The organism is Paenibacillus sp. JMULE4 (assembly GCF_013337105.1).
Taxonomy (GTDB): domain Bacteria; phylum Bacillota; class Bacilli; order Paenibacillales; family NBRC-103111; genus Paenibacillus_G; species Paenibacillus_G naphthalenovorans.
This window is the reverse complement of record NZ_SGWF01000014.1, coordinates 173,015-230,685: the sequence shown is the minus strand read 5'-3', so window position 1 is coordinate 230,685 and position 57,671 is coordinate 173,015. Positions and strand designations below refer to the sequence as shown.

52 protein-coding genes and 3 pseudogenes (2 of these 55 running past the window's edge) are annotated in these 57,671 nt (G+C 50.3%); 50 read left to right on the top strand and 5 right to left on the bottom strand.

Annotation, left to right across the window (positions count from 1 at the left end; genetic code table 11):
* The 4 genes from EXW96_RS13955 to EXW96_RS13940 form a co-directional block, all read left to right on the top strand.
* A protein-coding gene (locus EXW96_RS13955) for a primary-amine oxidase (protein ID WP_174350780.1) crosses the window boundary here: on the top strand, positions 1-157 show its 3' end. 1,787 nt of this gene lie to the left of the window's left edge; the window shows 157 of its 1,944 coding nt (coding positions 1,788-1,944); the start codon falls outside the window, past its left edge; it ends in the stop codon at positions 155-157.
* A gap of 16 nt (positions 158-173) precedes the next feature.
* Positions 174-524 (top strand): hypothetical protein, encoded by a 351-nt coding sequence (locus tag EXW96_RS13950; protein WP_174350779.1) that lies wholly within the window; start codon positions 174-176, stop codon positions 522-524.
* 108 nt (positions 525-632) lie between these two features.
* Positions 633-851, top strand: a complete 219-nt coding sequence (locus EXW96_RS13945; RefSeq protein ID WP_054818760.1) for a hypothetical protein — start codon at positions 633-635, stop codon at positions 849-851.
* 42 nt (positions 852-893) lie between these two features.
* Entirely contained in the window at positions 894-1,085 is a 192-nt protein-coding gene (locus EXW96_RS13940; protein WP_174350778.1) for a hypothetical protein, read from the top strand.
* A gap of 69 nt (positions 1,086-1,154) precedes the next feature.
* On the opposite strand, the gene EXW96_RS13935 is transcribed toward EXW96_RS13940, so the two are convergent.
* Positions 1,155-2,000, bottom strand: a complete 846-nt coding sequence (locus EXW96_RS13935; protein WP_174350777.1) for an exodeoxyribonuclease III — start codon at positions 1,998-2,000, stop codon at positions 1,155-1,157.
* Between the two features lie 167 nt (positions 2,001-2,167).
* Here EXW96_RS13935 and EXW96_RS13930 point away from each other — a divergent pair, with 167 nt between their 5' ends.
* The 3 genes from EXW96_RS13930 (at position 2,168) to EXW96_RS13920 (ending at position 5,442) form a co-directional block, all read left to right on the top strand.
* Entirely contained in the window at positions 2,168-2,677 is a 510-nt protein-coding gene (locus tag EXW96_RS13930; protein WP_217437364.1) for a nucleotide triphosphate diphosphatase NUDT15, read from the top strand.
* 286 nt (positions 2,678-2,963) lie between these two features.
* Positions 2,964-4,271 carry a Gfo/Idh/MocA family protein gene (locus EXW96_RS13925; RefSeq protein WP_137670463.1) on the top strand — a complete coding sequence of 436 codons (1,308 nt, stop codon included), beginning with the start codon at positions 2,964-2,966 and terminating at the stop codon, positions 4,269-4,271.
* A 25-nt stretch (positions 4,272-4,296) separates the two neighbouring features.
* Positions 4,297-5,442: a glycoside hydrolase family 88/105 protein gene (locus tag EXW96_RS13920; protein ID WP_174350776.1), complete on the top strand. Its 1,146-nt coding sequence runs from the start codon at positions 4,297-4,299 to the stop codon at positions 5,440-5,442.
* Here EXW96_RS13920 and EXW96_RS13915 read toward each other — a convergent pair.
* Entirely contained in the window at positions 5,369-6,259 is an 891-nt protein-coding gene (locus EXW96_RS13915) for an AraC family transcriptional regulator (protein WP_062407420.1), read from the bottom strand. The two genes, EXW96_RS13920 and EXW96_RS13915, sit on opposite strands and share 74 nt — an antisense overlap.
* Positions 6,260-6,749: 490 nt before the next feature.
* Here EXW96_RS13915 and EXW96_RS13910 point away from each other — a divergent pair, with 490 nt between their 5' ends.
* The 27 genes and pseudogenes from EXW96_RS13910 to EXW96_RS13795 all read left to right on the top strand — a co-directional run bounded on the left by EXW96_RS13910 (position 6,750) and on the right by EXW96_RS13795 (position 35,761).
* A complete protein-coding gene (locus EXW96_RS13910) occupies positions 6,750-8,012 on the top strand; it encodes an L-lactate MFS transporter (RefSeq protein ID WP_062407422.1) in 1,263 nt (420 codons plus the stop codon).
* Between the two features lie 200 nt (positions 8,013-8,212).
* Positions 8,213-8,416: a hypothetical protein gene (locus EXW96_RS13905; protein WP_137670466.1), complete on the top strand. Its 204-nt coding sequence runs from the start codon at positions 8,213-8,215 to the stop codon at positions 8,414-8,416.
* 406 nt (positions 8,417-8,822) lie between these two features.
* Positions 8,823-10,103 carry an isocitrate lyase gene (aceA, locus tag EXW96_RS13900; protein ID WP_174350775.1) on the top strand — a complete coding sequence of 427 codons (1,281 nt, stop codon included), beginning with the start codon at positions 8,823-8,825 and terminating at the stop codon, positions 10,101-10,103.
* Between the two features lie 153 nt (positions 10,104-10,256).
* The gene (locus tag EXW96_RS13895) at positions 10,257-11,588 is read left to right on the top strand and encodes a DRTGG domain-containing protein (protein ID WP_062410847.1); all 1,332 of its coding nucleotides are present in this window, start codon (positions 10,257-10,259) and stop codon (positions 11,586-11,588) included.
* A 142-nt stretch (positions 11,589-11,730) separates the two neighbouring features.
* Entirely contained in the window at positions 11,731-13,350 is a 1,620-nt protein-coding gene (locus EXW96_RS13890; RefSeq protein WP_235594249.1) for a LytS/YhcK type 5TM receptor domain-containing protein, read from the top strand.
* Positions 13,351-13,356: 6 nt separating this feature from the next.
* Positions 13,357-13,626, top strand: a pseudogene (locus EXW96_RS27520) (LytR/AlgR family response regulator transcription factor); the annotation flags it as partial.
* Positions 13,627-13,780: 154 nt separating this feature from the next.
* The gene (locus EXW96_RS27515) at positions 13,781-14,089 is read left to right on the top strand and encodes a LytTR family DNA-binding domain-containing protein (protein ID WP_309225100.1); all 309 of its coding nucleotides are present in this window, start codon (positions 13,781-13,783) and stop codon (positions 14,087-14,089) included.
* A gap of 203 nt (positions 14,090-14,292) precedes the next feature.
* Complete coding sequence (locus tag EXW96_RS13880) at positions 14,293-16,353, top strand: carbon starvation CstA family protein (RefSeq protein WP_062410848.1); 2,061 nt, start codon at positions 14,293-14,295, stop codon at positions 16,351-16,353.
* A gap of 5 nt (positions 16,354-16,358) precedes the next feature.
* Positions 16,359-16,553: a YbdD/YjiX family protein gene (locus EXW96_RS13875; RefSeq protein ID WP_054818771.1), complete on the top strand. Its 195-nt coding sequence runs from the start codon at positions 16,359-16,361 to the stop codon at positions 16,551-16,553.
* 239 nt (positions 16,554-16,792) lie between these two features.
* Positions 16,793-17,812, top strand: a complete 1,020-nt coding sequence (locus EXW96_RS13870) for a LacI family DNA-binding transcriptional regulator (protein WP_054818764.1) — start codon at positions 16,793-16,795, stop codon at positions 17,810-17,812.
* A gap of 244 nt (positions 17,813-18,056) precedes the next feature.
* Entirely contained in the window at positions 18,057-19,088 is a 1,032-nt protein-coding gene (locus EXW96_RS13865; RefSeq protein ID WP_235594250.1) for a LacI family DNA-binding transcriptional regulator, read from the top strand.
* A 146-nt stretch (positions 19,089-19,234) separates the two neighbouring features.
* Positions 19,235-20,566 (top strand): ABC transporter substrate-binding protein, encoded by a 1,332-nt coding sequence (locus EXW96_RS13860; protein WP_062407432.1) that lies wholly within the window; start codon positions 19,235-19,237, stop codon positions 20,564-20,566.
* Between the two features lie 87 nt (positions 20,567-20,653).
* On the top strand, positions 20,654-21,511 hold the full coding sequence (locus EXW96_RS13855) for a carbohydrate ABC transporter permease (RefSeq protein WP_074727005.1): 858 nt from the start codon (positions 20,654-20,656) through the stop codon (positions 21,509-21,511).
* A gap of 14 nt (positions 21,512-21,525) precedes the next feature.
* Complete coding sequence (locus EXW96_RS26965) at positions 21,526-21,921, top strand: ABC transporter permease family protein (protein WP_217437363.1); 396 nt, start codon at positions 21,526-21,528, stop codon at positions 21,919-21,921.
* Entirely contained in the window at positions 21,852-22,352 is a 501-nt protein-coding gene (locus EXW96_RS26960) for a carbohydrate ABC transporter permease (RefSeq protein WP_217437362.1), read from the top strand. The genes EXW96_RS26965 and EXW96_RS26960 overlap by 70 nt, the downstream gene beginning before the upstream one ends.
* Before the next feature lie 24 nt (positions 22,353-22,376).
* Positions 22,377-23,396 carry a sialidase family protein gene (locus EXW96_RS13845; RefSeq protein ID WP_174350774.1) on the top strand — a complete coding sequence of 340 codons (1,020 nt, stop codon included), beginning with the start codon at positions 22,377-22,379 and terminating at the stop codon, positions 23,394-23,396.
* 52 nt (positions 23,397-23,448) lie between these two features.
* The gene (locus EXW96_RS13840; protein ID WP_174350773.1) at positions 23,449-24,402 is read left to right on the top strand and encodes a dihydrodipicolinate synthase family protein; all 954 of its coding nucleotides are present in this window, start codon (positions 23,449-23,451) and stop codon (positions 24,400-24,402) included.
* Positions 24,403-24,413: 11 nt separating this feature from the next.
* Positions 24,414-24,875, top strand: a complete 462-nt coding sequence (locus EXW96_RS13835) for a NanQ anomerase/TabA/YiaL family protein (protein WP_174350772.1) — start codon at positions 24,414-24,416, stop codon at positions 24,873-24,875.
* 291 nt (positions 24,876-25,166) lie between these two features.
* Positions 25,167-26,096 (top strand): ABC transporter permease, encoded by a 930-nt coding sequence (locus tag EXW96_RS13830; protein ID WP_235594329.1) that lies wholly within the window; start codon positions 25,167-25,169, stop codon positions 26,094-26,096.
* A gap of 22 nt (positions 26,097-26,118) precedes the next feature.
* Entirely contained in the window at positions 26,119-26,994 is an 876-nt protein-coding gene (locus EXW96_RS13825) for a carbohydrate ABC transporter permease (protein WP_062407447.1), read from the top strand.
* Positions 26,995-27,088: 94 nt separating this feature from the next.
* Positions 27,089-28,608 (top strand): annotated as a pseudogene (locus EXW96_RS13820) (extracellular solute-binding protein).
* 31 nt (positions 28,609-28,639) lie between these two features.
* Positions 28,640-29,569, top strand: coding sequence for a dihydrodipicolinate synthase family protein (locus tag EXW96_RS13815; RefSeq protein ID WP_174350771.1), 930 nt, complete (start codon positions 28,640-28,642; stop codon positions 29,567-29,569).
* Complete coding sequence (locus EXW96_RS13810; protein WP_174350770.1) at positions 29,566-30,600, top strand: glycoside hydrolase family 88/105 protein; 1,035 nt, start codon at positions 29,566-29,568, stop codon at positions 30,598-30,600. Before EXW96_RS13815 ends, EXW96_RS13810 begins: the two co-directional genes overlap by 4 nt.
* A 3-nt stretch (positions 30,601-30,603) precedes the next feature.
* On the top strand, positions 30,604-31,773 hold the full coding sequence (locus EXW96_RS13805; RefSeq protein WP_174350769.1) for a mandelate racemase/muconate lactonizing enzyme family protein: 1,170 nt from the start codon (positions 30,604-30,606) through the stop codon (positions 31,771-31,773).
* A 222-nt stretch (positions 31,774-31,995) separates the two neighbouring features.
* The gene (locus tag EXW96_RS27505) at positions 31,996-32,178 is read left to right on the top strand and encodes a hypothetical protein (protein ID WP_254611380.1); all 183 of its coding nucleotides are present in this window, start codon (positions 31,996-31,998) and stop codon (positions 32,176-32,178) included.
* A 2-nt stretch (positions 32,179-32,180) separates the two neighbouring features.
* Positions 32,181-34,271, top strand: a complete 2,091-nt coding sequence (locus tag EXW96_RS13800) for a helix-turn-helix transcriptional regulator (RefSeq protein WP_254611379.1) — start codon at positions 32,181-32,183, stop codon at positions 34,269-34,271.
* An 89-nt stretch (positions 34,272-34,360) separates the two neighbouring features.
* Positions 34,361-35,761, top strand: a complete 1,401-nt coding sequence (locus tag EXW96_RS13795; RefSeq protein ID WP_174350768.1) for an SLC13 family permease — start codon at positions 34,361-34,363, stop codon at positions 35,759-35,761.
* 103 nt (positions 35,762-35,864) lie between these two features.
* Here the strand turns inward: EXW96_RS13795 and EXW96_RS13790 are convergent, their stop codons facing one another.
* A complete protein-coding gene (locus EXW96_RS13790) occupies positions 35,865-37,028 on the bottom strand; it encodes an iron-containing alcohol dehydrogenase (protein WP_054820146.1) in 1,164 nt (387 codons plus the stop codon).
* Between the two features lie 190 nt (positions 37,029-37,218).
* Here EXW96_RS13790 and EXW96_RS13785 point away from each other — a divergent pair, with 190 nt between their 5' ends.
* On the top strand, positions 37,219-39,324 hold the full coding sequence (locus EXW96_RS13785; protein ID WP_082660672.1) for an LTA synthase family protein: 2,106 nt from the start codon (positions 37,219-37,221) through the stop codon (positions 39,322-39,324).
* Positions 39,325-39,740: 416 nt separating this feature from the next.
* Positions 39,741-40,259: pseudogene (locus EXW96_RS13780) on the top strand (IclR family transcriptional regulator); the annotation flags it as partial.
* A gap of 217 nt (positions 40,260-40,476) precedes the next feature.
* Here EXW96_RS13780 and EXW96_RS13775 read toward each other — a convergent pair.
* Positions 40,477-41,814, bottom strand: a complete 1,338-nt coding sequence (locus EXW96_RS13775; RefSeq protein ID WP_027093557.1) for an IS1380 family transposase — start codon at positions 41,812-41,814, stop codon at positions 40,477-40,479.
* A 61-nt stretch (positions 41,815-41,875) separates the two neighbouring features.
* Here EXW96_RS13775 and EXW96_RS13770 point away from each other — a divergent pair, with 61 nt between their 5' ends.
* The 5 genes from EXW96_RS13770 to EXW96_RS13750 all read left to right on the top strand — a co-directional run bounded on the left by EXW96_RS13770 (position 41,876) and on the right by EXW96_RS13750 (position 47,863).
* Positions 41,876-42,184: an IclR family transcriptional regulator domain-containing protein gene (locus tag EXW96_RS13770; RefSeq protein ID WP_174350766.1), complete on the top strand. Its 309-nt coding sequence runs from the start codon at positions 41,876-41,878 to the stop codon at positions 42,182-42,184.
* A 122-nt stretch (positions 42,185-42,306) separates the two neighbouring features.
* The gene (locus EXW96_RS13765) at positions 42,307-44,280 is read left to right on the top strand and encodes a YjhG/YagF family D-xylonate dehydratase (RefSeq protein ID WP_062407461.1); all 1,974 of its coding nucleotides are present in this window, start codon (positions 42,307-42,309) and stop codon (positions 44,278-44,280) included.
* A gap of 234 nt (positions 44,281-44,514) precedes the next feature.
* On the top strand, positions 44,515-45,480 hold the full coding sequence (locus tag EXW96_RS13760) for a carbohydrate kinase family protein (RefSeq protein WP_062407463.1): 966 nt from the start codon (positions 44,515-44,517) through the stop codon (positions 45,478-45,480).
* Between the two features lie 249 nt (positions 45,481-45,729).
* The gene (locus EXW96_RS13755; RefSeq protein ID WP_174350765.1) at positions 45,730-47,151 is read left to right on the top strand and encodes an NAD-dependent malic enzyme; all 1,422 of its coding nucleotides are present in this window, start codon (positions 45,730-45,732) and stop codon (positions 47,149-47,151) included.
* Positions 47,152-47,335: 184 nt separating this feature from the next.
* Entirely contained in the window at positions 47,336-47,863 is a 528-nt protein-coding gene (locus tag EXW96_RS13750; protein ID WP_254611378.1) for a L,D-transpeptidase, read from the top strand.
* Between the two features lie 370 nt (positions 47,864-48,233).
* On the opposite strand, the gene EXW96_RS13745 is transcribed toward EXW96_RS13750, so the two are convergent.
* Positions 48,234-48,440: a DUF1657 domain-containing protein gene (locus tag EXW96_RS13745; protein WP_054818526.1), complete on the bottom strand. Its 207-nt coding sequence runs from the start codon at positions 48,438-48,440 to the stop codon at positions 48,234-48,236.
* A gap of 138 nt (positions 48,441-48,578) precedes the next feature.
* Here EXW96_RS13745 and EXW96_RS13740 point away from each other — a divergent pair, with 138 nt between their 5' ends.
* The 9 genes from EXW96_RS13740 to yqeH all read left to right on the top strand — a co-directional run.
* Positions 48,579-49,439, top strand: a complete 861-nt coding sequence (locus tag EXW96_RS13740; RefSeq protein ID WP_174350764.1) for a DUF421 domain-containing protein — start codon at positions 48,579-48,581, stop codon at positions 49,437-49,439.
* Between the two features lie 21 nt (positions 49,440-49,460).
* Positions 49,461-49,940 (top strand): stage V sporulation protein AC, encoded by a 480-nt coding sequence (gene spoVAC, locus EXW96_RS13735; protein WP_062407469.1) that lies wholly within the window; start codon positions 49,461-49,463, stop codon positions 49,938-49,940.
* The gene (gene spoVAD, locus EXW96_RS13730) at positions 49,941-50,954 is read left to right on the top strand and encodes a stage V sporulation protein AD (protein WP_062407471.1); all 1,014 of its coding nucleotides are present in this window, start codon (positions 49,941-49,943) and stop codon (positions 50,952-50,954) included.
* A 10-nt stretch (positions 50,955-50,964) separates the two neighbouring features.
* Positions 50,965-51,330: a stage V sporulation protein AE gene (gene spoVAE, locus EXW96_RS13725; RefSeq protein WP_062410852.1), complete on the top strand. Its 366-nt coding sequence runs from the start codon at positions 50,965-50,967 to the stop codon at positions 51,328-51,330.
* 304 nt (positions 51,331-51,634) lie between these two features.
* Positions 51,635-52,594, top strand: a complete 960-nt coding sequence (locus EXW96_RS13720; protein WP_054818528.1) for an AAA family ATPase — start codon at positions 51,635-51,637, stop codon at positions 52,592-52,594.
* A gap of 2 nt (positions 52,595-52,596) precedes the next feature.
* Positions 52,597-53,841 carry a DUF58 domain-containing protein gene (locus EXW96_RS13715; RefSeq protein ID WP_174350763.1) on the top strand — a complete coding sequence of 415 codons (1,245 nt, stop codon included), beginning with the start codon at positions 52,597-52,599 and terminating at the stop codon, positions 53,839-53,841.
* Positions 53,838-56,069: a transglutaminase TgpA family protein gene (locus EXW96_RS13710; protein ID WP_254611377.1), complete on the top strand. Its 2,232-nt coding sequence runs from the start codon at positions 53,838-53,840 to the stop codon at positions 56,067-56,069. Before EXW96_RS13715 ends, EXW96_RS13710 begins: the two co-directional genes overlap by 4 nt.
* A gap of 122 nt (positions 56,070-56,191) precedes the next feature.
* On the top strand, positions 56,192-56,686 hold the full coding sequence (locus EXW96_RS13705; RefSeq protein ID WP_062410855.1) for a YqeG family HAD IIIA-type phosphatase: 495 nt from the start codon (positions 56,192-56,194) through the stop codon (positions 56,684-56,686).
* 7 nt (positions 56,687-56,693) lie between these two features.
* Positions 56,694-57,671, top strand: the 5' portion of a protein-coding gene (gene yqeH, locus EXW96_RS13700) for a ribosome biogenesis GTPase YqeH (protein ID WP_062407474.1). The gene runs 153 nt beyond the window's last position; only the first 978 of its 1,131 coding nucleotides appear in the window; it begins with the start codon at positions 56,694-56,696; its stop codon lies off the right edge, out of view.

Below are 57,671 nucleotides of genomic sequence, written 5' to 3'. Positions count from 1 at the left end.
CCGGCCCGAGGATTGGCCGGTTATGCCGGCAGCCTATATCGGCTTCTCATTAAAGCCGGTCAGCTTTTTCAACCAGAGCCCGGCGATCAATCTCCCGCCGTCTCCAAAGAAAAATTACTGCAGCAGCGCGGTTACAGCGAACGGCTGCCAGAGTTAAGGGGTGAACGCAATTGATGCAGAAACGAAGACAAATGGGTGTGGAGATGAAATATACCACGGTGTCCGGTCTTTCGGTACTCCTGGTCCTGCTTCTGCATCTGATTCATTGGTTCTCCGCACCGCTGCTCATGGGTGCGATGGAGATGCATGGGCGGCACCATCACGGGATGATGCATGACGCTTCCGCATCGATGGAACTGTTAACCTGGGTACTTCTCATCATCAACGGAACGGGCATGTACTTTGCCGTCAGGCAGCTTGCCATGGCATGGAAAAAGCGAAAGGGCGGCCTGCATACTTACCTGTGCTGTACTGTTTCTGTGGCTATGCTTGGGATTGGAATCTACAGCTTTATGTCCATATAAGCCCCAAAGGATAAATGAAATGAGGTGAAAAAAAGACCGGTCTGTGGTATAGTTATACTTTACATTCAAGCATTACGATCACAGACGAATCGAAGGGAGATTGAATATATGAAACGATATCATTTTGAATATGAGATTCCCTCAGCCCAAAAAACAGGCACATTCAGTTGGGTAGCTAACTCGGAGGATGAGGCAAGGAAAGGCGTTCAAGCTAAAATAGCCGATTTCGAGTTTATTGCAGCGGAAGATGTTGTAGTAGGCAAACTGATTGAAATAAAGGAAACGACCGGAAACCAGTATTATGAATGTGAAGGCTGCAGCGCGTGAGATGGACTTGGACCGACGTGGAAGACGAAAAGAGGGCTGTGGATGCGAATTAAAGTCCAATTGTCTTTGGGTGGCCAAGCGGTAAAGGAAGACGAGCTCGTGATCGAGGAAAGCAAGCTCGGGGAACTTACAGATGAAGAGATCGAACAAGCGATCGAAATCAATATCCGCAGCTGGGCAGACAAGATGATCAGCATACATTGGGAAATAGTGGAAGAAGACCGAGCGCAGTAACTTGATACTGACCCCCCGGGACACCGTTCTCGGGGGGTTTGCATTGCCAAGCATGATATCAGATATGTTTCAACAGTAGATGCGAAGAGGCGTCCTGAACTCATCGGCAGAGTCCGCCGCCGCATGCCGGTCGACCGGACCGGCGCCGTCGTCCAAGCTTATATCTGCGATTTTCAGGATCACAGGGCAATGATCGCTGCCTGTAACATGGGCATCGATCTGTGCGTCCAACAAAAAGGGAGCAAGTCTTGACGAGGCAAGAAAATAATCGATTCGCCATCCGATGTTCCGCTCTCTCACCTTGGGCATAAGGGACCACCAGGTATAGGCATCAGTCCGGTCGGGGTAGAAATGTCTGAAGGTGTCGATAAAACCGGCTTCTAATAATTGGGTCATTTGGTATCGTTCTTCCGGGGTGAATCCGGAGTTGTTACGGTTGGATTTCGCATTTTTGAGGTCGATCTCTTGGTGCGCCACATTGAGATCGCCGCAAACAATAACGGGTTTATGGGCGTCCAGCCGCTGAAGAAAGCTTCGGAACCGATCTTCCCATGCCAGTCTAAATTCCAGCCTTGACAGATCACGCCGCGCATTCGGGGTGTATACATTAACAAGATAGAAGGCGTCGAACTCCAGAGTGATGATCCGTCCCTCTGGCTCCTGCTCCTCCTCCATGCCGTATCGTACGGAAACCGGTTCGATCCTTGTAAATACTGCGGTTCCCGAGTACCCTTTCTTCTCTGCATAATTCCAATATTGAACATATTCCGCATCCAATTCAAGACGAATCTGTCCTTCCTGCAGCTTTGTTTCTTGAATGCAGAAAATGTCTGCGTCCGCTGTTTTAAAGTAATCGTAAAATCCTTTATTCACACATGACCTTAAGCCGTTAACATTCCACGATACCAGCTTCATTGAAAACCATCTCCTTGCAGTGCTCGTAAGGTTCTTTCCAGTAGTATATCATATTTATACATGCCTCCTTTTCAGTGCAGGTTCCCCGTCATGGAAAAAATTCATTTATTCTATCATTTTCCAAGCGTTTTCTGTTAAGATAAACAAAAGCGGCTTATAGATTTGGAGTGATTGAGGAAATGAGATATCATTTCTGTCCTAAGTGTGGAGGAAGGCTAAGTTTAAATGAAAAAAAGGAAATCTCCAGACCCTACTGTATTTCATGCGGCTTTGTCTTCTATCAAAATCCGGTGGTAGGTGTAGCGGCGATCATCATCAGGGATAAAAAGGTATTGCTGGGCAAAAGAAAGGGAAGCTATGAGGGACAATGGTGTATTCCGTGTGGTTACGTCGAGTGGGATGAGGATGTGTATGAGGCGGCCCGACGGGAATTTATTGAAGAAACGGGTTTAAAGATAGAGATTACAGCGGTATATACCGTTCTTTCAAACTTCCACAATCCTGAACAACAAACCGTTGGCATCTGGTTTTTGGCCAATGAGATAGAGGGCGAGCTTGCCGCGGGCGATGATCTAGAGGAAGTGGGATTCTTCTCTTATGAGGAACTGCCGGTTTTGGCGTTCCCAACAGACCGCGTGGTATTGAAAAAATTAAAGGACGAACAGCTTCTTTCGTAACCGGGAAGCTATGGTCGATTGGAAAGAAGTAAGTAACGCAAGCCTTTCAGGGCTGCTTTCTGTACAGCCTTCTGCCATCATCTCCAAAGTACAAAGCTTTGAAAGCCGAAGCAAACGAAATCATGTGAGCAAAGATTAGCCGTCCTTTCACTAGAGAGAGGACGGTTTTTGTTTTGTGAAAAAGAGCATAAATAGCAAAGTTTTATGGATCATGACAAAATCCGTCCAAGATTTCATCTTCGATTTGTTCTACAATGCAATGGAAATGAAAAAAGACTGACGGGGGATGAGCCAGGTGAAAAAGTATGTCATTTGTGGAGTAAGCGGCAGAGCGATGAATATGTTTATCGGTCCTATGCTTCAAACATTCTCAACGCATGCGGAAATTGCGGGACTGCTTGATGTGGATCCAAGGCGGTTTGAAGTATGCTTTGAGAAATATCCCCAGCTCAAAGGCGTTCCCGTGTACAGCCCGGAACAATTCGAAGACATGGTTCGCGGGACCGGGCCGGATGCGGTCATCGTTGCCGGAGCGGACCATACGCATGAAACTTACATTGTCAAAGCGCTCGAGCATGATCTGGATGTGATTACGGAAAAGCCTATGGCTGTGACCGGCGAAGAATGCAGGAAAATTCTGGAGGCTGAAGCAAAGTCCAAAGGCAGGGTGAGCGTAACGTTCAATTACCGGTATATGCCGATTCATGCCAGGATCAAAGAGCTTATTCTGGAAGGGAAAATCGGGCGTGTGACTTCCGTTGATTTGAACTGGTACATCGACACCTACCATGGTGCCAGCTATTTCAAACGCTGGAACCGGAAAAGAAGCAACTCGGGAGGCTTGTCCATTCACAAAAGCACGCATCACTTCGATTTGGTGAGCTGGTGGATCGATCAGACTCCTGTAGAAGCCTTTGCTTACGGGGCATTGAATTATTACGGTCCTGAAGGAGAGCTGAATCCGAGGAAGGAGGATAGGAGATATTGCGGGACCTGTAATGTGAAACAGGATTGCGCTTATTACATGAGATGGTTCGGCAGAAGCAGGGAGGCGGTTCCGAAAGACGACCATATCGGCGAGGCTGCGTTCGGCAAGGGTCCGGGCAGCTACACGAATTACCGTCCGGACGCCTGTATTTTCGATTCGGAGATCGATATCGAGGATACCTATACGGCAGCCGTCAAATTTGACAAAGGTGCGCTGCTCAGCTACTCGGTCAATTTCTCCGTACCTTATGAAGGCTATCGGTTGGCCATTAACGGGACAAGGGGCCGTTTGGAGACTCAGGAATTCCATGCGCCCGGCCGCATTCCTTTTCCCGTACCTGTACAGACGATCGATTATTTCCCTTTATTCGGCTCGAAGGAAACCATTCATGTTGTGTTTACCGAGGGAGGACACGGGGGAGGAGACCCGCTCATTCTGGAGGACTTGTTTCTTGGCCCCGATCCCCGCAGACCGTACGAAATCTTAACGGGAGCCCGAGCGGGAGCGAATTCCGTATTGGCCGGCGAGGCCATTTGGAAATCGGTTAAATCCGGTGCGCCGGTGCGTATTCAAGAGTTGTTATACCAGGAATCGGCAAGCCGATAAAAGGTTCGTAAAGGGAGTGAATCCGATGGATGGATTACAATGGGCAGTCCAAACGGCGGAAACGTTCATGTCCGCCTCCGATTTGCAAGGCTATCATCCGGAGTTGGCCAAGCGATGGGCTTATGTGCCGGGGATGATGCTTTTGTCGATCGGAAGGGTGTGGGAACAAACCGGCGAGGCAAAATATTTTGACTACATGAAGAAACATATGGATTTGTTCGTAGAGCCTGGCGGAGCCATCAGAACGTATGTGCTGGAAGAGTATAATCTCGATCAAATTAATCAAGGCAAGGTGCTTTTCCCGCTGCTTCGTCAAACCGGGGAGACGCGGTATGAGAAGGCGGCGCATTTGCTTGCGGCCCAGCTGAGGGGACACCCGAGAACAAGCGAGGGCGGATTTTGGCACAAAAAGATTTATCCGTTCCAAATGTGGCTCGATGGACTGTATATGTCTTCCCCCTTTCTTGCGCAGTATGCCCAAACGTTCGGACAGCCGGAATGGTTTGACGAAGTTTCCCGGCAGCTCCTGCTGGTGGAGAAACAAACGCGAGATCCCGTAACCGGGCTGCTGGTTCATGCCTGGGATGAAAGCAGGGAACAGCGCTGGTGTAATCCCGACACGGGAAAGTCCTTGCATTTTTGGAGCCGGGCTATGGGCTGGTATACGATGGCGATCGTGGATGCGCTGGAGCATTTTCCGGCGGATCATCCCAAGAGAGGCACGATTGTCGGCATTTTTGAACGGATGGCCGGTGCCTTGGTGCGGGTGCAGGAAGCGGAGAGCGGTTTATGGTATCAAGTACTGGATATGGGGCAAAAGGAAGGAAATTACCTGGAGGCCTCCGGTACAGGGATGTTCACCTATGCGATCGCCAAAGGGGTGCGTTTAGGATATTTGTCGCCTAAATTCAAGCCCGCCGCTGTCAAAAGCTATAAGGGAATGCTTGAACGGCTCGTAGAGACGGATGAAACCGGCGTTCACTTGAATCAGATCTGCCATGGCGCGGGGTTGGGCGGAACTCCTTATCGTGACGGAAGCTATTCATACTATATCGGTGAAAAGGTTGTCCGGGATGCGATGATGGGGCTTGCCCCGTTCATATTGGCCGGTGTGGAGATTCATAGGCTGCGGGAGACGGAGTCCCGGACGCAGCTGCAGCATCGGTCGTAAATATACCCGAGGATTTAATCATTTTTTTGTACTCCATCGGCGACATCATGGCGATTTGTTTAAATTTGCGATTGAAGTGGGCGATATTGACGTATCCAACCTGCCCGGCGATTTCAATCACTTTATGCGGTGTTTCCCGGAGCAGCTTCTGGGCCTCGCGGATGCGCAGCGTATGAATGTATTGCGTAAAATTAAAGCCGGTATACCGCTTGAATAAACGGCTGAAATGAAACGGACTGATAAAAAAGCGGGCGGCTACCCCTTCCATCGTAAGCGATTTCACAAAATTGGCGTTGCAGTATTCAATGACCTCCGAAATTTTAGGATGCATTGGAATATGGGCCGCCTCCGCGGTTTCTTTCATTTTGCGGGAAGCGAACAACAGCAATTGAACGAGCAGCGTTTCGCAGTATAAGGAGCGTCCTTGACGGCCGCGATCGGAGTATTCGTTATTCATTTGGAAGATCAGATTTTCGATATAGTTTTGCTCGAGGTTGTTTAGTTCAACGATTCTGTTGGCGCTCATGAAAGAGGACAGCAGCATATCCATATGCTGCCCGTGATACTGGTCGACAAAGCGGTCGGTAAAATAAACGACCGCCCTCTCATGCAGCTTGCCGCCCGCTATGGTCTTATGGATTTCATTCTTCTTAATGAAAATCATCGAGCCCTTTTGTACATAGTAAGTCCGGTTCTCAATGTAATAATAACGTTCTCCCGCGAACAAGTAGTAAATTTCATAATGATCATGATAGTGAAATTTTCGCATAGCGAAATTTTCGCCTTTTGCAAAATGAATTTGAAAATCTTCATCCATCGCAGTCCCACTCCCTATCCCAAGAATAGCAAATCACTGTAAACGTATGCAACCAAAAGCTGAAAGGGGATTCATGTCCATACGAAACCGATTCAACGATTCGTTGTAGAACGTTAATTTGCGATTTGTAACACAGAACAAATCTATTGCCATGAATACGGTTGCATGGTAGAATGAGGAAGTCTAATATTTGTCCAAATTGTTAACATGTTAACGAAATAATTAACGAGAATATTAACGAGAATATTAACGAAATGGTAATCGGAATTTATTCCGGAAGCGCTTGATTCGTGAGCAGCGATCCTGTTCCACGTTAAGCTGTTCCCGGAAACATACGAAATAATCACAATATGCTGGTTTGACGTAGCGCTCCTGCGGGTATACTAGCGTCACAAATCCTGTCCACTGCTCTCATGCGATCCAAGGACAGGCGTTTGTGATGCTTTTTATTTCTCTGCATAAGAGAATTTTGAAGAAGAAGGTGTAATGTATGGAGAAAATTAAAAACCGTTGGTTGATTGCCGCATCAGCAGTAGGGATCCATATTTCTATCGGATCTGTTTATGCATGGAGCAATTTTACCAACCCGCTGATCCAACAGTTCGGCTGGACAGCAAGTCAAGTTCAGTTTACGTTTAGTTTGGCCATTCTGTTTCTAGGGTTGTCAGCGGCTTTCATGGGTCATTTTGTGGAAAAACACGGTCCCCGCAAGTCCGGTTTGGTTGCCGCTGTCTTTTTCGGTATAGGGACATTCGGCTCCGGTTTTGCGGTGAACCTGGAATCGCTCAATCTGCTTTACCTGTGTTATGGAGTGCTTGGCGGAATTGGCCTGGGTGTCGGTTATATTGCGCCCGTGTCCACATTGGTCAAGTGGTTCCCGGATCGCCGCGGGTTGGCTACGGGTCTTGCGATTATGGGCTTTGGATTTGCCGCCGCGATCAGCAGTCCGATTATGAATTCCTTAATCCAGTCGGTGGGAACAGCCAAGACGTTTTATATTCTGGGCGCGGCTTACTTTCTATTGATGCTGGTGTCGTCCTTGTACCTTGAGAAGCCGCCTGCCGGTTGGATGCCTGCTGGATTTCAGGAGAAAGTCAAGGCTTCCAAATCGCGGTATACCGATCTCTCTCAGCTTACGGCCAATGAAGCGATCAAGACATCCCGCTTTTATTACCTTTGGATTATGCTGTTCATTAATATCACTTGCGGGATTGCCATCCTGTCGGCGGCAAAGCCGCTTGCTCAGGAGAGCATCGGGCTGTCTGTGACGGAAGCCGCCGCCCTGGTTGGCGTACTGGGGCTGTTCAACGGTCTCGGACGTATCGGTTGGGCATCCGTCTCGGATTACATTGGCCGTCCCAACACTTACACGACGTTCTTTGTGCTTCAGATCATCCTGTTTGCACTTCTGCCCTATACAACAACGGTTATATTATTCCAAATTATGCTTGCTGTGATATACACTTGTTATGGAGGAGGCTTTGCGGCCATCCCCGCGTATATCGGCGACCTATTCGGAACCAAGCAGCTTGGTGCGATTCATGGGTATATTTTAACCGCCTGGGCGGCCGCCGGCTTGGCCGGTCCAATGTTTGCCGCATGGATCAAAGATACAACAGGAAGCTATGCGAACAGCTTGAGCTTCTTTGCCGGCCTGTTCGTTATCGCACTTATTGTTTCCCTGTTGATTCGCAGAGACATCCGCAAGCTGAAGGAGCAAGCCGTTTTTAATCAAGAGAAACATGCTTATTAAAAGAACAAACAAAGGGGGTGTCCCACTTATGGGACGGCCCCTTTTTTGTGTACGCCCGACATGATCCAAGACGGGGAAATATTTTGTTATATAAAAAATCATCATTTTTTTATCTGTTGCATATAATTAATTTATGTTATATAATAAATTAAAATTATAGATGCTGTAGTATTATAATATTACATTCGAAGGGAGCGGTAATGATGAATAGCACGGCATTGTCGGCTGAATGTAATACTGGCAGGATTGGGAAAATACATGTGCTGGAAGCGAGCAAGGAAGAAACAAGAGCGGTGGCGCGCACGGAACATGATGAACTGGGAGAAACGGTTTTTTATGATTTATCTCCTGTTCATATGTCCTTGTATTATGCAGCATTTGATCCTGATATGGATATTTCATAAAGAACGAATACACGGCTCTGCAGTCCGCCAAACCAATGGCGGACTTTTTAATGGTCTAAATATTATATAACAAATAAAAAATTTAAAAAACAGTATTGAACAATTTTATTTTATATGTTATAAAATAAATATAAATATAAACTGTATTATAACAAATGAAAAGGAGCTGGTTGTGATGGACTGTCCCAAGTGTTATGGAACAGGGGAATGGGAAGGGATAAACTACAGCGATGAGGAACAGCATTCGAAAGAAGATCAGCAAGCTGGAACTAATCGGGATAGAATGTCCTTGCCGTACACTTGCCCGATTTGCGGAGGCAGCGGGTATTTGGAAGAATCGATTTAATTTCCATTCGCAAGGCTAGCAACCGTGTATTTTATTTTAAAATAGGGAGAGTTGATACAAATGAGTAACCGCCGGCTTCAAGAGGAGCAATTGCAATCCAGTTGGAATTCGAAGAGATTTGAGGGAGTTAAGCGGCCGTATACCGCAGAGGACGTTATTCGCCTTCGCGGTTCCGTGCAAATTGAACATACGCTGGCAGCCCGGGGAGCAAAGAAGCTGTGGGAACTGGTCAATTCGGAAGATTTCGTCCCGGCACTCGGAGCGCTTACCGGAAATCAGGCTGTCCAACAAGCCAAAGCAGGACTTAAAGCCATTTATTTAAGCGGTTGGCAGGTGGCCGCCGATGCGAACTTATCAGGTCATATGTATCCCGATCAAAGCTTATATCCGGCCAACAGCGTTCCCCACGTGGTAAAACGGATTAATCAGGCGCTTCAGCGGGCGGATCAGATCCAGTACTCGGAGGGCAAAGAAGACATTGATTTCTTTTTGCCTATCGTGGCCGATGCGGAAGCCGGCTTTGGCGGACCTTTGAACGTATTCGAATTAATGAAGGCTATGATCGAAGCAGGAGCTGCGGCTGTCCACTTTGAAGATCAGCTCTCCTCGGAGAAGAAATGCGGCCATTTGGGCGGGAAGGTGCTGCTTCCTACACAGCAAGCGGTCAAAAACTTAATCGCTGCCAGACTTGCTGCCGATGTCCTGGGTGTGGAGACGGTCCTGATCGCAAGAACAGATGCGAATGCCGCCCGTTTGATCACGAGCGACATCGATGAGTACGACCGTCCCTTCTTTACAGGGGAACGTTCACCGGAGGGCTTCTACTACGTCAAGGAAGGGCTGGATCAAGCGATTGCCCGTGGTCTTGCATATGCTCCATACGCCGATATGATCTGGTGCGAGACATCCGAGCCGAACCTCGATGAGGCCCGGCGGTTCGCGGAAGCTATCCATGCGAAATTTCCGGGGAAATTACTTGCCTATAACTGCTCCCCGTCCTTTAACTGGAAAAAGAAATTGGATGACAAAACAACAGCCGAATTCCAGAGAGAGCTTGGAAAATTAGGATATAAATTCCAGTTTGTCACTTTAGCCGGGTTCCATGCGCTCAATCACAGCATGTTTGAACTGGCTTACGACTACAAAGACCGTGGCATGGCCGCTTATTCCGAATTCCAGCAGCGTGAATTTGCCAGCGAGTCCAAGGGCTATGAGGCGACTCGCCATCAGCGCGAGGTTGGTACGGGATACTTCGATGAAGTATCACAGGTCATTTCGGGCGGGACCTCTTCCACTACGGCACTGACGGGCTCGACCGAGGAAGAGCAGTTCGCTCATTAAATAAAAAGCGGACAGCACCTTCATTGAACTGCACCCCAATGGTTAGACATAACTAGCCATTGGAGGTGCTGTTCAAATCGGGTGCTGTTTTTTTTTGCTGAGCTATTATATAATTGTCTAAATATTATAGAACAGTTCAGCGAGGTGCGGAAGATGAGCTCGGACAATTCGGAACTCAATACAAAGCATGAACAAATAACCAAATACATTGAGTCATTAAGCGTAGGGACGAAGCTGTCCGTTCGGAAAATCGCTCAAGAGCTGGACGTTAGTGAAGGCACCGCGTACCGTGCTATTAAGGAAGCTGAAAATAGCGGACTGGTCAGCACCAAAAGACGAATCGGCACCATCCGGGTGGAGAAGAAAGAGGAGCACCAGATTGATAAGCTTACCTTTGCGGAAATCGTCAAAGTGGTGGAAGGGGTTGTGCTTGGCGGATCCGCGGGAATCCATAAAACGTTGAACAAATTTGTTATCGGCGCGATGCAGCTTGAAGCGATGCTGAAGTATATTGAGCCGGGAAATCTCCTTATTGTCGGAAATCGTGTACAAGCCCATATGTGTGCGCTCAGCCAAGGCTCGGGCGTATTGATTACGGGAGGTTTTGACACAACCCCCGAGGTCAAGAAGCTTGCTGACGATCTGGAGCTGCCGATTATCGGAAGCAGCTATGATACGTTTACCGTTGCCGCCATGATTAACCGGGCCATTGAGGATCGATTAATCAAGAAGCAGATCCTGATCGTGGAAGATATCATTCGCAAAGACACGCCGGTTTATTCCTTACTGCCGACAAATACGGTGAAAGAAATGGAAAAACTGGTGGAGCAAACGTCACATACCCGTTATCCTGTGGTGGATGAAGACCAAAAGCCGATCGGCATTATTACGACCAAAGACATCATCGGCGCCAAACCTGACCAGCCGATCGGAGAATTGATGACGTTGAATCCGCTCGTGATCAGCAGCAAAGCGTCTGTAGCTTCCGCAGGCCATACGATGGTTTGGGAAGGCATCGAGCTGCTTCCGGTCATTGACCAGGATCGGAAAATGGTTGGAGTCATTAGCCGTAAAGACGTCATGAAAGCGATGCAATACATGCAAAAACAGCCTCAAAATGCGGAAACCTTTGAAGTTCAAATCAGCGCGGGATTTGAAGAGCTGCGGAACTCGGAAGGGAAGCTGTATTTCAGAGGCTCGGTGACACCCCAAATGACCAATTATGAAGGCATGGTGTCGGAGGGAGTCTTATCGACCCTGATGATTCGAGCCGCGTACCGTACGGTACAGGAGCATAAAAAAGGCGATTTGATCATAGACAGCTGCTCCAGTTATTTTCTCGTGGCGCTGCAAATCGACGATGTGATCGAAATCGTGCCCACGATTATTGAATTAAGCCGAAGATTTTGCAAGATCGATTTGGAAATGATGTGCAATGGCGTTCGTGTGGCGAGATCCATGGTAACGGCGCGAATACTGCAATAACGATGATTCGTCGTTGATCTTGCTCCCGGTTAAAACATTGGCTCTGCGCCGCGGCGTACCTCAGCCAATGTTTTTTAGATGGGCCGGGTGACCGTGTGAAGTGTGTGGCCTATGTTGGACTACAGGATGAAGATGTTCGAAGGTGCGTGAACCGATGCTGCAGTTGTCTGTCGACATGCTGGAAAGAGTTGGATTTTTGATCGCATTGGCTTTTGTTTTCTCACGCAGCCGTTGGATGAGAAGCTATATGAATTATCAGGGGGACAAGTCGTATCAGTGGCGGTTCCTTGTCTTTTTTAGCGCCTATGCGATGCTAGGCACGTATTCCGGTGTAAGCGTTTCAAATTACACCTACCAGCCGGCCCCGTGGATCGGTGAGGTAACCCCGACGGCAGCCATAGCGAATTCCAGAACCGTTGGCGTTGTTATTGCCGGTTTGCTTGGCGGAGTGAAAAGCGGACTGGTGGTCGGAACGGTGGCCGGTTTGCACAGATACAGCTTGGGCGGCTTTGTAGCGGTGGCTTGTATGGTTGCCCCTATCCTTCAAGGCATCTTGGCCGGACTTTGCAGAAATGCGTTGAAAAGGCGTTTCCGTAAATTTTCATCGATGCAGCTTGCGTTTGTCGTCGGTTTTTTTGCCGAGCTACTGCAAATGGCGCTCATTCTGATGCTGGCCAAGCCATGGGATGAAGCAGTAGAGTTAGTATCGCTCATCGGCTTTCCTCAGGTATTCGCTAACAGCGTTGGCGTCGCTCTTTATTTTGTCTTGTATAACTCCATGGTACGCGAGGAAGAACGAATCGGTATGGAGCATGCCCATAAAGCTTTGCAAATCGCCGACATGACGATGCCGCTGTGGCGGCTGGAATTCGATCAGGCGGTTCGTGAAATCGCCAAGGTGCTTAACGAGGAGACGAAGGCTGTAGGTGTGTTTTTCAGCAAAAACGGTTCGGAATGGATTGCGGAGGGAAGAAAAACCGGCTTTTGGATAGATATGAATATTGAAATCCAGAATAAGAAACCGATAGGACAATTTCGTTTGTTTTTCGAACGTTTGGACCAGGATGATCATCCTTCCCGGAGGAGAATGCTGGCCTCTCTGGCGGGGCTGCTTTCCCAGCAGTATGCCTTTGTGGAAACCCAGAGGCAGGCACAGCTTCTTGCAGACGCCGAAATCCGTTCTCTGCAGGCGCAGATGAATCCGCATTTTTTGTTTAACGTACTCAATACGGTCAAATCGTTTATTCGAACGAAGCCGGAAGAAGCTCGCCAGATGGTCATGCATTTGTCCCGATTTTTGCGCAAAAATATGAGCAACGGCAATCAAAGGCTGGTTCCGATCCGTGATGAAATCGAGCTGGTGATGTCCTACCTGAACTTAATCAAAGCGCGGCTGGGAGATCAACTGGATTTTTTTATCGATATCGATGAACATGTTTTAGATCGTCAGATTCCTCCTTTTACGATTCAGCCTCTCGTAGAAAACGCCATCGTTCACGGGATTGCCAACGCAGGCAGACCGGGAGTGATTCAAGTTCGGGTCAAGGAAGAGCAGAACGGCGAGGAGCTGCAGACGAGAATTTCCGTTGAAGATGACGGGGTAGGTCTGAAAGCCGGCGGATTAAAACGTCAGGAGGAACACGCGGGTATGGCGCTGCGCAATATTGAGCAGCGTCTAAGCTACCATTACGGAAATGAACGTCCTCTTGAAATTGACAGCAAACCGGGAGAAGGCACAAAAATCAGCTTTTGGGTGAGGTGAAGGCAGATGGGTTGGAATATCGTGATTGCGGACGATGAGGCTCCGGCAAGGGAAGAGCTTGTCTATTTATTGGAGCAGATCGATGATGTGGAAAGTGTGATACAGGCCAACTGCGGTATGGATGCCATCAAAAAGGTAAAAGAACATGCCCCGGATGTGCTGTTTCTGGATATGAACATGCCCGATTTGAACGGGCTTCAAGTGGCCGAAATCGTCGGCGGGATGAATCCGCAGATGAAGATCGTCTTTTCTACCGCTTATGATCAATATGCGGTCGATGCATTCAAGCTGAGGGCTTTCCATTATATGCTCAAGCCCTATGACGAAGAAGATGTGAACATGGTTTTCCGGGAGCTGCGCAAAAAACGCACGGAGATCGGATCGCCAAGCCTGGCCGCCCCTGCCCCCGTTAAGCTGGCGCTTGAAGTGGATGAAGGCATCAAGTATGTATTTCCCAAAGATATTGTGTTTATCAGCAAAGAGGGGAAATATGTACAGGTTCACACGCATGACAAGGCTTACGGGGGGGGCCTATACCTTGTCGGAGCTGGAACAAAAGCTGGAGCCGTTCGGCTTCTTTCGCTGCCACAAAAGCTTTCTCGTGAACCTGGCTTCGATTGTCGAAATGAAAACGTGGGTTAACGGCGCCTACGATCTGCTGATGGACGACGCGGCGGAAAGCCGTATACCGGTCAGCCGGAATTATGTGAAGGGCTTACGTTTGAAGCTTGAAATTTAACATCATGCTTCGGTAATCATGCATGTTGCGTTCCAGGCGTTTCGCGCAAATTCCAAACGGTTTATACTGATTGCGAGCGTTGCCAATCTTAAGCCGTTTGGGGGGTATCACATGGGTACGATAAGCTGAGAGATGATGGCTTCCGCATCGCATATGATGGTTTGCGCATAATAAGAAAACGCTTACAATGGAGTGATGACATGATGAAAAACAAATTCGTTTCGTATGTTGTATGGGCAGCTATTGCGGTGTTAGGTGCGGCGGGCTTTGCCATGATCGCGCTGGCGAGCGGCGAGAGCATTTCGGCGGCGTGGTTGATCATAGCGGCGATTTGTACCTATGCGTTCGGTTATCGCTTTTACAGCCGTTTTATCGCCAAGAAGATTTATGAATTAAACGACGATCGGGCAACGCCCGCTCAAGTTCATAACGATGGTAAAGACTTTGTCCCGACGAATAAATATGTACTCTTCGGCCACCATTTTGCGGCCATTGCAGGCGCGGGACCGTTAGTCGGTCCGATTCTGGCCGCACAAATGGGTTATCTGCCCAGTATTTTGTGGATTATCATCGGGGCCGTTCTTGCGGGATGCGTACAAGACTTTGTGACGCTTGTCGGCTCCATGCGCAGAGACGGGAAGTCGCTCGGTCAAATGGCCAAAGACGAAGTGGGGCGATTCGCCGGAACCCTGGCCTCCATCGCCACCCTCGCGATCCTGATCATTATTGTCGCCGTGCTCGGACTTGTCGTCGTCAAAGCATTGGCGGAGTCTCCGTGGGGAATGTTTACGATTGCCATGACGATGCCGATCGCCATTTTTATGGGCTTCTATATGCGCTTTATTCGGCCGGGAAAAGTGATCGAAGGGTCGATTATCGGGTTTGTTTTATTAATGTTCGCTTTATGGGCAGGACAGTATGTAGCGCAAAGCGAGACGCTGTCCCAAATGTTTACCTTCACCGCTCCGCAAATCGCCATCATGATGGTGGTGTACGGATTGATTGCCTCGGTTCTGCCGGTGTGGGTGCTTCTTGCGCCGCGGGATTACTTAAGCTCTTTCTTGAAAATCGGCGTGATCATTCTGCTGGCCGGCGGGATCCTGGTCACCCTGCCGGAACTGCAAATGCCGGCGGTAACCCAATTTATCGACGGTACCGGACCCGTATTCTCCGGCAATTTATTCCCGTTCTTATTCATCACCATTGCTTGCGGTGCCGTATCCGGATTCCACTCCCTGATATCGTCCGGTACGACCCCGAAGCTGATCGAAAGAGAAAGCCATGCGCCTTTTATCGGATATGCAGGGATGGCTGCAGAGTCCTTCGTTGCCGTTATGGCATTGATTGCGGCATGCGCCCTGGAGCCGGGCATTTATTTCGCAATGAACTCCTCCCCGGCCGTAATCGGCACGGACGCGGCGGCAGCGGCGGCCAAAATTTCGTCATGGGGCTTCACGGTAACACCGGAGCAAATTACGAGTACCGCGAAGGAAATCGGGGAGAACACCATTCTTTCCAGAACGGGCGGAGCGCCGACGCTCGCCGTCGGGATGGCCGAAATCTTCTCCACGTTCCTGGCCGGAGCCAAAGCGTTCTGGTATCATTTTGCGATTTTGTTTGAAGCCGTATTTATTTTGACGGCGGTTGACGCGGGTACCCGGGTGGGCCGGTTTATGCTGCAGGATTTGGTCGGCAACTTCTATAAGCCGTTCGCTCAAACCCAGGTGTTTAAATACAATGTTCTCGCCTCTTTTGTGGTTTGCGTCGCCTGGGGATATTTCTTGTATCAGGGAGCCGTCGATCCGTTTGGAGGCATCAACTCCTTGTGGGCTCTATTCGGAATCGCGAATCAAATGCTGGCGGCCATCGCTTTGGCTTTAGCGGCAACGATTATGATTAAAATGGGCAAGGCCCGTTACGCCTGGGTAGGCATCGTTCCGTTTGTTTTTCTGTCGGTGACGACATTGACTGCCGGATTCCAAAAAGTGTTCTCCGAACAGGCGAGCATCGGATTTTTGGCGGCGGCGAAAAAATATCAAGAGGGGATCAACAGCGGGCAAGTGATCGCTCCGGCCAAAAATATGGAAGTCATGCAGCAAATTGTGACCAATAACTATGTCGATGCGATTCTTACTCTCTTTTTCGGTATCGTGGTCATTCTGATGATTATCGAATCTTTGCGGGTATGGTACAAAATTCTGGTTCAAAAACAAGAGCTGAAGCTGCAGGAAGCACCGTATGTCAAATCTACATTTGGAGCGTGATGCCGATGGTAAACCTAACGGGATTTGCGAACAAAGCCAAGGCGACGATCAAGGTTATTTTCAACATTCCGGATTATGAGAAATATATAAAGCATCAACAGGACCACCACCCGGATCAAACGCCCTTGACGGAAAAAGAGTTCTATATGCTGTCCCTGAAGGAGCGATACGAAAGCGGGAAAGTCAATCGCTGTTGTTAAAAAACACAAAATCGGAGCAGTGCGGAGTATCATGCCGTGCTGCTCTTTTTTCGTGCTTATGATTGTTTGCGGTTTCATTCAAAAAATGAACGGAAACATTCAGATCATGTAATTTTATCCCCAGTTCCCTTCCTTCACCCTATTATTGACATGAAATGGATTTGACGAGTAATATTAGTAAAACGTATTAGGTTCATCGGCAATAACCGCTAATATACAGGTAACGGGGTGTTAACCGAATGGCCAGCATAAGAGAAATCGCCCGGTTGGCTAACGTATCGCAGAGCACGGCTTCCATGGTGCTCAACGGCAAGGGAGAGCAGTATCGGATTTCTGCAGTAACGCAGCAAAGAATTTGGGAAGCGGCCAGACAATTGAATTACCAGCCGAATATTTCCGCAAGACGTCTGCGCAGCGGAGGCGAAACTGTACTGCCGATCATTGCCTTGTTTTGGGCGCTGGATACCCGGACGGTGCTGATCAGCCGCTTTTTGAAGGGGTTTCAGCAAAAGCTTTTGGATATTGAAGGTGAATACGAAATGCTGATTCAGCCTTATGTGGGAACAAAGCTGCACGAAGTGCAAAGCCTGGCCACAGGCACACGGTTCAACGGCGCGATCATCGCAAACCCGACGGAGCAAGACGAGGCATTTCTGGAGCAGACACAGTTCAACGTCCCGATTGTCTTATACCAAAGAAGCTCCACCCGGTATTCTTCGGTTTATGTCGACAGCTATAAATCCGGAGAGGAAGTCGCCCGCCTGTTTGCCGGCCGGGGACACCGGACCGTCGGGGCTATTGTGCCCGATGTCTCTTCCAAAGCCATCCGGCTACGCAAGGAAGGTTTTTTGGCGAAGGCTTCCGAATTAGGTTTGGAGGCAGCGCCGGAGCATATCGTATTCTCGGAATTTTCCGAGCATGGAGGATACGAGGCGGTCCGGCGGCTTCTGTCCTCAGGTAAAGAGCCGCCAACGGCCTTGTTTGTGATTAGCGACCAGATGGCCGTCGGCACGTTATCGGCATTGAACGAATTCGGCAGGAGAGTACCGGAAGAGATCGAAATTGTCGGTTATGACAATGATGAGGTGACGCAATATACGATCCCGGCGTTATCCACGGTCCATTTGCCGGTTGAAGAGATGGCGGGCGAGTGTGTGAGCATGCTGACGGATTTGATGCACCACAAAGCGGTAGGGCCGTTAACGAAAATTTTTGAAACGCACATGGTTATCCGCAGCTCCTGCGGCGGGTTTAAATAAAGAAGCGGGGAAAGGGCTTTCGCTCAAGTCGTTAAGACATGAGGGAAAGCTTTTTTAACGGTACTAAGTTCACTAAAACGTTAAAGGGAACTGAGAAATTCTCCGATCGGAGTTTTTTTTATTTTAGGGACTTGCCAATCGAAAAAGTCGTTGACATGAAAACGCTTATTAAATATACTAAAAACGTATTAGCAAAACGTATTAGCAAAACGTATTAGCAGTTTGTGGATACTACGGCAACGAGGTGAGAGGTATAGCCAGCATTAAGGAAATTGCACAGCTTGCGAATGTGTCCCAAGGCACCGCTTCCATGGTGCTTAACGGCAAAGGCGATCAATACCGGATCTCGGCCCTTACGCAGCAAAAAGTGTGGGAGGCTGCCAAAAGCTTGAATTACCAGCCGAATATTTCCGCAAGACGGCTGCGCAGTGGCGGTGAAACCGTTCTGCCGATCATCGCTTTGTTTTGGTCGATCGATACCCGTGCAGCCCTGATCAACCGGTTTTTGAAAGGGCTTCAACATTCATTTGCCCTTTTGGACCAAGAGTATGAACTACTGATCCAACCGTTTGTAGGCACAAGACTGCATGAAGTACGCAGCCTGATTACAGGAACCCGGTTTAACGGAGCGATTATTGCCAATGCCACCGAGGATGATGAAGAATATTTGGAGCAAGCAAACCCTATGGTTCCCATCGTGCTTTATCAGCGAAGCTCAAGCAAGTATTCCTGGGTGAATGTCGACAGCCAAAAGACGGGCGAGGAAGTGGCCATGCTGTTTGCTAGTCGTGATCATCGACAAGTTGGGCTTATTGTTCCGGATGTGTCCTCTTCGGCGATTCGCCTCCGAATGGAAGGCTTTTTGTCGAAGGCCCGCGAGCTGGGTATGGAGATTGCAGACCGGCATATCGTGTATTCGGATTTCTCGGAAAAAGGCGGTTATCAAGCGATCCGGCAGATGCTGGCAAGCGGAGACCTGCCTACGGCGCTGTTTTCCATCAGCGATCAAATGTCCGTCGGAGCTTTGATGGCATTAACGGAAGCCGGCAAGAGAATTCCCGAAGACATGGAGATTGTAGGCCATGACGATGACGAAGTGACGCGGTTTACGATTCCGACGCTGTCCACGGTCCATTTGCCTGTTGAAGAGATGGCGGCGGAGTGTGTCAAGGTGCTGACCGATTTGATGCAGTATAAATCCCATGAATCGGTTCACAAATTGTTCGAATCACATTTGGTGATCCGCAAGTCTTGCGGAGGGAATGGAAAACGCTAATGTTCTGTTGAGAAGGTGAACCCGCCTTCTCGCATTTTGAAGTAAACGCTTTATCATACAGGGCTTAAAAGCAGCTTTGATTTCATATTCTCATTTCCGGATCAAAGCTCTTTAAGATATATAAATTTATGACTGGAGGAACTTGTATGAAGCTCAAAAGGGTGTCTTTAGTTCTTGCCTCAGCCGCATTGATGACGACCGTATTTACGGCATGCCAAAGCAATGGCGGGCAGCCAGCGGGGGAAAATAACGCAGCAGGCGGTACCTCGCAGCAAAGCGGTCCGATCAGGATCGATTATTGGGGCGGTTGGACCGGTCCCGACCTGGAGACGATGAAGGGTCTGGTCGAAAAATTTAATGCTGAACAGAATAAAATTCATGTTGAATTTTCATCCATGCAATGGACTCCGCTGTTTACAAAATTTTTGACGGAGATGAGAGGCGGACATCCTCCGGATGTACTGGCTATGCACCCGTTCGAGCTCGGACAATTTGTGGAGATGGGCGTCTTGGATCCCAAGCCCGTGGAAACGGCGAAGCTGAACAAATCGGATTATTCGGAGTTCGCATGGGAAGGAACGTTCTATAAAGAGAAGCAATACGCCGTACCTTTGGATGTTCACATGCACGGTCTTTTCTATAACACGGAATTGTTAGCCAAAGCCGGAATTACGGCTCCGCCGAAAACAGGGGAAGAGCTGATTGCCATCGGCCAGAAGCTGACCGTGGACAAAAACGGCAAGCATCCTAACGAAAGCGGTTTCGATGAAAATAATATTGTGCAGTACGGTTTGGGCTTTGGCATGAATCATCATTCTTTCTACCAGGTGTATGCTCTGATTAACCAACAGGGCGGCAACCCGTTTACGGAGAGCATGACGAAATTGGAGCTGGATGAACAGAAAGCCGCTAAAGCCTTCGGCTTCCTGCAGGATCTGATCTTCAAGCACAAAATCGTTCCGAAGGGGCAAAAGTCTCCTGTAGACGATTTCACTACGGGGAAAGTCGCGATGTTCATAGACGGTCCTTGGCAAATGCCTAAGCTGGAAGCCTCTAACATCAAATGGGGCAGCGCTCCGTATCCGCAAGTCTTCGAGAAACCGGCGGCGTGGGGGGCAGCAGAGATTCTGACCTTCCCGGTTAACGACAAAGCCGATCCAAGCCAAAAAGCAGCCGCTGTCGAATTCGTCCAGTGGTTGGATAAAAACATCAATGATTGGGCTAAATCGGGTCAGCTGCCTTCCAATAACAATGGAATGGAAGCGGCCAAGAAGCTCCCTGGAAGAGAGGCCTTCGTACAAAGCTTGGATCATTCGGTGCTCCTGCCGTCCCATCCTAAGGCAACCCAATTGTTCTCCAGCACGGCACCGAGCCCGATTTTGACTGCAGCTCAAGACGCCGTACTGAATAACAAAGATCCGCTTGAAATTGCGAGAAAGCTGCAAGCAGACATGAATGCCATTTTGGCTGACAGGTAAACCTGGTTACATGGATGCGGCCGGCAGTATGCCGGCTGTATCCCTTCTACGTAAGCTGATATTATTTGCGGAAGGGTTGTAGACTTTATGAGAAGACAAGGAAAGGTTGCCGCGTTGTTTTTATTGCCTTACTTGTTGATATTCGTTGTCTTTCGTTTCGGACCGAGCGTAGCCGGGCTGTTTGTCGGTTTTCTGAAATGGAATATCGTAGGCGACGCGACGTTTGCCGGTTTGGACAATTTCACGAAGCTTTTTCGTGACCCTATTTTTTATGTTGCTTTAAAGAACACCTTGTTTTTTTTGCTCATGACTTTGCCTCCGCTGGTGATCTTCAGTCTGCTGCTGGCCGTGCTGCTTAACCAAAAGCTGCGGTTCCGCAATGCCGTCAGAACCATATCCATTGTTCCGTATATTCTGATCCCGGCGGTGGTGGGAATTATCTGGAACTGGTTGTACGATAACAATTTCGGGATTTTGAATTATTATTTGAAATGGTTGGGCATGGCGCCGGTAGAATGGTTAACGAATGAAAAATACGCGCTTTTCTCCGTAGCGATTGTTACCGTATGGTCTTATCTCGGCTACAATATGATCTTGTACTTGGCGGGCCTGCAGGACATTTCAAAGGATTTGTATGAGGCATCCACCATTGACGGGGCCAACAAATACCAGACGTTTATGAAAATTACACTGCCGCTTTTAAAGCCGATTACCTCGATGATCATTACTTTAACGCTGATTAACACCATTCAAATCTTTGACCAGATTTTTGTCATGACCAACGGCGGACCTGGAACGGCAACGCTTACGCTTGTTCAGTATTTGTATGGAACCGCATTCCAGAACTATAACCTTGGCTACGGTTCCGCCATCGGCATCGCCATTCTTGCGATGTTGGTCCTGATGGTTCAATTGCAATCGAAATTGCTGAAGCTGGATGACTAGGAGTGAATGAAAGCATGAATGTAAAAAAGATTCCCGTATACATCATCATGTTGCTTACCAGCGTCGTATTCTTGTTTCCTTTGCTCTGGTCATTGATCTCATCACTGAAGCCGGAAGCCAATATCGTAAGCTATCCTCCCAAATGGATACCCGATAAAATGACGCTGGATAATTATTTAATGGTATTGCAAAATTATCCTTATTTAAGCTGGATGAAGAACAGCGTATATATGACTGTCGCCTCTACGATATTTGTTCTGGTTTTGACCACACCGGCGGCGTATGCTTTCGGGCGGCTGCATTTCAGAGGCAAAAAATTCTCTTTACTCTGGTCGTTTCGATGCTGCTCATTCCGATTCAAGCGTATATTGTTCCACTGTTTCTGCTTGTATCCAAGCTGGGTATTTTGAATACCTATTCTTCCATTATTCTGGTAGCCGGCGCAAACGTAACCAGCGTGTTTATTTTAACGAGCTTCTTCAAAAGCATCCCGAACGAGCTTGAAGAAGCGGCGCGCATCGACGGCTGTCAAGATTTCGGCATTTTTGCAAGAATCATGCTGCCGCTCTGTAAACCTGCCATATCTACGGTTACGATTCTGATGTTTATTACGAACTGGAATAACTTCCTGTGGCCGTTGATTGCCATCAGGGAAAACAGCCTGAAGCCGTTAACCGTCGGGATCGCCCAGTTTATGGGCGGCGCCAATTCCACCGCCCAGTTTCAATACGGTACTTCTCTTGCGGGAGCCTGCATGGCGATTATTCCTTCCGTCATCGTATTCCTGTCGCTGCAGCGGTACTTCGTAGAAGGCATATCCAATACCGGGATCAAGGGATAGAATCTTGAAAAGGAGGAATAGGGGATGTTCACATCCGTAGTCCATGAGCTCATTTTTGATCACGATCGTCCTTTTGTCAGCTGTCATGCCTCTCATTTGGCATTGCTTCCTAATGGAGACGTGCTGGCCGCATGGTTTGGCGGAAGCAGGGAAGGCGCTGACGATGTGGCCATCTGGTGCTCTCGCCGGCAGGGAGAAAGCTGGTCGGCTCCGTTTCAACTGGCCGATGAGGAAGGACTGCCTCATTGGAATCCTGTTTTTCACATGAAGGACAACGGGGAACTCATCCTTTTTTACAAAGTGGGACGGTTATTGAAAGACTGGTACACCCTGTTCAAGGTTTCTCAGGATCAAGGACGGACCTGGTCGGAGCCGGTTGAGCTGGTTGCGGGGGACCGGGGCGGCCGGGGGCCGGTCCGCAACAAGCTGATCGTATTGGCGGACGGAACATGGCTTGCGCCGGGGTCCACGGAAGACAGGATTTGGCAGGCTTTTGTCGACCGGTCTGAGGATCAGGGAGGCCATTGGACGAAGAGCGGCGGCATTCGGATACCGGATATCGATTACAGCAGCATCCAAGCCGTCACAGACAGCGATATTCCGGTTTCGGAGCAATCGTTTGCGGGCAGAGGCGTGATTCAGCCGGCGCTATGGGAGTCCGAACCGGGCAAAGTTCATATGCTGCTCCGCAGTACGGAAGGCTTTATCTATCGTAGCGATTCCGCAGATGGTGGACGAACCTGGTGCGATGCTTATCCCACTTCGCTGCCGAATAATAACAGTGGAATCGATCTAGTAAAGCTGGATAATGGGATGCTCGTATTGGTATGCAACCCGGTTGGGGTCAACTGGGGTCCGAGGACACCGCTTGTATTCATGGTATCTAAGGATAACGGCCGCTCCTGGAGCTGCGAATTCATTCTGGAAGATGAAGAGGGAGAATTTTCTTATCCTGCCATGATTGCGCAGGGGAACCATCTGTACCTGACGTACACTTGGAAAAGAGAAAGCATCGCATTCAGGAAAATATCGGTATCCTTATAGCGGCACACGTACAGATAACCTTCCTAAATATCGGACAGTGAGGGAGAAACCTATGAAGAAACAAATTTCCGCGGGCGTTTGGCCGACGATGGTCACCCCTTTTACAACATCCAACGAAATTGACTACCATGCTCTGGAACGGACGATCGAATGGTATATCCAAAACGGGGTGGACGGTCTCTTTGCCGTTTGCCAATCCAGTGAAATGTTTTTTTTAAGCCTGGAGGAAAGAGTGAAGCTCGCGGCGTTCGTCAAAGAAAAGGCAGCGGGGCGCGTGCCTGTCATTGCTTCAGGCCATATTTCGGACCGTTACGAAGATCAGGTAACCGAACTCAACGCGATGGCTGCAACAGGCATTGATGCGCTGGTTTTGATTACGAATCGGCTGGCTCGGCAGGATGAATCAGACGAGGTCTGGAAAACCAATCTGGAAAAACTGCTGAACGAAATACCGGAGGATATCGCGCTTGGGTTTTATGAATGTCCTTTTCCGTACAAACGCCTGATTTCACCTGAATTGTTAAAATGGTGTGCGGATACGGGACGGTTCCTGTTCCTCAAAGATACCAGCTGCGATTTGGATAATATGAAAGCGAAAATGGAAGCCGTTCAAGGCACCGGCTTGAATATATACAACGCGAACTCGGCGACGCTGCTTGAAACCATGAAGCTCGGCATTACAGGCTACAGCGGTGTCATGGCCAATTTCCATCCGGATTTGTATGTTTGGTTGATGCGCAACTGGTCCGATAAACCGGAGGAAGCCGACGAACTGAGCAATTTTCTGAGCATCGCCTCTTTGATTGAAAAGCAGCTTTATCCGGTGAACGCCAAATACTATCTTATGCTGGAAGGCATCTTTACCAATTACAACTGCCGGTCTAAAAATCATCTGGAGTTTACGGCCACCAACCGGCTGGAAGTAGAACAGCTGTATCGGCTGACCAAAGCCTATGCCAAACCATCCGCTGCAGTAAAGCGGGCTGACGATGGGATATCCTTATGATGATTGGCGACATGCATAAGTATAATGAAGAAAAGCATTTATACCCCCCAGCGATTCAACAAGGGCTGGAACAGATTGTAAGCCGAAACCTTGCCGCACAGAAACCGGGGAGATATGAGCTCGACGGGCAAATGATGTATGCGTTGGTGCAGGAAATGTCAACGAAGCCTGCGGAGGAGCAGCGGGCGGAATCCCATATGACGTACGCAGATATCCAATTGTTAGTCAGCGGGGAAGAAAAAATCGGATTCAGCCGGTTATCGGCGAAACTGGAGATGGCGGACAACCAGCTTGCTGCACGTGATGTCGCTTATTACAAGCATAGTCATGATGAGTCCGAGATTGTGCTTAAGCCCGGCATGTTCGCCGTGTTTTTCCCGGAGGATGTTCACCGTCCGTGCTGTCATGTCAATGGGGAGAAGCATAGCATCAAAAAGATTGTGGTAAAGGTTCACAGGGATCTGTGGGGATGATATTGAACGCTACAAGCCAGCTGTTTAAGCTGGCTTTTTTGCTGCCGAACCGGCAGGTTAAACCGGTACGATGCGGTTGAAAAAAATGATAATACACCAGGCTCAACAGCCGGAAACCCTTGCTCCGGCGGCATGTTTACCTCTAAAGCGAAATGGTTGAAACAGTACTATTGCCAGTCATGATACCCGAACCTATGATATGAAATGTAAGCGCTATTATAAATGCGGACTTGCGTACTAATCCAGTCAGGAGGTCGTCGGATGAAGCAGGGATATGATGCACAGCCATCCATGATATTGGCCGACAGGGCCAAACGGTCGCCGCTTATGCGGGACATCATCAGAGACCGATGGCTGTATTTTCTTTTATTCCCGGGGGTACTGTATTTTCTGGTATTTAAATATGTGCCGATGTGGGGCCTGATCATGGCGTTTCAGGACTACAAGCCTCATTTGGGCTTCCTGGGGAGCCCGTGGGTAGGACTGAAGCATTTCGAACGATTTTTCTCGGAACCGCAGTTTTGGATGCTGCTTCGAAATACGCTGCTGCTCGCGATTTACAATCTGGTGTTCTTTTTTCCGCTTCCGATTGTTTTGGCCCTGATGTTAAATGAGGTACGCAAGGAAATGTTTAAACGGTTTGCGCAGACGCTGCTGTATTTGCCGCACTTTGTTTCGTGGGTCGTTGCCGTAGGCATATTCTATGTGCTGTTTACAACAGAGGGCGGAATCATTAACGAGATGATCGCACAGATGGGTATGGAGAAAATACCGTTCCTGCTCAGCGAAGAATGGTTTCGGACGATGATCATCAGCCAATCCATTTGGAAAGAGGCAGGCTGGGGGACGATCATTTTTCTCGCCGCTCTCTCGGGAGTCGATCTGCAGCTGTACGAAGCGGCACGTATCGACGGAGCCGGCCGTTGGCGGCAGCTCTGGCATATCACGCTGCCCGCTATACGGAGTACCATCGTCATCTTGTTTATCCTGCGGCTGGGAAGCTTTTTGGATACCGGTTTTGAGCACATTTTCCTGATGCTGAATTCGATGAACCGGGAAGTTGGGGAAGTGTTCGACACCTATGTGTATGTGAAGGGCTTGACGCAGGCTCAGTACAGCTACAGTGCGGCTGTCGGTATGTTCAAATCGCTTGTCGGACTAGTGCTGGTGGTCGGGGCCAACTGGCTGGCGAAGAAATTCGGCGAAGAGGGCGTCTACTAAAACATCGGGGAGGCTCAATGCCATGGAAGACAAATCTTTAAGCAGCAGGGTATTCAATGCGGTGAACTATTCGCTCCTGTTTATCGTTTCTATCGCTGCCGTCATTCCGTTCGTTTATATTGTGGCCGTTTCATTTGCCGCACCGGAGGAGGTATCCAAGGGAGGGCTGCTGTTGTTTCCTTCCGAATTCACCTTGTCCGCCTATAAATACATATTTTCCACCGACACCATGGCTCGCAGCATTGTTGTATCGATTTATGTAGCCGTATTCGGAACGTTCATCAATCTGCTGTTCACTTCGTTTATGGCCTATCCGTTAGCTCGTACGACGTTGCGGGGACGCCGTCCGATTCTTTTGATGGTGCTGCTTACGATGCTGTTCAGCGGGGGCATGATTCCGACCTATTTCGTCGTCAGATCTTTAGGAATGATCGACACCTACTGGTCTCTTATGATCCCGACGGCTATCAGTGCGTTTAACTTAATCGTTCTCAAAAACTTTTTTCAACAGATTCCCGACGGCTTGGAAGACTCGGCGAAAATGGACGGCTGCAATGATTTGGGGATCTTGTTTCGGATCGTCATCCCCTTATCGATGCCGGCTATGGCGACCTTCGGATTATTTTATGCGGTGGGGCACTGGAATACGTTTTTTAATGCGGTCATGTATATCAACGATTCCGAGAAATGGCCGGTGCAAATCGTATTAAGGCAGATCGTTTTGATGTCCCAGGACCGCATTGGAGATTCCACTGCCCAGCAGGATCCGATGGATTATTTGCCGCAAACGGTACGGATGGCTTCTATTGTCGTCGCGACGTTTCCCATTGTCATGGTCTATCCGTTCTTGCAAAAGCATTTTGCCAAAGGCGTCCTGTTAGGCTCGGTCAAAGGATGATCTGAAAGATCTGCAGGTCTGACTCCGCAGAATGACTTCGATAAGAAGTTTTTCTTCTAAAAATTATGCTACTTTATATCCGGGAGGGGTAAACATGGAAAGAAAACGTTGTGCAGCTTTGCTTTTGTCGTTGGCGTTAACCGCAGGAACGCTTGCAGCGTGCGCAGAAAAAAGTGAACCGCGGCAAGGGGCGGAAGGACAGCCCGACAGCACACCTCTTGAGGTGACCATCGCCACGCCGCAAGTAGGGGAAGCGCCCAAAAAGACAGTGAAGTCGAGCTGGCTATCGAGAAATATACGAATGCCAAAGTAGACATTCAATGGATTCCGGCGGCTGCATTTGAAGATAAAAAGAATATTATGATTGCGTCTGACGAAATGCCGAAAGCGTTTAAATTGACGTATAACGCCACAACTCTCAATGCCATTCAATCCGGATTGTTTTGGGAGATCGGACCCTACTTAAATGAATACAAGAATTTATCGGATGCCAATCCGATGTATTACGACAATATCAAGGTGGAAGGAAAACTGTACGGATTGCCGTTGTACCGGGATATCGGACGAGCCGGAATCGTTTACCGGAAGGATTGGTTTGACGCCTTAGGCCTGAAACCGCCGGTAACGCTGGATGATTGGTATAACATTGCAAAAACGATTGCTGAAAAGGATCCTGACCAAAACGGTCAAAATGATACGTACGGTTTGTTTATGGACAGATCGTATAACGACACGGCCCTTAGCAGCAGCTTCTTGACTCGTCTCTCGGTTTCGCAAGGGGCTCCCAATAAATGGGGGATCGAAAACGGGAAAGTCGTAGCTGAATTTATGACGAAACCGTATCAGGATTCGATGAAGCTGCTCAGAAGATTGTATGCCGAAAAATTAATCAATCAGGATTTCTCCGTTGTTCAGACAGCGGATGCCGATAACAAATGGAATTCGGGAAAAGCCGGCATCCGTATTAATACGGTGGCTTCGGCGGCAGCCACCTCTTATGACAACGTGTCCAAATCCGTTCCGAATGCTGTCGTAGATATCGCGCCTTATATGGGGCCTTCCGGCAATCGCGTGCCTGCCGAGCCGGGGAACAACGGGTTTTTCGTATTCCCGAAATCCAGCGTACAGGATGAAATGGAGCTGAAGCGTCTGCTGGGCTTCTTCGATCAACTTCTGGAGCCGGAAATGTCCACGCTGCTGACCAGAGGATTTGAAGGGAAGCACTTTGAGAAGACGCCTGACGGCAAAGCCAAGTTTAAAGATTTGACACTGTTTAACCTCGAGGTGAAGCCGTACCGCGACAGCCTTCCGTCGTTTGAGGTTACAGGCACCGGTCTTCCATTGCAATTAAACGAACTGCAGGCCAAAGGCTGGAAGGTGGTTGCGGATAACCTGCAAAATGCGGTTCCGAATGTGGCGTTGACGCTTACATCGAAGACCTATATGGAAAAGGGCGCAGAGCTGGATACCCTGATTCGCGACGCCCAGACCAAATATATTATGGGCAAAATCGACGACGCCGGTTGGGAAGCTGAACTCGAACGATGGAAAAAAGCGGGCGGCGATCAGGTCATGGAAGAATTTACGGCGGAGTACGGCAAACAGAAAAAGTAGGAGAGCCCTTCATAAAGGGAGGAGGAATAAGATGGATTACGCAGCATTCGGCAAGAAGCTTGAAACGATTACGGCGATCCATATTACGCCTTTTGACGAGGAGACACGCCAAATCGACTGGGAAGGCTTGGAGGCCAACATTGAGTTTTTGATGGCCAACGGCACGGAAGTCATTGTGCCGTGCGGGAATACCGGCGAATTTTATGCGCTCACCTTCGAAGAAGCGAAGGCGGTCATGAAGCGTGTGATCGATACGGTAAACAAACGGGCAATCGTCATGGCAGGAATCGGGTATGCGGCGGATACGGCGGTCGAATTGGGCAGGTATGCCCAGGAAGCGGGCGCCGATTGCGTCATGATTCACCAGCCGGTTCATCCTTACATCACAACTCCCGGCGCGGTCTCTTATTACCGTAAGGTGATCGAAAGCCTTGATATCCCGTCGGTTCTTTATTTTAAGGATGCGCATCTTTCGGACGATATCCTATTGGACCTGGCCCCGCTGGACAAATGCGTCGGCGTGAAATACGCCATCAACGATTTACCGCGGTTTACCCGGACGGTTCGCCAGGTTTCGGCGAAGCACCATGTGACCTGGATTTGCGGCACGGCGGAGAAATGGGCGCCGTATTTCTACAACGCAGGCGCCAAAGGCTTTACCTCGGGATTAATCAACGTACACCCGGACCTGTCCAAAGGGATGCTGAAGGCTCTGCAAACCCATAATTGGGAAACCGTATGGAAGCTGTGGGAGGAGGCGTTGCCTTTTGAAAACTTGCGGGCTAAATATCATGCAGGAAACAACGTGGCTGTCGTGAAAGAAGCCATGGAACAGCGGGGACTTCGTGCGGGCATCACGCGCGAGCCTGTCGATCCGCTGAATGAAGCGGATAAGAAAGAAGTGACGGCCATCCTTCATCAATGGGGCCTGCTTCCTCTAGTAAAGGAGATCAAACGATGAACCATTTGGATTTGTTAAAGCTCACGGCAGCCCGCACACTGGATTTGACCTTTGAACACTCGGATCAGCCCGGAGGCATTCGCTGGCGCAGGTGGGATTGGTCCATCGGCGTCGCTTTTTATGGACTATGGAAAACGTATGAAATGACCAAGAATGAGGAGATTCCCATTAAGATGAAGCAGTGGATCGATCAGCGGATCGACGCCATTGAGAAAATATGCGTAAATTCAAATTCTCTTTTAATGACCATGTTAGAGCTGAACGAACGTGATCCGGATGAAAAATATGAAAAAGTGTTCCAGACGTTTGATCGCTATCTGATGATAGAGGGCCGACGTACCCCATCCGGCGCATTGGAGCATACGGTATTGGATAACAACTGGGCTCATCAGGTATGGGCGGACACGATATTTATGAGCTTGCTTTATTTGGCGCAGAGAGGACTGGCTTTGCGCAATGAAGAGTACAGGCGGGAAGCGTATAAGCAGCTTGACATTCATTGCAAGCTGTTGTTTGATCCGCAGGTGAATTTATTTGTGCATGGCTGGCACGACGTGGAGCGTAAACCGATCGGTGTGCATTGGGGGCGCGGCAATGCCTGGATGACGGCGGGGATTGTCGAACTGCTGGAGATCGCACCTGAAGATTTGCCCCAACGCCGGGAGCTGACGGATACCCTGCACAAGCAGCTGCAGGCTTTGTCCGGGCTGCAGGATCCGTCCGGATTATGGAGGACGGTATTGAATCACGAAGAAACCTATCTGGAGACCTCGGTAACGGCAGGGGTCGCATATGGCGTGATGAAGGGAATCCGGCTTGGCCTGATCGATCCGAAATTCCGTGGCATGGGCGAGCGGGCTTTATCGGCTGTGGCGGACAACATCGATCAAGAAGGCTATGTAACGGGAGGTTCTACGGGAACGCCGGTGAAAGCGAACGCTTTGGAATATAACCGCATTGCATTTGATATTACCCCATTTACCCAAGGATTGGCTTTGCTGGCTTTATGCGAAGCCTTACGAGGAGAGTAGCCCATGAAAATTTCGGATATTAGGTTAACTGTCGTCGGAATGCCCAGACATACGGGCTTTGTCAGCAAGCATGTGATCGTCGAGATCGAAACGGACGAAGGTCTGACAGGAATTGGAGAGATGTCGGATTTTTCCCACCTGCCTCAGTATTCGCTCGATATTCGGGATATGAAGGCTGTATTGAAGTCCATATTAGTAGGTCAAAATCCGTTTGATATCACTTTGATCAATCAAGAGCTCCTTAGTCATTTCCCGGAAACGATGTTTTATTATGAGAAGGGCAATTTTATCCGCAACGGGGTTGACGCGGCATTGCATGATCTTTGCGCCAAAGCGCTTCAGATTTCCGTGGCCGATTTCATCGGCGGAAGAATGAAGGAAAAAATAAAAGTCTGCTATCCGATTTTCAGACACCGTTTCATGGAAGAGGTGGAAGAGAATCTGAAGGTGGTCCGCGAGCGGTTTCGGCAGGGCTTCGATGTGTTCCGGTTGTATGCCGGAAAAAATCTGGATGCGGATGAAGCGTTCCTCGATGGGGTAAGAACGGAATTCGGCTCGAAGGTCACCATCAAGTCGCTGGATTTTAGCCACCTCTTGGACTGGAAATCCGCTGTACAGGCGACACAACGTTTCTCGTCATATGATGTTCAGCTGATTGAAAGTCCTGCCGTACAGAACGATTTTGAAGGGCTGCGCCATTTCCGTATGAAAGTGGATCATCCGGTAAGCGAACACGTATGGAGCTATCGTCAGCAGTACGAAATGATCAAGCATGATTCGGTTGATATCTTTAATATTTCTCCCATCTTTATCGGCGGTCTAACGAACGCCAGGAAGGCGGCGGCGGCAGCGGAGGTTGCGGGGAAATCCTGCCTGATCGGCACGACGCAAGAGCTGTCGGTCGGAACGGCCGCCATGGCGCACTTAGGCAGCTCCCTGGCCAATTTAAATTATACATCGGATCCGATAGGCCCTGAGTTGTATGCAGGAGACATTGTTAAAAATCCGGTCATCTATGAGAACGGATATCTCCTTGTGCCCGGCCGTGAACGGCATGGTCTGGGGGTCGAATTGGATTGGGAACAAATAGAGAAATATAAAGCGGATGATTTAAGCTGGGGGAATGTTTCAGCTCACCAGCTCCAGGATCGAACCTCTCAAGCCAGGAAGTAGAAATAGACGGAAACCAAAACGATGGTGCGCGGGAAATCCGGCGCCATCGTTTTTATTGGTTGAAAACGCTTATAAAATTGAAATTAACATGTGATAACCCTTTTCTATCACGGGTAGACATGCTTTCTGATATAATGATAATCAAAAATCTGGTTGGGCTGTTTATCCTTTCCCCGTTTTCTTGTATTTTGATACTTTCTATAGGGTAGGAGAGATTATCTATTGCCTAAGTACTTCTATCGATTGATTCTGTTCACGTTGTTGTTGGTAGCCGCACCCGTTGTATCCATCGGGATGATTTCCTATCACATCGCTTCTCAGGATATCGAAAGAAAGGTCAATGAGGGCAATGCGCAAATCCTGTTGCAAAACCAAATGCGAATCGAGGAAGTATTAAAAATGTAGAGATGGCGGCGGTACAATATTTAAATTCGTCTCTGGTGATGGATTCGATTCACGATCCTTTGACGCCTGAGGATTTTCAGACGATAGCGAATCTGGGCAGAGGTCTGTACAATCTGCATTCGTTATCGGGGGTAGCCGACACCTATCTGGTGAATATGGAAATGGATTGGATGATCAGCAAACTCGGGTTTACAACGATCAAGGAATTTTCTGACCGGAATGTCCTGGATGAATATGCGGATTATCCGCAAAATTTGTTTTGGCTTGCTTCCGGTTCCGGTCAAGGAAAGCAGGATAACGGTGTTCGAGAAAAGGAGGGGGACCGGATTCGCCTGATCGTCAAGCTGCCGATGATTGCCACGTCGACGGCACCCAAGGCCTTGCTGCTCATAGATATGTCCCATAGCGAGCTGGAACAAGATTTGGCACAGGACAAAACCTTGGGAGATATTTATATTTTGAATCGCGAACGGGTTCCTTTTTTGTCCAATCCGGGTTCTGTTCCTATACAGGATGTGGTCATGGAGAAGCTGAGGACCGTGACCGATGCCAGCGGTTATTTTGAAGGAGACGCTATGGCGGTTAACTATAAGGTGTCTCCCTATAATAATTGGACATATGCTTCCGTCGTATCCATTGAGGGAATGACCAGGGAGTCCAAAAAAATTGCTATGTTAACGTTAAACGTATGTCTGGTTATCTTTGTCGTGATCGCCGCCATTGCTTTTTACGGGAGCCGGCGAATGTATTCGCCTATCCGAAGACTGTTTGTCATTATGGAACAGATCGGAGGAGAACCCGCCGATTCAAAGAAGAAAGATGAGTTCGCTTTTATCGAGGACCGGTTCCATGCTTTATTCAGTACGCGAAAACAGCTGCAGCAGCAGCTTCATGGGCAGCTTTCGCAGATGAAAGAGTTTTTTTTGCTTAAGCTGTTTATGGGGCAAATTACGGAGAGTGAATTTTTGTTTAAAAGCGAGACTTATGGTTTCGCCGGCAAGGGGAAGGCTTTGGGGGTGCTGGCGCTGCAAATCGATTCCCTGCAGGAAACCCGATATATGGAAAGCGATAAGGAACTGCTTCTTTTTGCGATCAATAATATCGTAGGCGAACTGCTGCCCGGCCATCGCTTGGTTGGCGCCTTGCTTTTCGACCAGTCTCAGGTATCGCTGTTGACCGGGGACACGGACGAGCCCGCTGAGAACAAGGCGTATTTTCATCAAACGGCCGAACAGATTAAATCGAAGGTTCATGAGCTGCTGCAGCTTAAAACAAGCATCGGGATCAGCCGTTCGTTTTTCCGGTACACCGATGCAATGAACGCTTACTCCGAAGCCTTGGATGCGCTGAAACGGAGAATTAGACTTGGAAGCGATATCATTCTCCATTATGACGATTTCGTCCCGGCGCATGGAGATGTCAAAAGCCTGATTCCTCCATTACATCATCTGGAAGACTACATTGTGAATGCGTTTACATCCGGAGATGCCGAATCGGCGATGGAGCATTTTGATCATTATGTGGCTTCGATCACGGAGAGAGACATCCAGTTTAACGACTATCAGGTTTTCATGCTTCAATTGGTTGCACGCATCTATCAATTGGTTCGGAATGAAGGAGGGAGGCTGGACGGTCTGATCGGTTCCAATTCCGCCGTAACGCAATTCGTGAAGTTGAATACGGTGCAAGAGGTGTCGGTATGGTTTAAGACGGAACTGCTGCCGCCGACCATTGCGTTTTTTAAAAAACGTGCGGATTCGGAATATATTAATACCGCACATCAAATGGTTCAAATGATTCATGAGCAATATGATGAGGATATATCGCTCGAGTCGTGCGCAGCGGCGCTCAAATTTCATCCGGTGTATTTAAGCCGGGTGTTCAAGAAGGAGATCGGCGTTACGTTCATTGAATATTTGACGGATTACCGGATGACGATGGCAAAAATGATGTTAGAACATACCGATCTGAAGATTACGGAAATCGCGGACCGTCTCAATTATACGAATTCAACCGGCTTTATCCGGACATTCCGGAAGCTGACGGGGATGACGCCGGGACAATACCGGCAAACCCTTTCCAAATTAAAGTAGACGCAGGCACGGCATGCGGATTTGCCTCGCATGTTTAGACGTATCGTATGAAACAAAATTTGCAGCATGACTTGATGAGGTGGTACATCATGTTAAAACAGGCAGCGGTCGCGGTTTGTTTTCTGTTTGTATTGTTGTCGCCGGTATTACCGCAATCTTCAACGATGGGCAGCGAGGGCTGGAGCGCTATAGCGATTCTGGCCTTGGCGGTCGTCCTTTGGTTAACCAACGTCATTCCAGCCTCCGTCACCAGTATGATGGTCGTCGTTCTCGTCTCGCTGCTGGGCATCCTGCCGTTCGAACAGGCTGCGCAGGCGCTGGGCGAAGAAGAAATATGGCTGATCTTATCCATGCTCATCATGGGAGTGGCGGTGGAGAAGTATGCTTTAGACAAGCGTCTTGCCTATAATATGCTGCTGTTGGCGGGAGGCAGCGTCAAATCGATTATCTTGTACCTGATTGTGATCGCATTTTTGCTTACGTTTTTCATGCCGAACGCATTGGGCCGGTTAACTGTGCTTTTGCCGGTAAGCATAGGGATGATTGAAACCATGAAAGAACAAGGTGGCGCCCATTTCGGGAAATTAGTGCTCCTCACCGTCACTTTCGTACCCTATGTCAGCACGATCGGTCTGCTTACGGGAGCCGGGGGCTCCATTTATGCCGTAGGATTATTTGACTCCATGTTAGGTCATCGGTGGAGTTATGTGGACTGGATGCTGCTGATGATGCCGATTGTCGTCGTCGTTCTCGCCGCTATGTGGATGCTGCTCCTTTATTTATTTCCGCCCGAGACAGCCGTATTGACCGGAAGCGATCGGTTTTTCAGACAGGAAAAAGAGAAGCTCGGCCCTATGACTGCAGCGGAGAAGAAACTGATTGCACTCTATCTGCTGCTTGCGCTTCTTTGGATGACCGGCAGTTTGCACCATCTTCCGATAGCCCTGACCGGCGTTCTGGTGGTCACGCTGTTGTTCATTCCAGGCATTCAATTATTAACCTGGAAAGAAGCGATGGACAAGGTGGATTGGGGAGTTCCGCTGTTGTTTGCCGCCGGCTTTGCGCTGGCGGATGCTCTCAATGAAAGCGGCGTGGTAAGATGGGCCTCCGGTTTGGCCACGAGCTTATTGGCGGATCTGCCGGCAGCCATTCTCGCCGCTGCCATGATGACGGCCTTTATTCTTATTCGAATCGGATTTACCAACTATACCGCCATGGTGGCTTCCTTGCTTCCCGTGGCATTGACGTTCGCCGCCGGAAGCGAACTGAATCCGCTCTGGCTCGGGATGCTCTGCGTAGCGGCCAGCAGCATCGGTTATTTTATCCCGACCCAATCTGCCGGCAGCATGACTACCTTTGCTATGGGATATTACACGGGGAAGGATTATCTGGTCGTCGGCAGTTGGATCACCCTGCTTCTTTTCCTGGTTACGATGCTTGCCGCTTTCTTCTATTGGCCGCTGCTCGGCCTGAGCGTATATCCCGGATAATTCAGATAGTTTAAAGCGATTCGGCACCAGAGCCAATGGAGTCAATCAAAGAAGAAGGCTGCACCGCACTTGCCCAAGCCGGTTAGCAGCCTTCTCGTTTGTTTTATAACGATTTGCGGTAAATCGCAAGGACATCTTCACGGTCGAGGGATTTGAAGTGTCCGAACACGCCCCTGGCCATCGCTTTGTCCGCCATCAGCTCCAACTTCTCTGCGTTGATGCCATAGTCCGCCAGCCGACTGGGTGCGCCGATGGAGGACCAGAAGGAACGAAGTGCCCGAATGCCTTCCAAAGCCGTTTCGCGGTCGCTCTTGCCCTGGGGATCAATCCCGAATACATTAACGGCGAATTGCTTGAACCGTGAGACGCCTTCATCCAGCACATGTTCCATCCAGTTAGGGAAAAGAATCGCCAATCCTCCGCCGTGCGGAATGTCGTAGACGGCGCTCACGGCGTGCTCAATGTTATGGGTAGCCCAGTCACCGCGGATTCCCATGGCAAGCGTGCCGTTTAAAGCCATCGTCCCGCAGTACAGAATCGTTTCGCGGTGTTCGTACTGCTTCAGATTTTCCAGCAGCTTGGGCGCTGTGGCGATCACGGTACGGAGAATGGTTTCACAAAACCCGTCCTGGACCGGGGTATTTCCGGTATGGTTGAAATACTGTTCTATCACATGCGACATGATATCGACGATCCCGTAAACCGTTTGGTCTTTGGGCACCGTATAAGTAAACTCGGGATTGAGGATGGAGAATTTGGGGAACACCAGCGGACTGCTCCAACCGTACTTTTCCTGCGTTTCCCAATTGGTGATAACGGAACCCGAATTCATCTCCGATCCGGTGGCCGCCAAAGTAAGCACCGTACCGAGAGGCAGGGCTTCTTCAGCCGTCGCCTTGCGTGTAATAATATCCCATACATCGCCTTTAAACTTGGCGCCAATGGCAATGGCTTTAGCACAATCGATGACGCTGCCCCCGCCAACGGCGAGAATGAAATCAATCCCTTCTTTTCGGCAGAGGTCGATCCCTCTTTGTACAGTGGTCAATCGGGGATTTGGTTCGACGCCGCTTAATTCATGCACGTGAGCATCAAAACCGTTCAACCGGCGCATGACTTCATCGTAAACCCCGTTTTTCTTGATGCTGCCTCCCCCGTAAACAAGCAGAATCTTCCTGCCGATGGGCGGGATTTGCGTACCGAGATGCTCCATTGTATCTTTACCGAAATAAAGTCGGGTCGGATTATAGTACATAAACGTATCCATAAGTTTCCTCCGATTGATTAGAATTTTGGATAGCAGGATCAAACCATTTCCTGTGCTCCCCCCATTATACCAAATGACTTCATCGCAACCAAAAAAATTAAGCCGGATCAAGCTCCAAAAAGAATAAATTGTGCTATACTATTGCATGGAATTTACAAAACATTAATATTTCCAAAAGAGTGGGGAAAACATGGGAGAACTGCAACTTTCACTTCGTCGATACGGGCTTGTTACGGTGCGCCGTCTGCCCCTGCTTTTATGTTCTCTTTGGATTGTATTTTTGGTAGAGCTATTAAGCCGCGGCCAATGGCTGGATGCCTTCGGATGGACTTTCGATGCGGTCCCGGAGCTGCTTCTCAATACCTTGATTGTTTTAGGCTTATTGCTATTTCTAACGGCGCTCACGGGCAGCATACGTCTTTCGTTTTGGCTCATAGCCGCATTATGCTTAGCTTTCGGGCTGATCAGCGGAATTAAACTGGAAATTTTGGGCGTGCCTTTTTTGCCATGGGATTTGCTGTTGGCCAGCGAAACGAAAGATATGACACCGTATCTCGGCGGTCTGCTGAGCTTTACGGTCATGTCCGGGTTCATTCTATTCTTTGTGATCAGCATTCTGCTGCTTTACAAGCTTTCGAAGACAGCGCTTCAGATAGGCAGAAAGCAGCGGGTTGCGATGGGGCTGATTTCCGCCTTGCTGCTGGTTTCTATCTATAACGACGGAGAGCTCTCGTTAACCAGGCTGGCAAAGATCAAAAATATCGCATACGACCAAACGCTGAATGTAAAAACCAACGGCTTTTTGTTAACGACCATGATGAATTTAAAATATCTTTTCCTGAAAGCGCCGAAGGGGTACGATGAGTCCTCCATTCGGTCGATTGCCTCGGGCGTCACTCCTGCGGTAACGCAGGCGGGGGACGTCAAGCCTAATATTATTATCGTTTTGAGCGAATCGTTCTGGGACATCACCCGGGTTGAGGGATTGAAGTTTAGTCGGGATCCTCTGCCGTTCTACCATTCGTTAGTCGAAAAGTATACAAGCGGCACCCTGCTGTCCCCACAGTATGGCGGCGGGACCGCAAATGTGGAATTTGAAGTGCTGACGGGCAATTCGATGCGCTTTTTGCCGCAGGGCTCGATTCCGTATAACCAATATATCCATAAAGCAACCGATTCGCTTGCGAGCATTTTGAGGCGTCAGGGGTATGAAGCTACGGCGATCAACCCGTTTCACAGCTGGTTTTACAACAGCAAGAACGTATACAACCATTTCGGCTTCTCCAAATATATTTCGCAGGAATTTTTTGAACCGGATTACGAGGGACCTTATATAGCCGACCGGGCTGTGGCCAAATATATCATTCAATCAAGCGATGAGACGCCGGGACCCGATTTTGTTTTTGCCAATACGATGGAGAACCATTACCACTATTCCCCCGGGAAGTTCAAGGAAAATACGATTCAGGTGACCGGAGTGACCGGAGAGTCCAAGGGTCTTATTGAAACGTATGCGCAAGGGCTCTTGGGTGCGGACGATATGCTTAAGCGTTTGGTGACGCACTATGAGCAAAAGGGAGAGCCGACGATCATCGTTTTCTTCGGCGATCATCTGCCAAGTCTCGGGGATAACTACAAAGCGTATAAAGACTGCGGCTATTTGCAGGAGAACGACCCGAATTTTCTTGACAAAATGTATCGTGTTCCGGTTCTTGTATGGAACAATTATTTGCCGGAGCACAAGGAACAGTTAAATATGAGTCCATCATTTCTGGGGCCTTATGTGCTGAAGCTGGCGCAAAGACCCGGCAGCTATTATACCGATTATTTGTATCGGCTCGCTCAGCACACTCCCGTGATTCCTCCCAAAAATTACTATCCGCAAATGGGAATCGACGAGGAGGCGTTAAAGGAATATGAAAAGCTGCAGTACGATATTCTGTTCGGAAAACAATACGGCTATGGCGATTGGAAAAACACCATTAAAGACCCGGCTTATGTTTTAGGCTTTGGCGATCTGCAGATTGATCATGTTCATGTGAATGAAACCGGCCGGGAACGGATTGTCAAAATCACCGGCAGAGATCTGCCGCATAATAGTATCTTGCATATCAATGATAAACCGGTGAAGACAGCATGGACCGATAAACATGAATTGACGGCTATTGTCGAGCCGGAGACGGAGGCGGAGTTTCCCTGGAAGCTGGAGATTGTGGTCGAGGATTCCAAGGGTCATATCGTAGCCAAATCGAATGCTTATGTTCAAACCCGGATGACAGCAGCGGATATGCCATAAAAAGACCTTCAATACCTAACAGGAGTCTTCCATTCCGCGAGAAGCGCCTGGAAGCCGATATTTCCGGAACGGACTTCGGAACTGTCGGCTTTTTTCAATTTGGACAATACCCAGCGGCGAATATAATTGAACGTTGGCTGAAAAAATCGGATCCGCCGTGCCGCGGTCATTTCGATAATCTATTGACAGACGGTGGTATTCGGTGAAACAATAACATAAAGCGGAGGGAAGAAGCTGTCATGGCATTGGCATACCTTCCGTACACGATTGGGCAGACCGCGGCAGGAGGAGGACAGGCCCGTTTCGGCCCCGGTTTCCGGAGCGGACTGAAAAATAAGTCTTGCTGGTGAACGCTCCATCCGATATAGTAGAATAAACCTGAGTTACAACTCCAAAGAAGTGGGGGTGTCCATCCTTTGCCGATCATTCAGTCGGTCGAGAGAGCGCTGCGCATTCTGGATCTGTTCGACGAATACCATAAAGAATTGAAGATCACAGAAATCAGCAGCCGGATGGACTTGCATAAAAGCACGGTTCATTCTTTGTTAAAAACATTACAGGAATATCATTATATCGAACAAAATCCGGATAACGGCAAATACCGGTTAGGGATGAAGCTGCTGGAGCGAAGCAGCCGGCTGGTCCAAAGCCTGGATATTCGGCAGGCGGCCAATCCTTTCTTGCAAAAGCTTTCCAAAACGACAGGGCAAACCGCCCATTTGGTTATTCTGGATGGGAAAGAAGGCGTTTACATCGATAAGGTGGAAGGCGATAAAGCCGTCATACGGTATTCCCGTATAGGCCGACGCATTCCACTGCACTGCAGCGCCGTAGGGAAAGCCCTTATTGCCTTTAAATCGCCGGAGCAGATCCGCTCCATTCTTAAAGGGTACGAATATCAAAAGCACACGGAGAAAACAATCCGGACCGAAGACCTGAATCCGTGACAAACTTAAGTCCACTCCGCCAGAGAGGGCAGTATATGGAAAAAAGTAATCGGAAATCCCCCCATCAGCTAAAGATTCGTGATGAAAACAAATCTACAAATGACAGAATCCATCAAGCAAGGCATGCTCAATAAGCCTTGCTGTTTACGGTAAGGCCGGAACAGGGAAGAGCAGTTTGGGTTGGTCTGGATGGCGAAAAATGGATTCAGGCAAACGCTTGGTACACTCGTCGTACGGTCTGAAACCAGGGACTGTATCGCCCAAAATTGAAAATCGTTTGACGAGCGTGTCGGCTGACTCTAGCCGCGATGTACACGATGTTTTGAATCACGGTGCGGATGCGGCGACGTTGTACGCCTCCCCGAATCGGAGCATCGTCTTGGCGCAAGCTTTCCTGCCCCATGATGCGGAGCAGGTTGTAAGCGAACACCCCCGCGTGCAAAACCAGATCGTTGGTATCGAATTTGCCGGCGGGCAGTCGCTCCAAATCCAGATCCGTCTTCAGCTCACTATGAAATTGTTCGCTCGTGCCGTGATCGCGATACAACTCGATGACACGCCACGGCGAGCAGGTAAGAGAAGTCCAATAGACGTTCACTTCAATTTCCGGGAACAGGAGCATCTGACCTTCACGGTCGATCGTCCGTACGATCACTTGAAACACTTGACGAAGGGCTTGATCGAAGCCTTTTTCGGGAAAGGCGATCACGCCCATGTATTCCGTCTTGCCGGGGCGCTGCTCACAGGCCATGCCCTTGTCTTCGGCGATCCGTAGCCAACTTTCCTTGGATGTATTGCGCAGATTGACCTTGATGATATAATCGACCTCTGGCTCAGCATGACACACCTGCAGATTTTCCAGACTGTCGTGAGCGGAATCCATCCGCACGAGAAGGCGCTCTTTCGTGATGCGCCGGGCATACTGGATGCTTTCGCGCAGAAAATCAGCGCCATCCTTCTGACTGTGCGTGCTGCCTTCCCGAAGCTGCACATTCACGCTATACCCCTCCTGTCCGAGGTAGGCGAAAATGGGGGCGTAGCCGAACGTGCCTTTGTAGGTCAACGAAACACCCTCTTTTTTCGTACCGGAGTTATCGAACGGAGAGACATCGATATCCAGCGGAATCACCGTATGCTCGCCTGCTGTCAGTCCGGTTACAGGTGCTTTTACGTTTCGAATCAGATCGGCGGATTCTTGAAGCAGGATCTCGTTCCAGTTGGCATTCATCGTTTGAGCTGCGGCATCCAGACGCTGACGGAGCGTCGGGCTTGACGGCACCTTGCGGACACCGAGGCAGGTTTGGAATACGGGATCTTTTCGGAAAGGTTCGATGTGGTCGAAGTCGCTTTTGCCTTGGCAAAGCAAGCCAAGATAGCTGGTCATGACATCGCCATGACTGTGAATCGGGTTCTCCATTCCTTTCACGGTGGAGCGATTGAGACGCTGCGGCAATCGGGTATGGGAAAGCAAGGCGCCGACGGTGGCCAGGCCAGCATGCGTAGTCAACAGAATTTCCTTAGATTGGGTGAATTGGATTCTCATATGTAGCACCTCGCAGGTGAAAGTGGATCATTCATGGTTCCTTTAAAATTCACCATCGGAGATGCGATTTCCTTTCTTTTTCTTCTTTTTCACAGAAGAACTATCACGGATTCAGGGAAGAGGCTTTTTACAGGAACTGGAGCGTGTAAGAAAGCGGGGATATGCTACGGATGATCAGGAGAACGAGCCTGGGGTTTTCTGTATCGCCGCGGCGGTCAGGGACCATTCGGGGGAAGTGATTGCGGCGATCAGCGTATCGATGCTCAAAGCGAGAGTGACGGATGAGGATAAAGAGGAGTACGTCAAGCTCCTGCTGCAGACCGTCGGAGAGCTTTCCGAGCGGATGGGATACGGCGTCATGCTCAGGTGAACACGCGGGCGGCAAGCTTGTATAAGCTTGACCCGTTTCTTTTTAGCTAAATTATAAAACCAAGTTTTATAATATAAAACAATAACCGGGTAAAAGTCCGGTGGCAAAAGGGAGAGAATGACATGAGTGAATTATTGACATCTATCATGGGAACTCAAGGCGAACAATTATACCGGCTTCATACACATGCTCAAGGTCCTCAAGGTACGCTTCCACTGACGCCGGACATGCTGCTCCATGAGCCGAGCGGGAATCTGTTCGGGCTGACGCAAAACGTAGGGATGGGCTGGAAGCCGTCCGAACTGAACGGCAAGCAGGTGCTGCTGCTCAGCACCCAGGGAGGGATTCGTGCGGAGGACGGCCGTCCGATCGCGCTCGGGTACCATACCGGCCATTGGGAAGTAGGGCTGCTGATGCAGGATGCGGCCAATGAAATCCGGAAGATCGGCGGAGTGCCGTTCGCAGGGTATGTCAGCGATCCGTGCGACGGAAGAAGTCAGGGCACCGAGGGGATGTTCGACTCGCTGCCTTATCGCAATGACGCCGCCATGGTCTTCCGCAGATTGATCCGTTCGCTTCCCACACGCAAAGCGGTCATCGGCATCGCTACCTGCGATAAGGGCCTGCCGGCGATGCTGACGGCTCTTGCAGCCATGCGCGAGCTGCCATGTATCATTGTCCCCGGGGGAGTGACACTGCCTCCTTCAAACGGGGAGGATGCCGGTAAAATCCAAACGATCGGGGCGCGATACTCGAATGGAGAACTGTCACTGGAGGATGCGGCGGATCTCGGCTGCCGGGCATGTGCGACGCCCGGCGGGGGCTGTCAGTTTCTGGGTACGGCCGCTACGGCACAAGTCGTCGCCGAAGCGCTCGGACTGACAGTTCCGCACGCGGCGCTTGCTCCGTCCGGTCAGCCGATCTGGCATGAGCTCGCCCGCCAGTCGGCCCGCGCCGTCATGACGCTGGAGTCGAAGGGGCTGCGCACACGCGACATCGTCACGGATGCGGCCATTCGCAATGCGATGGTTGTCCACGCGGCCTTCGGCGGCTCCACGAACCTGCTGCTGCATATTCCGGCCATCGCTCATGCGGCCGGCTGCACTATCCCTGCCGTTCAGGATTGGGACCGTGTCAACCGCGATGTGCCGAGGTTGGTCAGCGTTCTGCCGAACGGTCCCGTGTACCATCCGACGGTCAGGGTGTTTCTGGCAGGAGGGGTGCCTGAGGTCATGCTGCATCTGCGCAAGCTCGGCTTGCTCGACGAATCGGTTCTTACCGTAACGGGCGAGACGCTGGGGACTGTGCTCGATTGGTGGGAGACCTCAGAGCGGAGGGCAAAGGTGCGCGAGGCGCTGCAGCAATTGGACGGGATCCGGCCCGATGAGGTCATCATGAGTCCGGAGCAGGCACGGGCCCACGGAATGACGTCCACCGTCACGTTCCCGACCGGAAATATCGCGCCGGAGGGCTCCGTCATTAAATCGACCTCCATCGATCCGACGGTTGTGGGACCCGGCGGCGTTTATCGCCATAAAGGGCGGGCGAAGGTGTTTACTGCTGAACGGGATGCCATCCGGGCCATCAAGACCGGAGGCATTGTGGCCGGCGATATTATGGTGCTGATCGGCCGCGGCCCGATCGGCTCGGGAATGGAAGAGACGTACCAGTTGACTTCCGCGTTGAAGCATCTGCCGTTCGGAAAGCATGTGACGCTGATTACGGATGCGCGATTCTCAGGTGTATCCACCGGCGCCTGTATCGGCCATGTAGGTCCGGAAGCGCTTGCGGGCGGGCCGATCGGCAAGCTGCGGGACGGTGACTGGATTGAAGTCGTGATTGACCGCGAACGGCTGCAGGGCAGCCTGCATTTTGTCGGCGAAGGGGACACCTTCTATACGCCCGAGGAAGGAGCCGAGGTGCTGGCCCGGCGATCGCCTCATCCCGGTCTCGCCCCTGACCCCGGTCTGCCGGACGATACCCGCTTGTGGGCGGCGCTCCAAGGGGCCAGCGGCGGAACGTGGCGCGGCAGCGTGTATGATGTGGACCGCATTATCACGCTGCTCGAAGCCGGCAAGAAAGCGCTTGGATGGTAAAACGTGCGGTGTGCTTGGCCGATGTACAGCGTTAAAGCAAACAGCCGAAGGGTGGCCTGACCCCTCGGCTGTTCAGCTTCAGGGCACAACTCGTGTCCGGTGCGCTTATCGGGAGCAAAGAGGTTTTACAAAAATAGGGTTGGCGTGATAGCATGAGGTCAAAGGTTCGCCTTAAAAGGTTTAAAGCATGGATGCTTTGAAGATGATTCTGATGAAAACAGGGGAGTTGTGATCATGGTTCAAGCCGGTCTTGTCGTTTGTGTAGGAGAGCTTTTAATCGATTTTTTTTGTACAGACATTGATGTCGATTTAAAGAAAGGCGCTAATTTTGTCAAGCAAGCCGGCGGAGCCCCTGCGAATGTGTCGGCGGCCGTCGCCAAGCTGGGGGGAAATGCGGCGTTTGTCGGCAAAGTAGGCAGCGATCCGTTCGGCGGGTTTCTGATCGAGGTGCTCGATCAGGCCGGCGTCGTTACGCGGATGATTTCCAAAGACGATACGGTGAAAACGACCATGGCTTTCGTTTCTTTGCAGGCGAACGGGGAGCGGGACTTTGTCTTTTACCGCGGCGCCGATGAGCGGCTGACCATAGCCGATGTGGATCTGGAGTACATATCCAAAGCGCGTGTGATGCATTTTGGTTCGGCAACAGCCCTGCTTGGCGGCGAATCCCTCGAAACCTATTTTGCACTGATCGATCAGGCCAAAACAGGCGGAATATTCGTCTCTTTCGACCCGAATTTCCGGACCAATCTGTGGCAGGGAAGAGAAGCCGAATTCATCGAGCGTTCGCGCAAAGGGATCGGACAAGCCGATTTCGTTAAGGTGAGCGACGAGGAGCTGCGTCTGATTACCGGGCAAGAAGATAGGCTGGAGGGCGTGCGGGACATGCATCAATGGGGGGCGCGCGTCATTGCCGTCACGCTGGGGAAGGAAGGGACGCTGCTTTCCGCCGCCGGGCAGCACGCCGTGATTCCGAGCGTCGCCATCAAGTCTGTCGATTCCACCGGTGCCGGAGACTCGTTTGTGGGCGCAACCTTGTTTCAGCTGGCGTCCGCGAAGGACCCGCATGCTTTGTGCGACAACTTTGAAGCGTGGAAGAGCATCATTGCCTTCTCCAATAAAGTGGGAGCCATGGTTTGTACGAAAGTGGGGGCGATTGCCGCGCTGCCGTCTCTGGAAGAGGTGGAACGGTTCGGTTAAGAGACGGGAGGGCCCTGAGCTTACCGATGATGCAAGGGGATTTGCTTGCGGCAGAGCTTTTTCGATACTTCTTTCACAAATGAAAAACTACTTTTCACATATGAAAAAAAGATTTATAAAAAACATTTATATAAATATCGTTGACACACATTCATTATGTAATTAGACTGTGAAATAATGCATAAATTTAACTATTTTTGATTTCATAGTTTGCATTAGGATTTTCTATATCGAAAGGAGAAATGAAAAATGAGTGGTCAGACAAGCGGAAGTTATACAATTATTTTGCGAATGGAGCTGGAACCCAACGTAGCATTCATTCAAATCGCTAATGCAATTCATGAAAAAGGCGGCGAAATCGTTGCCGTAGATATTGTGAACCGAAGCAAACAAAAAACGATCAGAGATATCACGGTGTCCGTTTCAAACAGAGAAACCGAAGCTGAATTGATTGAAAACGTTCGCAACGTGCCGGGGATTAAAATCGTCAACATATCAGACCGTACCTTCCTGATGCATTTGGGAGGAAAGCTTGAAGTTCGTTCGAAGGTTCCGATTAAAAACAGGGATGATCTGTCTCATGTATATACACCGGGTGTAGCCCGTGTATGCATGGCGCTTCATGAAGATCCTTCCAAAGTTTATTCGTTAACCATCAAGCGGAATACGGTGGCGGTCGTCTCCGATGGTACCGCTGTACTCGGGTTGGGCGATATCGGTCCGATTGCCGCGATGCCGGTGATGGAAGGTAAAGCGATGCTGTTTAAAGAAATGGCGGATATCGATTCCTTTCCGATTTGTTTGGATACGAAGGATACGGAAGAAATCATCAGGATTGTGAAGTCGATCGCACCGGCGTTCGGAGGCATTAACCTGGAGGACATTTCCTCGCCGCGCTGCTTTGAAATTGAAGAAAGATTAAAAAAAGAACTGGATATTCCTGTTTTTCATGATGACCAGCACGGAACCGCCGTGGTGATGCTGGCGGGATTGATCAACGCATTGAAAATTGTGAACAAGCAAATCTCTGACATTAAAGTGGTGTTCAGCGGAGTCGGCGCGGCAGGCGTGGCTTGCACGAAAATGCTGATCGCGGCCGGAGTCAAGCATATCGTCGGTGCGACGAGATCCGTAGGTATTATCAACCGCAACGCTACATACGAAAACCCCATGCTGCAATGGTATGCGGAGAATACGAATCCCGACAATGTGACGGGAACGTTATCCGACGCGATGCAGGGGGCGGATGTATTTATCGGCTTGTCCGGTCCCGGCGTGATTACGGTAGACGATTTGAAAAAAATGGCCAAAGACCCGATTGTCTTTGCGATGGCCAATCCGACTCCGGAGATTTTACCGGAAATTGCGGAGCCATATGTACGCGTCATGGCTACGGGAAGATCCGATTACCCGAACCAGTTGAATAATGTGCTGTGCTTCCCGGGGATTTTCAGAGGTGCATTGGATTGTCAGGCTACCATCATTAACGAGGAAATGAAACTGGCAGCCGCCTATGCGATCGCGTCTATTGTAGAGGACGCCGAACTGAACGAGCAGTATATTATCCCAAGCGTGTTCAATAACCGTGTGGTTGAGGTTGTCAGAAGAAAAGTCATTCAGGCGGCAGTGGATACAGGGGTAGCACGCAAAGTTCCGCATGAATTTGCATAATCCATCGTCATTCCAAAGTTGTAAAACAAGCCGTCTTTGCGGTTGACCGCAAAGACGGCTTGTTTTTTTGCTTGCCCATCGGTCGATTCGGAGAAAAAACGGTGCGTGCGAATAGCGGCAGGTTCGGATAAGGCATAATAAGACGAACCCCGTGCACTATATTTTAAACGTAAGGATGAGCAGCTTGAGAAAGATAGCGTGCGGCTTCAAACTCTGTTTCATGCTATTCCTGCTGACCTTGTCGGCCTCCCTCTTGGCACAGCCGCTGGCCGCGGCTCCGAAATCGGACAAGACCAAAATCGAAATAACGGATGGATTGGCAGAAGAAGGCGTCTATTTGATCATCAATAAGACCTCGAACCGGTTGACTGTAGTTCTGAACGGACGGGTTGCGTATTCCTTTCCTGTCGCTACCGGCCGGACAAAGCAGCTCACTCCTACAGGGCGCTTTCATATTGTCACCAAGATCGTCAAGCCATGGTACGTGCGCAAGCGAATCCCCGGCGGCGATCCGCGCAATCCGCTCGGCAGCCGGTGGATGGGGATTAATGTGCCGGGAACAGGCGGCTATACCTATGGTATTCATGGAACCAACCGGCCGTATTCGATCGGCAGCAGCGCATCTTCGGGTTGTATTCGGATGCATAACAGAGATGTCGAATGGCTGTTCAGACATATTCCGCTGGGCATCGTGGTGATTATTCTGGAGTAGCAGGCTTAACGGTAAAAGGTCAGGTAGGGCTGCGACGGGCAAATCAGCGGGTCATACCGGGCAACCATTGAAAAGGGACTCCGAAAGGGGTTCTTTTTTTACCTAAAAGGACGGGGTTAAATTTTCTTCAGCCAAATCGATGGGCGAATGATGTCGCAATTGCTGCCGCAAGGCATACCATAGAGTAACCTCCAAAATTTTTCACGGACGGGGGGCGTCAACTATGGATCAGTCCATGCCCGTGCTGCTGATTATCTTGCTTTTTTTACTGCTGGTGATCACCCTTTTGCTGCTGTATTGACCGGAAAGAGAAGACGCTCTGACGAAGAAACAGCCCGATCCGCTTTAGGGTGGACCGGGCTGTATGATTTTAGAATCCTTTATATTGCGGCTCTTCATTTTCAAGCTGCTGCACGCGTGAGCTGACTTGATCCACAATCGCTTGTGTTTGCTGGGCGCAATTTTCAAACAGCGTCTTGGCTTCCTGATTTTGCGTCTCTAACGCAAAGCTTTCAAGGCTTGCTTGCGCGCTCTTGAGGGATGCCAGCGTCGTCTTTACTTGGGATGCAACGGTCATTGATATCACCTCCACAAAAAATAATATGGCTCAGTCTTGAGGATTTATGAATGTAAAAAAACTCCTATTAATAACAAAAGGGATTTCGGCAAATAATTGAAACGTTACGTTTTAACCACCGGAAAGGGAGAGAATCCATTGCATGATTGGGCGCATATCGCGATCCGTTCGGCAGGAGCCATTACGATTTTATTTTTAATCACCCGTATACTTGGCAAAAAGCAAATTTCTCAGTTAACCTACTTCGAATACATACTCGGTATTGCGCTTGGTGAACTGATCGGATTTATGTCCATTGATCTCGAATCGCCTTTTATGTACGGCGTGATGGGACTTTTAGTCTGGTTTTCCATTCCTTATATCCTCGAAATCCTTGCCTTAAAAAGTAACCTGCTGCGGAAATGGTTCGACGGCACCGGAACCGTGATGATCAAGGATGGAAAAATTATGGAAGACAATTTGAAAAAAGAACGTTATACCGCCGATGAGCTTTTGGAGCAGCTGCGGATCAAAGGTGTCTTTAACGTGGCTGATGCGGAGTTTGCCGTTCTTGAGCCAAGCGGGGATCTCAGCGTTTTGTTAAAGCAGGAACAACAGCCTTTGACTCCGCAGCATTTGGGCATTCGGGTTGCGCCGCAGCGGGAAAGCCAGACGGTCATTATTGACGGGAAAATCAGGGACGAGCCTTTGGCTACGGCAGGGCTCAGCCGGGAATGGCTTCAAACGGAATTGGAGAAAATAGGCGTTACCTTGGAAAATGTGTTTGTCGGACAAGTGGATTCGTATGGTCAGCTGTATGTTGATTTATACGACGATATGCTGAATGTTCCGCCAATGAATCAAAAGCCGCTGCTGCTGGCTACTTTAAAAAAGTGCGAAGCGGATCTGGCGTTGTTCGGGCTGTCTACGACAAACGAAGAGGCAAAACGAATGTATGAACAAGGTATGGAGAAAATAAAAGACATTATCGGGCAGGTCGAACCGTTATTGAAACGCTGAACAGAAAAGGGGGATGCGAAAATGACCACCAAATCGAAAATGAAGAAATTGACCTGGACGCAGCAGGAATACCAAGAGCTTGCCAAAAAGCGGGAGCCGGCCCGGCCGGTGCTGAAAAATTGCCTGAGGGCCTTTGCGGTCGGAGGCTTTATATGCTTGATCGGCCAAGGAATAATGGAAGTGTTCATCCGGTGGTTCGGGTTCACAGAGAAAACAGCTGGCAACCCGACGGCCGCCGTGCTCATCTTCATTTCGGTTTTGCTGACATGCTTTGGGGTATACGATAAAATCGCCCAATGGGCGGGCGCCGGGTCCGCCGTTCCTGTGACGGGCTTTGCCAACTCGATATGTTCTGCGGCTTTGGAGCATAAAAGCGAAGGCTACGTGCTCGGTGTCGGCGGAAACATGTTCAAGCTGGCCGGCTCTGTTATCGTATTCGGAACCGTGTCGGCCTTCGTCATCGGCCTTATTCACTTGATTCTTGGAATGGAGGGCCGTTAAATGCTAAAGGGATATCAGAGCTGGGAGTTCAAGAAGCGTCCGGTCATCATGGGAACGGCGACCATCGTAGGGCCGGATGAAGGCAACGGACCGCTGGGAAACGAATTCGACATTGTGCATGCCGATACCAAGCTCGGACAAGACAGTTGGGAAAAAGCCGAGAAAAAAATGCTGGAAGAAGCTGCCCAGCTTGCATTGGAGAATGCGGGGGTGACCAAGGAGCATATTCAATTTTATGTCGGCGGCGACTTGTTGAACCAAATCATCAGCAACAGTTTTGCCGTGCGGACGATGCAAATTCCTTATCTCGGTATTTTCGGCGCTTGCTCTACTTCGATGGAGGGATTGGCTTTGGCTTCCATGATCGTGGATTCGGGCTATGGCTATCAAGTGTTAACGGGAACGTGCAGTCACAACAGTACCGCGGAAAAGCAATTTCGTTACCCTACGGAATACGGCTCGCAGAAGCCTCCCACCGCCCAATATACGGTTACGGGAGCGGCTTGTGCGGTTGTGGGGAACCGGGGCAAGGGACCGGTCGTAACAGGAGCTACGATCGGGCGCGTCATTGATATGGGGATCAAGGACCCTTTTAATATGGGTGCGGCGATGGCCCCGGCGGCCGTCGATACGCTGCAGTCACATTTCCGTGATTTCAAACGGGAGCCGGGCTATTATGACTTGATTTTAACAGGCGACCTGGCGAGTGTAGGCTATGAAATTGCATGCGAATTACTGGAAAAGCATAAGGTGCCGATCAAGCAGACCCGTTACTACGACTGCGGTCTGATGATGTACGATTTGGAAAAGCAAAGCGTCCAAGCGGGAGGGAGCGGCTGCGCCTGCTCGGCTACCGTAACCTACGGTCACGTCTTGAAACGGATCCAAAAGGGAGAACTGAAAAGGGTGCTGATCGTTGCGACGGGAGCGCTGCTCTCCCCGCTTTCGTTTCAGCAGGGGGAGAGCATTCCCTGCATTGCACACGCGGTAGCGATTGAAAGCGAGGTGAATTAGCATGAATTGGATGCAGTTTGTCTGGGCTTTTCTCATCGGCGGGGCGATCTGTGTGCTGGGGCAATTGATGATGGATATCATGAAGCTGACGCCGGCGCATACCATGACCACTTTGGTGGTAGCCGGAGCCATCGTGGACGGCATTCAGATCGGCGACAAAAGCTTGTATGAACGCTTTATCGAGTTTGCCGGCGCCGGGGCTACCGTGCCGATTACCAGCTTTGGCAATTCCCTTGTGCACGGAGCGCTGAGCGAATTGAAAACGCATGGCGCAGTCGGAATCATCACGGGCATCTTTGAAGTAACCAGCGCGGGGATTTCTGCGGCCATCATTTTTTCATTCCTGGCCGCCCTCGTATTCAAGCCGCAAGGATAACGGCGGCAGCGGAGACGGAAGCTCCGAGAACCTTGGAAGCGCGCGGCGCCAACGCCCGGCCCTGAGGTTTTCGGGGCTTTTTTGCCATCATTCAAAATCATTTTTATACGTGTACTCCGCTTCCTGATTCCTGTACAATAGGAAGTAAGTCTCTTGTATTTTGTGGACATGTTACAATTGTTACAATAGCATTACAATTTGATTTCATTTGTTAAATCGACACGATTTTGTAGAACCTTAGGCTCTTTATTTGCGTAATAAATTTAATTCATGCTTAGTTAAGACTTATTAAGGAGGCCGGACGATGGAGACGATGATCAGAGAAGATATACTGGCGATTAGGCGGATACAGGCAAATTTGGAATCCTGCATTTTCGGAAAAAGAGAAGAAATTCAGCTGCTTTTAACCGCGATGCTGGCAGGGGGCCACGTGCTGCTTGAGGATGTGCCGGGCACAGGCAAGACCGTGCTGATCAAAGCGCTCGCCAAATCGATCCGCGGCCAATATCGCCGCATCCAATGCAACCCCGACCTCCTTCCTACCGATATTACAGGCGTTTCCATTTATCATCCCAAGGAGGAAGTGTTTTTGTTCCGTCCGGGTCCGATCATGACCAACATCCTGCTTGTCGATGAAATCAACCGGGCAACGACCAAGACGCAGTCCGCCTTGCTGGAAGCGATGGAGGAGAGGCATATTACGGTGGATGGAGAGTCCCATGATCTGCCAAAACCCTTCCTGATGCTGGCAACCCAGAATCCGATCGATTTCGAGGGTACTTATGTTTTGCCGGAGGCCCAGTTGGACCGTTTCATGATGAAATTCAGTCTCGGCTATCCCGATGCGGAAACGGAAACGAAAATGATCGTATCCCAAAGCATATCCCACCCGTTGGATGCTCTGGAGCCTGTTGCGGAAGTGGAGCAGATTTTGGCCATTCAAGAGCAAGTGAAGCAGGTTCATCTGGATGAAGCGGTGGCAAGGTACCTGGTATCCGTTATCCGGCTGACCCGCGAACATCCGTCCATCTATCTGGGAGCGAGCCCGCGTGCGACGCTGGCGCTGGTGCAGGCGGTCAAAGCCTTCGCTTTGCTTCAGCAAAGAGATTACGTCCTTCCGGACGATATTAAATTTTTGGCGCCTTATGTGCTTGGACACCGGATGATCCTGCAGGCGGAAGCACGGATGGAAGGGGTCACCGTATCGTCGGTGCTGCAATCGGTGTTTCAACAGGTGAAAGTGCCGGTACGTTTGGAGAAGTGAATATGCTGAGACCTTCTTTCGCTTTTAAGCTGGCGGGACGCTCGGGGTCCAGCCGCAAGCTCTGGGCCGTGCTCTCGGTTTTGTTGGGCAGCCTGGGATTTTTGCTGTTTCAGGGCGGAAAGCTGGCCTTGATGCTGTTTGTTATCATATTTATACTCAGCGTTTATTTGCTGCTCGGCCAGTGGAGCGGGATCAAGCGCACGAAAGGAATCCGGACGCTGAAGCACAACGAATCCGGAACGACGATCGAAGCCGGCAGCACCCTTGAAGTGACGATCCAGCTGCAAATCCCGGGATTTTGGCCGATGCCTTACTTGTTCGTCAAGGATCGATTAGTTCATAAAAGCGGCCGGGAGCTGACGTTTGAGGCGACGGTTGTGCCCGATTGGAAAAGACGCGCGCAATGGGAGTACAAAACGCCGGCGATGCGCCGCGGGCACTATGTGTTCGGGACCACGGAATGCGTAACCGAGGACGTGTTTGGGTTGTTCGAGCATAAGGGAGAGCTTGAGCTGCCTCAAAGCATCTCTGTTCTTCCGCAAACCGTGCCCATACGGGAATGGCAGCAGTTTCATCAGATGGTAAAAGGAACCAATCACCAATCCTCGACGACACGTGCCGCGCGGGAAACCACGCAAATTAACGGTGTCCGCGAATACATTTACGGAGACCGGCTCTCGCGGATTCACTGGAATGCGACCGCCAAGACCGGAACCTGGAAATCGAAGGAGTTTGAGCGGGAATCGCTTCCCAAGACCTATTTGTTTCTGGACCGCAGTCTGCGGTCTTATCAGGATCCCGATCCGTTCGAGCTGGCGGTTTCGGCGGCCGCCTCGATGTTCCAGTACGGCGCTCATCGCGGCCTGGCTCTTGGGCTTATTTCCTGCGGGGCGGACGATAAGTATTTTGAACCGAGACCGGGGCAGGCACAGTACCATGCCGTAATGCAGCATCTCATTGATGTGGAGGCGGACGGAGTATACGGCGCGCGGCAGGTGCTGATGGAGAAAATCCATATGCTTGCGCCGGGTAGCTTCATTAAGCTGATCAGTCCGGTTTCGGGGGATGGCATGCTTGAGCTGCTTGTCTGGCTCAAGCAGCAGCAAATGAAACCCTGCCATCTGTGGGTCAACCCGGATGCCGCCCGCAGGGAAGCTTGGGTCAAGCAGCTCAAGTCCCGCGGCATCGTTTGTTATGCGGTGCAGCATTTGTCGGAGCTGCCTTTCCAGTTGGGAGGTGGGAGATGATGAACGAAAAACCGCTTGCCTGGTGGAAGCGCTTGTTATTTCACGATTGGCCGCATCGGGTTACAGTGCTGTTGTGCGGCTTGTTTTTGCTTCAGTTTACGATCTGGTTCTCCAAAGAAGACGGCCTGTGGCTGCAGGAGACGGTTGTTATCGTTCAGCTGACGCTGCTCGTCATTTTTATAATGGAGCATGTTCCGCTTATCCATTGGCTTCTTCGCGGCGCGTTGGAGCTCGGTGCCATTATTGTTATCAATATCCAGGTGCTCGAACGGTACGAGGTGATCGAGCCCATGCCGTTCTCCAGCTTTTTATCTTCCCAGCTGTTTTTGAACCTGTACGATCTTACGCCTTACTTATGGTTCGCCCTTGGCGCCTGGGTCGCTTATTTGACCACGATCTGGTGGGTGGAAGCAAAGTGGCGGATTTATATTTTGCTGGTTCTGACGGTTCTGGCGATGTGCATCCGCGATTCGTTTTCGGCCATTTATTTATGGCCGCAGGTGGCTGTCGTCGTCGCTTGCGGGCTGTTCCTGCTGATTTTATGCCACTTTACGCAGCTTCGGCGCAAGGATTCGTCGGCTTGGCGGAAGCTGGCCGACTACCCGGCATCGATTGCGATTCCGGTCGTTTCACTCGTATCCCTGACCATATTCATCGGGGCGCTGATGCCGGAGGTAGGTCCGACGCTGACGGATCCTTATACGGCATGGCGCAATTTCAAAGGGGAGCCGATGAATTTTACAACCGGCAAGGGAATCCAGGTATCTGCTGTTGTGGACGCGACGGATTCTTCTTCCGGTTACAGCCGCAACGACTCTAATCTCGGCGCAGGGTTCCAATTTGACTACACGCCGGTCATGACCGTAGAAACGACGCACAGGGCCTATTGGCGCGGTGAAACCCGTTCGCTTTACACCGGGAGAGGCTGGGAGGAAAGCGACGGCGAACGCCGGGGAGCCTGGAATAACGTGCGCCCGGACGCTCCCGTTCCTGCCGATCCGAGGTATCCGGCGGGAAATCGGAAAACCGTTGAGGTGACGCAAACGGTGACCATGCTCACAGATGAGCGGTATCCCGTTTTCTTTGGCGCCTATGCCGTGCAAAAAGTAACCGGCATTAACGGAGCGAAGAGCGGATTTGAAGCGCTGCAATGGTCCGCCCGGCAGTCGGAGCTGAGATACGGCGAGCATCAGCCTTATCCGAAGACGTATACGGTGGTGTCTCACATGCCGGTTGTCGACGAGGCGGCTTTGCGCGCACTGCCGATGGAACCGGTACGGCAGGGGATGAATGAGTATTTGCAGCTGCCGGACCATTTGCCCGAACGTGTGCGCACGCTGGCAGCCGAGATTACCAGAGAGGCTGCGAATCCGTACGATAAAGCCAAGAGAATCGAGCAGTATCTCCAGTTGAATTTTCCTTATACGAACAGACCCGACTTGTCCAAGGGCCGCAGCCGCGACTTCGTCGACCGCTTCTTGTTTGAAATCCGGGAGGGGTATTGCGACTATTATTCCACTGCCATGGTGGTGATGGCCCGTTCTGTGGGCCTGCCGGCCCGTTGGGTGAAGGGCTATGCTTCCGGTGCGGCGGAAATGAACGGGGAATTGTTCGGCATGTTCCCGGACGAGGTTTCGGCCAATACCGATGCCGAAGGAGTGTATACCGTACGGAACTCGGATGCCCACTCCTGGGTGGAGGTCTACTTCAACGGCTATGGCTGGATCCCGTTTGAGCCGACCGCCGGATTCGCTCTGCCAACGGCGACGGCGGAGGCCGATCCTGCAGTCGACGTTTCCGAAGCTCCGGCTCCCATCGTAACCGAGACGGAAGAAAATACACCCGTCGTCGGGCCGCATCATGTCGCCACAGGAGGCATCCTTGCTGCGGCTGCACTGCTTGCCGCTTTTCTGGTTTGGAAATTTCAGCTCATCGAGCTGTGGAGAGAGCGGGAGCGCAGGCGCAGAGCTTCGCTGATGAAGCAGAAAGTCATTGTGGAGTGTGAGCGGCTGCTCCGTATTTTCCGACGCAACGGCTACGTGCGCGAGGAATACGAAACGCTCCGGGAAGCGATGCAGCGCTGGACGAAGCAAAGCGGATGGATGAAATCGGAGCTGGATGCCGTGCTTTCTGTTTTTGAAAAAGCGAAATACGGGAATGCGGAAATTACCGAAGAGGATTGGCGTCAAACGACGCAAATCGTAGAAAAGCTTCGTTCTCAGATGTAGCTTGAATCAAAGGCTGGACGGCTTCGGGCTGCCGGCCTTTGAGGGTATTCCTTTTTGCAACAAAAAGGAGTATTATGGTATAGTTTGACGTATACAGCCTAATGTCTTTCGAGGTGAACGCTTTGCTGAAAAAGCTGATTCCACGCAAACAAGTGAATTCGATTTATGAAATAAAACTCGACGAATTATGGGAGCAGGGGTATCGGGGCATCATTACGGATTTGGACAATACGCTGGTAGGGGCCAAGGCGCCGCTGGCTACGCCGGAGCTGATCGATTGGCTCAAGGTAGTGGCGCACGTGGGCTTTCAGGTGGTCGTCGTCTCCAACAACCAGCGGACGAGGGTGACCAAGTTCGCGGAGCCGTTATCTCTGCCTTTTATTTACCGGGCCAAAAAGCCCTCGAGCGCATCCTTTCGAAAAGCGCTGCAGATGATGAATTTAAGGGCGGAAGAGGTCGTTGTGATCGGCGATCAAATGCTGACGGATGTGCTGGGGGGCAACCGGATGGGCTTGTATACCATTCTGGTGGTTCCGATTTCGCTGGGCGACGAAGGGTTTTTTACGAAGGTAAACCGCCGAATCGAGAAAGCGGCTTTAACGATCATGAAAAGGTAGGGAATCCATGACGGATCAAAAACAAATGAGAGAAGATGCGTTACACTGTACAGGCTGCGGCGTGGCGCTCCAAACCCAAGACGCCGAGAAGCTCGGCTATGTGCCGGAGCAGGCGCTGACGCGAACGCCGGTCATTTGCCAACGGTGCTTCCGCATAAAGCATTACAACGAAGCTTCCAGTATTACTTTAAATCAGGATGATTTTCTTCGCCTGCTTACGCATGTAGGCTCGACGCAGTCGCTTGTTATCAATATTGTCGATTTGTTCGATTTCGAGGGGAGCATGATTTCGGGACTTCCGCGCTTCGTCGGAAATAACCCGATTGTGCTTGTAGTCAACAAAATTGATTTGTTGCCCAAGGCGACGAACTATAACCGGATCTTAAACTGGGTGCAGCGCCAGGCGAAAGAAGCGGGACTGAAGGTTGCCGAGGTCGTGCTGTGCTCCGCAAAGAAAAACATGGGCTTCGAACGGGTCATTGAAGCGTTGGACAAACACCGCCGCGGCCGTGATATTTATGTGGTCGGCGCAACGAATGTAGGCAAGTCGACGCTGATTAACCGGCTGATCCGGGATTACAGCGACCTGGACGCGGAGCTGACGACTTCGCAATACCCGGGCACGACGCTGGATCTTGTCCGGATTCCGCTTGAGGACGGCGCATCCATCATCGACACGCCCGGCATTGTCTATCAACACCGGCTGACGGAGCTTGTGAGCAAGAAAGATCTGGCGAAGCTGATGCCGGACAAGCCGGTCAAGCCTTTGGTGTTTCAGCTAAACGAGCGGCAGACGATTTTTCTGGGCGGGTTTGCGCGGTTTGATTTTGTACAGGGAGCCCGGCAGTCCTTTACTTTCTATATATCCAATGCGCTTCAGGCTCACCGGACCAAGCTGGAGCGTGCGGATGAGCTGTACGAGGAGCACAAGGGCGGGCTTCTGTCACCGCCTGCCAGGGAGGAGCTGGACAAGCTGCCGAAGTGG

Coding starts and splice junctions, on each gene's coding strand:
- EXW96_RS13950 (WP_174350779.1), top strand. CDS start 174: ATGCAGAAACGAAGACAAATGGGTGTGGAGATGAAATATACCACGGTG.
- EXW96_RS13945 (WP_054818760.1), top strand. CDS start 633: ATGAAACGATATCATTTTGAATATGAGATTCCCTCAGCCCAAAAAACA.
- EXW96_RS13940 (WP_174350778.1), top strand. CDS start 894: ATGCGAATTAAAGTCCAATTGTCTTTGGGTGGCCAAGCGGTAAAGGAA.
- EXW96_RS13935 (WP_174350777.1), bottom strand. CDS start 2,000: ATGAAGCTGGTATCGTGGAATGTTAACGGCTTAAGGTCATGTGTGAAT.
- EXW96_RS13925 (WP_137670463.1), top strand. CDS start 2,964: ATGAGCCAGGTGAAAAAGTATGTCATTTGTGGAGTAAGCGGCAGAGCG.
- EXW96_RS13920 (WP_174350776.1), top strand. CDS start 4,297: ATGGATGGATTACAATGGGCAGTCCAAACGGCGGAAACGTTCATGTCC.
- EXW96_RS13915 (WP_062407420.1), bottom strand. CDS start 6,259: ATGGATGAAGATTTTCAAATTCATTTTGCAAAAGGCGAAAATTTCGCT.
- EXW96_RS13910 (WP_062407422.1), top strand. CDS start 6,750: ATGGAGAAAATTAAAAACCGTTGGTTGATTGCCGCATCAGCAGTAGGG.
- EXW96_RS13905 (WP_137670466.1), top strand. CDS start 8,213: ATGATGAATAGCACGGCATTGTCGGCTGAATGTAATACTGGCAGGATT.
- aceA (WP_174350775.1), top strand. CDS start 8,823: ATGAGTAACCGCCGGCTTCAAGAGGAGCAATTGCAATCCAGTTGGAAT.
- EXW96_RS13895 (WP_062410847.1), top strand. CDS start 10,257: ATGAGCTCGGACAATTCGGAACTCAATACAAAGCATGAACAAATAACC.
- EXW96_RS27515 (WP_309225100.1), top strand. CDS start 13,781: ATGAAGGCATCAAGTATGTATTTCCCAAAGATATTGTGTTTATCAGCA.
- EXW96_RS13880 (WP_062410848.1), top strand. CDS start 14,293: ATGAAAAACAAATTCGTTTCGTATGTTGTATGGGCAGCTATTGCGGTG.
- EXW96_RS13875 (WP_054818771.1), top strand. CDS start 16,359: ATGGTAAACCTAACGGGATTTGCGAACAAAGCCAAGGCGACGATCAAG.
- EXW96_RS13870 (WP_054818764.1), top strand. CDS start 16,793: ATGGCCAGCATAAGAGAAATCGCCCGGTTGGCTAACGTATCGCAGAGC.
- EXW96_RS13860 (WP_062407432.1), top strand. CDS start 19,235: ATGAAGCTCAAAAGGGTGTCTTTAGTTCTTGCCTCAGCCGCATTGATG.
- EXW96_RS13855 (WP_074727005.1), top strand. CDS start 20,654: ATGAGAAGACAAGGAAAGGTTGCCGCGTTGTTTTTATTGCCTTACTTG.
- EXW96_RS26965 (WP_217437363.1), top strand. CDS start 21,526: ATGAATGTAAAAAAGATTCCCGTATACATCATCATGTTGCTTACCAGC.
- EXW96_RS26960 (WP_217437362.1), top strand. CDS start 21,852: ATGCTGCTCATTCCGATTCAAGCGTATATTGTTCCACTGTTTCTGCTT.
- EXW96_RS13845 (WP_174350774.1), top strand. CDS start 22,377: ATGTTCACATCCGTAGTCCATGAGCTCATTTTTGATCACGATCGTCCT.
- EXW96_RS13840 (WP_174350773.1), top strand. CDS start 23,449: ATGAAGAAACAAATTTCCGCGGGCGTTTGGCCGACGATGGTCACCCCT.
- EXW96_RS13835 (WP_174350772.1), top strand. CDS start 24,414: ATGCATAAGTATAATGAAGAAAAGCATTTATACCCCCCAGCGATTCAA.
- EXW96_RS13830 (WP_235594329.1), top strand. CDS start 25,167: ATGATATTGGCCGACAGGGCCAAACGGTCGCCGCTTATGCGGGACATC.
- EXW96_RS13825 (WP_062407447.1), top strand. CDS start 26,119: ATGGAAGACAAATCTTTAAGCAGCAGGGTATTCAATGCGGTGAACTAT.
- EXW96_RS13815 (WP_174350771.1), top strand. CDS start 28,640: ATGGATTACGCAGCATTCGGCAAGAAGCTTGAAACGATTACGGCGATC.
- EXW96_RS13810 (WP_174350770.1), top strand. CDS start 29,566: ATGAACCATTTGGATTTGTTAAAGCTCACGGCAGCCCGCACACTGGAT.
- EXW96_RS13805 (WP_174350769.1), top strand. CDS start 30,604: ATGAAAATTTCGGATATTAGGTTAACTGTCGTCGGAATGCCCAGACAT.
- EXW96_RS13800 (WP_254611379.1), top strand. CDS start 32,181: ATGGCGGCGGTACAATATTTAAATTCGTCTCTGGTGATGGATTCGATT.
- EXW96_RS13795 (WP_174350768.1), top strand. CDS start 34,361: ATGTTAAAACAGGCAGCGGTCGCGGTTTGTTTTCTGTTTGTATTGTTG.
- EXW96_RS13790 (WP_054820146.1), bottom strand. CDS start 37,028: ATGGATACGTTTATGTACTATAATCCGACCCGACTTTATTTCGGTAAA.
- EXW96_RS13785 (WP_082660672.1), top strand. CDS start 37,219: ATGGGAGAACTGCAACTTTCACTTCGTCGATACGGGCTTGTTACGGTG.
- EXW96_RS13775 (WP_027093557.1), bottom strand. CDS start 41,814: ATGAGAATCCAATTCACCCAATCTAAGGAAATTCTGTTGACTACGCAT.
- EXW96_RS13770 (WP_174350766.1), top strand. CDS start 41,876: ATGCGATTTCCTTTCTTTTTCTTCTTTTTCACAGAAGAACTATCACGG.
- EXW96_RS13765 (WP_062407461.1), top strand. CDS start 42,307: ATGAGTGAATTATTGACATCTATCATGGGAACTCAAGGCGAACAATTA.
- EXW96_RS13760 (WP_062407463.1), top strand. CDS start 44,515: ATGGTTCAAGCCGGTCTTGTCGTTTGTGTAGGAGAGCTTTTAATCGAT.
- EXW96_RS13755 (WP_174350765.1), top strand. CDS start 45,730: ATGAGTGGTCAGACAAGCGGAAGTTATACAATTATTTTGCGAATGGAG.
- EXW96_RS13745 (WP_054818526.1), bottom strand. CDS start 48,440: ATGACCGTTGCATCCCAAGTAAAGACGACGCTGGCATCCCTCAAGAGC.
- spoVAC (WP_062407469.1), top strand. CDS start 49,461: ATGACCACCAAATCGAAAATGAAGAAATTGACCTGGACGCAGCAGGAA.
- spoVAD (WP_062407471.1), top strand. CDS start 49,941: ATGCTAAAGGGATATCAGAGCTGGGAGTTCAAGAAGCGTCCGGTCATC.
- spoVAE (WP_062410852.1), top strand. CDS start 50,965: ATGCAGTTTGTCTGGGCTTTTCTCATCGGCGGGGCGATCTGTGTGCTG.
- EXW96_RS13720 (WP_054818528.1), top strand. CDS start 51,635: ATGGAGACGATGATCAGAGAAGATATACTGGCGATTAGGCGGATACAG.
- EXW96_RS13715 (WP_174350763.1), top strand. CDS start 52,597: ATGCTGAGACCTTCTTTCGCTTTTAAGCTGGCGGGACGCTCGGGGTCC.
- EXW96_RS13710 (WP_254611377.1), top strand. CDS start 53,838: ATGATGAACGAAAAACCGCTTGCCTGGTGGAAGCGCTTGTTATTTCAC.